Origin of the sequence: Paraburkholderia sp. XV (assembly GCF_020177535.1) — a bacterium.
GTDB lineage: Bacteria > Pseudomonadota > Gammaproteobacteria > Burkholderiales > Burkholderiaceae > Paraburkholderia > Paraburkholderia caribensis.
Map to the genome: position 1 here is coordinate 1 of NZ_JAGUUD010000019.1, position 56927 is coordinate 56927.

Genomic DNA, 56927 nt, shown 5'->3' on the forward strand with positions numbered 1-56927 from the left:
CAGGAGCAGGAGCAGGAGCAGGAGCAGGAGCAGGAGCAGGAGCAGGAGCAGGAGCAGGAGCGAGAATATCCGCAAGATGGCTACGAGTGGCGAAAGCGTTCGACCGCTCGACATCGTGTACTTAACCACGAGTTGCAGTGAGACCCGCTGGCGCGGATATGCAGACACTGCTCCGTTTGTCTGCAAGCCGCGCTTCGGTGGCATCGCCACCCCGGGCCGCACGGCCCTATCTCAAAATTAATAAGCGTTACTGAATGAACATCCGTGGCAACGCATAAATGGACAACCCCGGAGCAACTAGCCTGTCTTCCAACAGAATGCCTCTACAGGCGCCCGCGACGTCCAGGAGACGCGGCATACCAACAGGCCAAAGCCAAACCCGCCTACGACCCCTCAAACGGTCTCAAACGGTGCCCGCGTTCACCCCTCGCGCAAAAAGCATTTCCCTGCAAAGACTTGCAGCCGAAACGTGAAACAACCTCAAGAAAACCCCATGCTGGTCAAGAAACCCGTGCGACGAGGGTAAAAGCCCTGCCGCCTCAACTTTGATAAATAATTGATCTATAACGATTTTATTTTCCATGGCAGGATTCCTTCCTTCATTAGGCTAGCGAGTTCCCGCGCACGTCCCTCGTCAGAAGGTCGAGCCGTGCGATGGACGACTGCGCCCTAATGCCCAGGCCTGCCATCTGTTGTTTCTGTTCATGCGGCCTATGCGCTCCGATCCTGTTTATGCATACCTGTGAAACAATCGAGCGAAGAAAGCGAAGACGTTTTTCTTGTTTTGATACAAACACTTACCTGTTCAACTTGAGGTAACGTTTCACGATAATTGACCTAAGCCTAGTGTTATTGCCCGTTTCGGCAGGTTTCGTGCATCGTTACCCTGATTTGGGTGAATTAGTAGTATTTGTTACGTAACTTGTCGTGATCAATACCAAAATCGGTGCAATAACCGCGGTTGTACGGTCGATTCACCAATAGACGCACGCCAACAGGGAACGGAGCCATGCGGGGACACGCACGTAAACGAAACATCCTGGGCCGGAAGACGACGCGGGGGGTACGTGCGGCGTTGTCCATTCACCTCAGCATGAAAGCCGGTGACGCGCATTCGTTGACTCGTGACGCTCGTCGTCCTCCGAGTGCAGATACAGACTTGTGGTTCCGATTGAGGCGAGTCCCAGGTTATCGCGAACGTCGCGGAATCCAGTCTCTATAGCGACTACGTCCAACGCATGCCGACTGCGCTCAATCATTAGCCATGCTGTTCCTTGCGGGCCGAAGTCTTGAAGACACTGACGGTGTCCAACAACCTCTCGGCTTGAGCGATGAGCATTTCGGTCGCGGTCCCGGACTGTTCGACCAAGGCCACGTTTTGCTGTGTAGTGCCTTCAAGATGTTCAATCATGCTGCGGACCTCTCCAATTTGTTGGGTTTGCAGCCGACAGGCGTCGTTGATCTCGCCCATTATGGAAGTCACGTTTCTCGAGGCAACAATCACTTCTTCGATAGTTTGCCCTGCAATCTGAACCATCCTGCCGCCTTCGCTGACGCGTGCGTCGCTCTCTTTGACGAGCGATTTAATTTCCTTTGCAGCCTCGGCGCTTCTCTGGGCAAGTATCCGCACCTCGCCGGCGACCACTGCAAACCCCTTTCCGTGACCGCCGGCCTTCGCCGCTTCGACGGCAGCGTTCAGGGCGAGAATGTTCGTCTGAAAAGCAATGGCGTCAATGGCCGAGACGATCTCTCCAATGCGTCGGGACGACGCGTCGATTCCATGCATGGTTTCTACGACACGCCCGACTGCGTCTCCTCCGTTGCCTGCAGTGAGAGATGCCTTGTTCGCCAGCTCATCCGCCTGATTCGAGTTCGCTGCATTTGCTGAAACGCTCGAATCGAATTCGCCCAATGCGTTTGTGGCCTGCTCCAGTGCTGCGGCCTGCCTGCTCGTGCGCGCACCAAGATCATTAGTTCCATCTGCGATCTCGCGGCTGGCTTGCACGACACCGCCAGCGGCTACGCGGACCTGGTCGACGATGTTTGTGAGACTGTCGCGCATCGCTGCGACCGTTGCCATGACGCTGCTGGCATCGTCAGGTCGCGCGGGAGACGGTCGTGAGAGGTCACCATCTCGGATCGCGCTTGCGAATGCGATCATTGCACGCGGGTCGGCGCCAAGGGTCCGGGAAATCTTGCGAGTTACATACCAGACGACACCGAAGCTCAGGATGCTCGCGGCGGCGGCCAGGCCGGCCATCAAGATCCCGAACTTGACACTGATTTCCCGTGCTTCGTCACCTTCGGTGGCGCTGAGAGATTCTTCATAGTCAATCATGGTATTGACGGAAGCAAGCCATGCGACGAGTGCGGGTCTCGCACTGTCAAGCAGAACCCTTCGAGCTTCGTCCAAATCACCTTTTGACTGCAGGTCGACGACCTGGTCGATCAGGGGCAGTGCGCGTGTCTGCGCCGCCTTGATTCCGGCGTAAATTGATTTCTCTTCATCGTTGACGTGCGACCCATTCAGAAAAATCTTTTCGAGCGGCTCCGATGACTGGTCATAGTCATGCTGGAGCTTTCTGATGTTCTGAACGACAGATGGAAGTTCGTCCTTCCCCACCAAGGTCACGTCACGCAAGGCGATCGAGCGGTCGTGTACGCTTCCTCGAAAATTGATCGCGTATCGTTCCTTGACCCCGTTCAGATCGATAACATCGTCGAGCCGTTCCCGAATACTTTGGACCTGAGCGATGGAAACTGCGGCTAAGGTAACGAGTGCGACGATCACGACACCAAACCCGGTGATCACCGTTGCTCGCAGGCTTTGAGTTGGAAATTTCATGTTCGCCCCGTTTGCACATTGTTATGGCGACGACGCTGGGCGGTCTTCATCACGTACATAGTTGTTGACCAACCATTCTGTGCGTCGAAGCTTCTCCTGCGCACTTCACTGCAGCTAGTGTCATCACCGTCAAGTTAATTCGTTCTCGACACGCAGCCGGTTACATCGGAAAGTGGATATTAAAAACGGGCATATCGACGACCGAAGGAGTCGCGTTTTCGGGGACCGTCAAGTCTACGGCGGGTACGCGATGCAAAGACATCGTTAGCAGGTAGCCCCAGTGAAGCCTTCTTCGCCTGACGTTGCGTCAGCTAAATATCGTGACAACGGAACCCGACAAAACAGGCGTCGTTCTGCCAGTCCCATTGCTCGGAAAGCATGAACATGCGAATTCGTTCGCGCGGTACCACTCGCTCGTGCGCCAGGCAGTGAGCCGACGACGTGGCAGGCTGAGCTTTCTTCGGACTGTTCGCTGACACAGGTTTAAAAAGATTTCCATATCGATGTAACCGAATCTCTCCAGACGCGAATTTACTTAGGTACTCGCATTGGGTACCACCAACAAACTACTGGAGAGAAACATGTCCGCAAAGACAGTTGTGAATGCAGCGTTGCTTGCAGGCGCGGTTGCCAGCCTGCTGTCGTCCGTTGCCAATGCTGCGCCTCTCACAAACGCCGAAGTTTCGGCGGCTACGGCAGCGCACAAGGAAAAGTGCTACGGGGTAGCACTGAAAGGCCAAAACGACTGCGCTGCGGGTCCGGGCACCACCTGTCAGGGTACGTCGTCGGTCGATTTCCAGGGCAATTCGTGGAAGTTCGTTCAAGGCGGCACGTGCACCAGCATCTCGGTTCCCGGCGGTGGTCACGGCTCGCTTACGCCCATGAAGTCCTAACGTCGTCGGCTGGAATCGGAGACTCGCGATGAGAACGATGGCCCACGCAGATGTCGTTGCCGTTCATCAACGTCTTCGATTCCCAGCTTCGAACGACTCGAGACGGATCGGCACCAGTTTTAAGCACGAGCATCTTGCCGACATTCTTGATGCGCGACCTCAGGAAACGTTCTTCGAAGTTCACGCCGAAAACTATATGGGCGCTGGCGGACCTCCGCATCGTGCATTGGAAAGCTTGCGGCGCGAACATCCATTGTCGGTTCACGGTGTGTGCATGTCGATTGGCGGCCCTCGACCGCTCGACTCCGCACACCTGAAGCGATTTCGCGACGTGTGCTTACGGTACGAGCCGACACTAGTCTCTGAACATCTTGCGTGGTCAAGTCATGGTGGCGCTTTCTTTAACGATTTGCTGCCGCTGCCATACACACGAGAAACGCTCGCACTGGTTTGCGCTCATGTTGACCAGATTCAGGACGTAATTCGTCGTCCGCTCCTGCTTGAGAATCCATCTACCTACGTTCGCTTTGCGTCGTCAACGATGACGGAATCTGAGTTCCTGAAGACAGTGGCAGATCGGACGGGCTGTGGTCTTTTGCTCGACCTGAACAACGTGTTCGTGTCCGCGACGAATCACGGCTACGACGCGCGCACTTATCTGGAACAGTTTCCGCTGGATGTTGTTGGAGAGATTCATCTCGCCGGGCACGCCGAGCAACTCGATGACGAAGGTGATCGGCTACTGATAGACAGCCACGACCGGGCTGTCTCTGACGCGGTATGGAGTCTCTATGAGCACGTCATTGAACAGCGCGGCCCGATGCCTACGCTGATTGAATGGGACAGTGACCTGCCCGAATGGAAAGTGCTCTGGAATCAGGTCATGCAGGCCCGCATTCGGATGATGAGAACCAGCGCAAATAGCACGGAGGAGGCAGTCCATGATCTCTGAACTGCACGGCGATGTAGCCGACCCGAGTTATGCCGCCTCATTCGTCTCCGGGCTACTTGATCCAATGGCGCCGCCGCCGGACGACGTGGTTGCGAGAGACGGGAAGGGCGTGGCGTTGCGTTACAACGTGTATCGAAACAACGTTACTGTAAGCCTGATTGATGCACTTGCTGCCGTGTATCCTGCCGTGCGACGCATAACAGGAACTGAATTCTTTAGGGCGATGGCGCGTTTTCATGTTCGTGTGACGCCGCCGGCTTCGCCTTTGCTGTTTGAGTACGGTCGCGACTTCCCGGCTTTCATAGAAAGCTACGAACACGCGCGGGAAATGCCGTGGCTTGCCGATGTCGCTCGTATCGAGCGCGCGTGGCTCGATGCGTATCACGCAGCGGATGGGCAGGCCATGAGTCAGGAGGTGTTCTCGGCGGTCGCCCCTGACCGCATCGGGTCGCTGTGCTTCACGCCTCATCCATCTGCGTGCGTGACGCGCTCTAACTATCCGGCCGTCTCCATTTTCGCGATGAACCGTCGTGATGAACCGGTCACTCCCATCTGCTCGGCTGAAAGCGAGGACGCTCTGTTGACGAGGCCAGATCAGGATGTTCTTGTGTCCAGGCTTCCACCAGGTGGTGCGGTGTTCCTCAAAGCGCTGATTGATGGCGCGTCTCTCGGCGAGGCCGTATCAGCGGCGTTCGAAGAGACGTCTTCCTTTGACCTGCAGGGCAACCTGGCAGGAATGATCGAGTCCGGAGCCTTTACCGGGATCAAATTCGGAGATTCATGATGATTTCTCAAAGACAATCGAACGACCGAACCGATGGTGCGAATGTGGCCACTCTCATCGGCATCGCGAGCCGGTTCATCCAGACGCTGGCACAAACCTCGTTGACACAGCTCGTGCTACGGTTAGCGCTTTCGGTGCCGTTCTGGAAATCAGGCATGCTCAAGTGGCATGGCTTTCTGAAATTGAACGATACAGCTATCACCCTCTTCACTGATGAATTCCAGTTGCATTTGCCGGGAGGGCCGTACCATTACCCGATGCCGGCGGTGTTTGCGTTTTTATCTGGCTGCGGCGAAGTCATGTTTCCCGTGCTGCTCGTGCTTGGATTCGGTACGCGTTTTGCAGCAGTAGGCCTGTTTCTCATGACTTGCATTATCGAAATCACCGTTCCTGACGGATGGCCGATCCACATCACCTGGGCCGCGATGGCGCTCGCGATCGCAGCGTGGGGGCCGGGCAAGATTTCGATAGACCAGCTTCTCGCGAACAGGGCGAGATGGGCATAAGGCGATTCACAATCCACAACCGGTCGGATCCAAAGACATGACGGTCCATTTCTCGTGCACGATGTGCGGCAAGTGTTGCCACGGCCTACGGCTTCCTCTGAGTCTCAGCGAAGCCGGAGAGTGGCTTCGACGCGGAGGAGACGTGCAACTGTTCTGCGAAGCAATTCCATGGCCTGTTGAACCCGAAGAAAGCAATCTGCAGGCACGCCACAAACGACGCAGGTCTTTCGCGGCGTTGAGCGGAGACCTGCCAATTCGCGTTGTCGTGAGCGTTGTTGCTTCGTTCGATGGGCCGTGTCCGAATCTGCTGCCGGACATGCGATGCGGGGCATACGAAGCACGACCGCTTGCATGCCGTATCTATCCCGCTGAAGTGAATCCGTTCATTGAGTTGGTTCCTGCTTCCAAGTCGTGTCCATCGGAAGCCTGGGCAGCAGACCAGCCAACATTCTTGCAGGGCGGCCGGTTGGTGAATTCTGCAACGGTGATTGCTGCCGAGCGATTTCGTCTCAACGACTATCATGACGCCGGGATCAGGGCGCGGCTTTGTGATGAGCTTGGAATCGGAGTCGCATCGCTTGCGAACGAAGGCTTCGTCATCCATTCGATACAGCGTGACGTGATGACTGACGCGCTAGCTCGCATCGATAGAGACGCTGGAGCGGGTGTGGAACCAGCGAACTGGCAGTTCGTTACGAACAATACCAGCACTCGCGACACACTTCTGGAAATAGGTGCGCACGTTTATGCACACGAAACCGCATCATCTAGCCGGACCATGCAGTATCTGGCTTTCTGATGCGCACACGTCGCTAACGACTGGAGAGGATTACCAGCGCAGCAGCTTTGGCCCGAGTGCGGCACCCAGGGCAGCAACGAGGACCATCCCCAGCACATACCAGATGCTCCAGAAAGCCGGGCTCATTTCCGGGCAATGAAGGCAGTACGCGATGGTGGCGATGGAACTGGATAGCAATCCTGCCGACGCGCCAGCCAGTCTAAGGTTCGTTGGTGCGAGGCTCTTCACCGCGACGAACACAGCGATAAAGCCCGGAATCGAGAGCATCAGAATGTTGAATGGGCAGGTTCGCCAGGACATCCCGAACAGAAGAAGAGGGCGGTCTTGCGGTTCTGCCATGCAGACAAATATCGCGCCCGCTAACCAGACCAAAGCTATCGGCATACCCACCAGCAACTGCGCTCTGCCGATTTTCGCTCCCGGTCGTGAAAGGCGAGTAGTGGCAATAAGGGCGCCAATCGCAATACACGTGGGAAGAGCAATCTTCGCGAGGAACAATCCAGTGTATGCGACGGATGCCAAATCCGGGCGCAGCCCGAATTTCCACTGCATTAGCAACAGTGCGCCAAGGGCGGCAACGAGCAACGCCAAAGTAAAGCGACGCGCTGCTGTATCGCGGCTCACAGGCTCTGCCCCGGTCGCGAGCAGGTCGACAAGTTCTTCTGTTTTCATGCTGTGCCTCTTACCAGGGCGGCAAGTGCTTTCAGTCCCCGGTGAACACTGACCTTGACGGAAGCTTCGGACAATCCGGTCAGATGCGCAGTCTCAGCAACGGATCGTCCTTCCAGCTTGACATGCAGGATCGACATTTTCTGCTTGGCCGGCAGACTCGCCAGCAACTTGCCGATATCCCGGCGTGCATCGGCGGGCTCATCGTCCGTCGATGCAAAAATATCGTCCTGGTCGTCGATAGAATCAGTCAAGGCGTCTTTGCGCGCTCGGGTCCGGAAATAGTCCGTGAGTTTATACCGGGCTATTGCATGTATCCAGGCCGTCAGCGGTTCGTCAGGTCGATAGGTGTGGCGAGCATTATGTACGGCCAAAAGGATTTCCTGTATCAGGTCTTCGACGTCATCCTGCATGTGGGGCAGACGCTTTCGCAAATAGCCGCGAAGGTGGCGGGTCAGATCTGCGAGGAAGTTGCGATACGCACTGGCGTTTCCTTCAAGTCCCGACCGGAAAGACGCTTTCAGACTGGTTTCGGCGTTGTACAAGAGCTTTCCCCAGCTTCACAGCGCCGAATGATCGCGAACCGCCTCCGCGAGTTGCGATTTGAGACCGGCGAACCGCCGGTCCAGGGCTGCTGGGTCTTCTCTGTTGCGGGCAATCATCTCTGCTCGTGCCTGGCCGCCCCGGATGACCTCGAAAGCGTTGGTACGGATGCCATCCAGGATTGCCTCGGCCACCGCTGACGCTGGTTCGCGCACAAATCCCAGGTCTGGGCCAGCTTTCGACGTCTGCATCATCGGTGTATCGGTTGCCCCTGGATACACGGTCATGACATGTACACCTTCATCCGCGAGTTCGCGGCGCAACGCCTCGCCAAACCGGGAGAGCCCAGCCTTTACTGCCGCATAGGTTGTGTAAAAGGGCATACCGATCAGCGCGATGCCGGATGCAACATTGATCACGAGCCCTTCACCGCTCTCGCGCAGCTTCGGCAAGGCAGCCTGGGTCAACAGAATCGGAGCCAGCAGGTCGACGTCTATCATCGCGCGGATTTCCGCTTCCGTCGTGTCTTCCAGCCGTCCTGCCCGTACGCCGCCGGCGTTATTGACCAAAACGTCCAGGCCTCCGAGCGCGTCAAGAGCGCCATTCAACGTTGCCGCACGGCCGGAATCTGTTGACGCATCCGCGACGACTGCGCTCGCCGCGATGCCAGCTGCAGCCAGCTGTTTCACCGCGTCATCGAGAACGGCGGCCCGTCTGCCGGTGATTACGATGCGGGCTCCAGCCGAGCCGAGCGAGTGCGCCAGTGCAAGTCCGATTCCGCTCGAACCCCCAGTTATCAAGACGCGCTTTTGCTGTATTTCCATAGCTCTGATGTTCTATGTGAGACGGGTCGTTGGATGAACGTGAGTGCGATTACACGCCCAGTCGAAAGCAGATTCGCTGCCACCTAGGAAGCGAGGGATGAGCATGAAAGGCTGTGGCATTCCCCGCTGCGATGCGTTGGTCCACCCGGGATACGGGCGCAGCGCACGACAGCGCAGAAAATCGATTCACATTGGGTAGTTTTAGAACGATTGCTTTAGAATAGCCGAACGGAAAATTGCATGCAACATCACGCCCCGGTAGCATCGGTTAATGGAAAGAGGAATCTATGGCTCGACCGAGGGAGTTTGACGAAACAGCGGTGCTAGACGCGGCCGTCCACCAGTTCTGGCTTTACGGTTACGAAGCGACGTCGGTGCGAGACCTTGCACAGAGCATGGGAATGACGGGCGCCAGCCTATACAACGCATTCGGAGACAAGCGCTCCCTGTTCCGAAAGGCACTGGCACATTACGTTGCAAAGAGCTTCGGCGACCGGGTATCGCGCTTTGAGCAACTGCCGCCGCGAGATGCAATCGTCGCGTTCTTTGACGAAATCGTCGATCGCTCGATTTCTGACGAAGACCGAAAGGGGTGCCTCCTGATTAACTCAGCGCTTGAGGTCGCGCCTCACGATCCCGAGTTCCAGGAAACGATCGCTGGTGTCCTCGTAGAGGTTGAAGATTTTTTTCGACGTTGCGTATCCGCAGGTCAGCGCAGCGGCCATATCTCCGACGACCAGTCCGCTGATGACCTTGCGCGCATTCTTTTGAGTACGTTGCTCGGAATACGGGTGCTTGCACGCGCCCGGCCCGAGCGTGCGCTTCTCACAGGATTACTGCGCCCCGTGCACGCATTGCTGGGCTTACAGGTCTGAGGCCACGGCTTTGCTACCGCGCCAGGGGCGCGAGGTACGTATCCCACGCCTTGCCGACGATTCGTGCGATCAGTTCTTCGTCCGGATCTGCCTGGATATCCGCAGCGTTCGCCAGCTTGCCCGACGGCTCGGGGATAGCCAGAAGTCCGGTGAAGGTGTAGCCACCGTGACAGACGGGGCAAAAAATGGATGCGCCGACAGTGGTTTCTCGTTTGACCACCATGGTCGGGCCACATCCAAAACAACGCTGAAGCGGAATGCCTTCGTCGCTATGTTCGACAATGTGGTAAAGATTTTCAGCCCTGCCCAGTTGCAGGAATGCTTCGCCAAATTGCCGGTCGAATTGCGTGCCAAGATTCTTGGCGATGATCGATAGCGCTTGCTCAACGGGCATCCCTTTGCGATACGGGCGATTGCTCGTCATCGCGTCGAACGCGTCGCAGATGCCGATGATTGCCGAAGCTCGAGGGATGGCGCTGCCGGAAAGGCCCTGAGGGTAGCCCTTGCCATCGGGACGCTCATGATGCGAATACACGGCGTCGAGAACAACCGCGCCCAGAGGGTGCTGCGCGAGCAGCGTCCGGCCGACGTCTGGATGTGTCTTGATTGCGGCGAACTCCTCATCCGTAAGCCTGTCGGCTTTCTTCAATACCGCGTCGGGGACTGCAATTTTGCCCAGATCGTGAAGGAACCCACCGATGGATACGACCCACGCGTCCTTATCGGAAAGTCCTGCCTTGCGCGCCAGCATATTCGCAAATCTCGAGACCCTCCATAGATGACCACCCGTGTAAGGGTCGCGCGCCTCTACGACCCACGCGAGCGATAACAGACTCGTCAGGAGACGGTAGTCAGAAGGCGGCGCCACCTCATTTTTTCCGAGGAAGTAGTTGGCGAGTCGAGAGATCATCATTGAACGGTTGAAGTGTTGTCGAAATTGCCGAGTTACCATCGGAGCAAGCGAGGTCCGAGCAATGCGCCTGCTACTGCAGGAACGCACATGCCTGGCACGTACCAGGTCGCCCAGAAAACGGGACTCATCTCCGGGCAATGAGCGCAGTAGACCGTTGCGCCGAGCGCACCTGACAATAGGCCTGCCGCAGCGCCGGCAACTCTCAATCGTGTTGGCGCGAGGCTCCGCAGGGTTCGGGTGATTGCGATAAAGGCCGGGATGGAAAGGAGCGTTATGTTCAGTGAGCACGTGCGCCATGTGCGGCCGAGAATGAGCGAAGCGCGCTCGCCTGTCGACGTGTTCACCAGCAGATAGGCTCCCCAGCAAGCGACGCACAGGATGGGGAGCATCCAGCAGACGGCTGGAACACCAATCGGGACGCCCGGATAGGAGAGGCGCATCGTGACCATCGCCACGATGCCGGCGAGAGATACGGGAAGTGCTAACTTCGCCCAGAAGACGGGAGCAAAGAGCATCTCTTCAAGATCAGGATGAAGACCGTAGAGCAGCACCATCAAGATACAGGATGCGCCAACTGCATACGCTATCGACGGCCAGAAGCGGCTCCAGGGGACCACCTGGTCCACCGGGTCCAGATCTGATACCAGTAGTGAGATTAGCGTGTCTGTTTTCAATCTGGCCTCATGCGTCTCTGCGAGGCAGGAGACGAATCCTCAGGGATGCATGTACTTATCGTGCGATGCGCGCAGGTGGCAAGGCAACTTCGCATCAGACAGGCGACGCGGAGGGCCTGCCGGTTAATTCGCACCCGGAAGATAAAAGGTTACACGGAGATCTCTTTGACGATTTCGATCAAACGTCCGGAAGGGTGCAACGGTTCCGCCGGTCGCGAGACTTCGTACATCAACAACGACATACTTGCCGTCGGGAGACAGTGCAACCTGCGTCGGGAGCAGGCTTGGCTGAATTGTCCTGTGCTGGCCGATCTCCGTCAGCTTACCGTCCGAGCCGACTCGATAGGCGTCGAGCTGCTGCGAACCGTGCTGATTAGTCATGTACAGCACGCCGTTTGCAAACGCGAGTGACGTTGGCACAACACCCCCGTTGTCGATGTCGCGAGGGGTGTTGGGTTGGCGCCGTTGCGATCGACGGAAAACACGCTGACGGAATTGTTGCCTGCGTTCGCAACGAAAAGGCGGGATCCATCCAAGCTCACAATGACGCTGTTGTTGCCGTTATCGTGAGAACCTCCGCATACGGCGAGCATGATTGATCATTCTTTGTTTGCGTGTAACCAATCACCTCTGGCGAACGAAGTAGGTGTTTGTCGGTTGTCGAAAGACGGCGACTCCCCCGGTGACGAACATCTAACTCCAGAAATAGGTGAAGAATGAAACTCAGGCTGGCAGCGGCGGCAACTATGTCTGTCTTCCTCGCGGCATGTGGCGGATCGGATAACAGCAAACCCACTACGACTGTTGCGCAACTCTTCGCACAGACAAATGATACAAACAACGCCGTGGTTCACTTCACCCGAAATCAGGACGGAACCCTGGTCGCAAAGGGTAGTGTGCTGACGGGCGGCAAGGGCACAAACGGCGTCAATTACTTCATGGGCAACATCACTGCTCCTGATGCATTGACCAGTAACAACAGCGTCATTGTGTCGCCCGACAAGTCGCGCTTATTTGTAGCGAATGCGGGCGACAATTCCGTCACCACGTTCGCGATTGGTGCGACCGGTGACCTCACGGTGCAGGCTGTATCGCCAACAGGTGGTGTACGCCCAACTTCGCTGGCATTTTCAAATGGCGTGCTCTATGTTACCCATCAGCAGGGCGCGCAGGAGCTAGGCGCATATCGCGTGGGACAAGACGGGAAGTTGACGCAGATTGCGCAGTATGTGGTCGCGAATCAGGATGCCCTTCCGACACAGGTCGCGATCAGCCCCGACGGAAAATTTGTCGTCGTGAATGGCTTTCTTAAGTCTGTATCTCCGGTGACGCCGCTTAACATGCTCCTTGCGTACCCGATCAACAGCGATGGTTCCCTCGGAATGCCAGTGTCGAGCGCTTCAGCAGGTGTTGGTCCGTTTGGCGGTCGCTTCGCGTCGGGCCCGTTGTCGTCTGTCTTTGCGGTGACGGAAGCTGCAGGTGGCACAGCGAGTTCATACTCTTTCTCGTCTGCTGGCGCTTTCAGTGTCCTTAGCGGACCAGTGACAGTTACGGGGCAGCAGGCACCGTGCTGGATTTCTCTCACACCCGATAATCACTTCGCTTATGTGGGAAATGGCAGTGGGGCTGTTTCACTGTTCGCGCTTGACGGCACCGGCAAGCTGAGCCTCGTGAATGCCGTCGCGGCGACGGAGACACCGGTAGCGGGCCAGACGTCTGCATTCGCAAACGACTCCTGGATAAGCCCCGACGGGAAGTTCCTGTACCAGGACTATGCGGGCGACGACAAGATTGTCGCGTACTCGATTGGCAGCAATGGTTCACTTGCGAAGATTGGAGAGCAACCGGCAAACACCCAGTCAAAGATAAGCCTGCAAGGCCTCGCAGGTATCTGAGTGGCAATCGTGGCGTGGAGCGGCGGTCGTAACCATGACATTGCGACCGCTGCACCGTTGCACCGCTGCTATGTCTTAGCGCTTAGATTCGGGCCGTTATCTGCGGTGATGTTCTGGTCGAGCGCTTTCTGAACCGACGCCACAAGGGTATGCAGTTCGCCTTTGATAGGCCCGTACACATCAGGATCCAGCAGTGCAAAGGCCTTGTGAGTCGAACGATGCGCATCGAGCGCCAGAATAGATTTCGATGAGTCCTTGTCTCACCCTCCACTCTCTGCAGAGTCGACTCGCGATGGCAACGTCCTCCGTCGCTGCCAAAAACCCTGCGCCGGCTCAGTTCGCCGTGGTGAGTTCGATCGTCGATTAGGTTCCTGAATTGGCGCGCTATTCAGCGACGCCGACGACTGCCGAGTTCCCAGACACCTATTTCTTTAGCATCGTCTATAGGCATCTTCTGCGGATCGCCGACCGCGTGCGGTGCATGCTGGACGGCATCGACGATGATGTACCGATCTGGTTTCCGCGCACGCGCGTGTTCGATAGTGCTTACTCCAGCCGTTCCGAAACGCCACTGCTACCTACACCAAATTTAACGGTGCGAACGGCACGGGTCAGGGAAGCGCGAACATTTTTCGCAGGTTGCGCCCTTTCGTTCATCGCTTATGTCTCTTGCCCGCGATCGCATGTTATCGAAAGTGCAAGCCCATGAAGAATCGCAAACTCGACGAGGAGTTGGGAGGGGCAGCCGCGTCTTAATGGCGCTGCGCGTATGCCAGCACAGATCGGTTTCACGAAACCGATGACGAATGTCGAGATTTAAAATGTACTGAGAGTAAATGTTTTCTGCGTGCTTTCGCAACGTATATCGGCTAGCTTTTTCAGGAAACCGAAAAAAATACGATTAACTTTTCTTATCGTTTGCGAAAGAAATTTGTTCTTGATTGAATTCTCCGGGAGCAGCCTTTTTCGGAAGTTCAAACCTTCGCGGGAACCGTTGAAGACAGGCGTGAGCAGAAAACTTTAAGGGAACTGGATGCGTGCCGACATACGTAATATCCCCCCACTTGGCGAAAGCGAAGCATGAAATCCATGACTGTCAGTAAAAAACTCGGCTTGGCATTTGGCCTCGTCGTACTCATATCGTTAGTCGGCAGTGCGATATCGTTAGTTAATTTTCTAAAGCTTAATCAGGCAAACGGATGGAATGTTCACAGCTATCAGGTGCTGCGAGCCAACGACGACATGTTGACGAACCTGGTGAACATGGAAACCGGTGTGCGTGGCTTCGTTGTGTCAGGCGAAGAGCGGTTCCTCGAACCCTATGCTGCCGGCCGTAAGCAGTTCGCGAACTCGTTCGACCTCGCCCGCAGCCTGACCGCAGACAACGCTGCGCAGCAGCAGCGCCTCGAAACGTTGCGCGACATGCATCAGAAGGTCGCAGACATCGACGAGAAGCTGATCGCGATGCGGCGGGATGTCGACGCCGGCAGGCAGCCTCTCGACCGTCTGATCGACTACTTTAAGCAGGGCAACGACAAGCAGTTCATGGACCGCTATCGTGCCATTTCGGCAGAACTGAGCAACGCCGAACAGTCTTTGCTTGATCAGCGTTCGGGCGAAGTCAGCAGCATGACGGTGTCGACAAAGCTGGCGCTCGCCGTCTCGGGCGCGCTTACAGTTGTCATTTCCATCGTGCTCGGTGTCTTCATCACCCGGGGTATCATGCGCGCGTTGGGGGGTGAGCCGGCTGAGGCTGCCAAAGCAGTGCAACGGGTTGCGGAAGGTGATCTGGATGCGCGCGTTACGCTTGCGCCGAATGACCGGGCGAGCGTGATGGCGTCGGTCGAATCAATGCGGCAGCAGCTGCGCGGTATCGTTTCGGATATCCATTCCACGGCAGAAACCATTACGAACTCGGCGGGCGAGATCGCGCAAGGTAACCTGGACTTGTCGCAGCGCACGGAAGAACAGGCGGCGTCGCTGCAGGAAACCGCAGCTAGCATGGAGGAGTTGACATCCACCGTACGTCAGAACGCCGAAAACGCGAAGCAGGCAAACGCCCTTGCCGGAAAGGCATGCGAGGTGGCGACGCGTGGTGGCGAAGCGGTGAATGAGGTGGTCGATTCCATGCGCGCAATATCGGCCAGTTCGGGCAAGGTGGCCGACATCATCACCGTGATCGAAGGCATTGCTTTCCAGACTAATATCCTTGCGCTGAACGCCGCGGTCGAGGCAGCCAGGGCGGGCGAACAGGGCCGTGGCTTTGCAGTTGTGGCAGGCGAAGTGCGCACGCTAGCCCAGCGCAGTGCCAGCGCGGCCAAGGAGGTCAAGGAACTCATCACCAGTTCAGTGGAAAGCGTGGCAAAGGGCTCAGAGCAGGTGGAGAGAGCGGGGGCGACCATGTCCGACATCGTTCAGTCAGTGAGGCAATTGACGGACATCATGGGGGAAATCGCGTCGGCGTCGGACGAACAGGGAACGGGCATCGAGCAGGTGAACGTGGCGGTGGGACAGATGGACTCGGTGACGCAGCAAAATGCCGCGCTGGTTGAGCAGGCGTCGGCTGCTGCGCAGGCGATGGCGCATCAGGCTACGTCGCTTCGGCAGGCGGTCAGCGTATTCAAACTCGGGCACTCGCCCGTGTGAAATCAGACGCTGGTTTGCTGGTCACGTCGATAGCGATGGCTTGCCACGACGGCGCAAACTTGCTGGGGGCTCCGGCCCATCATCGCGTAGCCGGTGTCGGGATCCAGACGGCGCAGACTGAATCAACGCTATCACGGCCGTCGCCGTTGTGTGAGGGCCGACTGCTTGTCGAACGACGCAGCCTGTACGATCCAGCCACTCGACGATCCGGTACGTATGGCCAAAGGGATGGCGAATTTCCAATGAAATTCGGCATCCACGAAGCTTCAACCCGTCAAGTTCATTAGATTGTTTATTACGCGCCATGTCTTCACTCATGTTCACGTCGATATTGCATCGCAGTCTAAGTGTGGATACTTAGAATAAACTTAAAAGATGGTCAGTTGACCTGGAACGGAGCCGAGCACTTAGCTATCTGAAAGATGCGATCGCGAGAAGGGTGCAATACATCATCCCTTCGCAGAGCGGCACTTCGTTTTGACGCTCGATGCCGTTCTTTTTGAGTAGAGCGTGCGGACGCATCTTGTTCACGCAAAAGCACAGGTGGACCACGTGGCACAGACGAGTGCCGCGCCAGTCGACCTCGATGAAGCGGCGGTGTGACTGTCAAGTTGCGCGGAACGATGACCGTTTAGGTCAATTCCCTAAGCGCCACCTTGGGCGAACAGTCCCTGGCGAACACCAACGGAAAAATTGTTGTTTCGGTACTACGGCGCGAGTAAAGTCCTGAATTGACTCCAGTAAGTGGGGCGTTGGTTGCAAATTGCACGACGACATCGGAATATTGAAATGGCATACTAAGGCTAGGGCGCTTTTCAGATAGAACGTTCTGCGGACGCGAAGCGCCGGAATGCCGCAGGCGCCGCGGGCTCGTACACGGTGCCAGATGAGCAAGGTTTCAGATCTAATACGACCGGCGGCGAAGCTAGTTATGGGCGAAGAACCTGCTCGTTCGCGCGCGGCATGGCTCGCAAATGAATTTCGGTCAAGCTACGGATGGTTGAAATCGAAGCTGCATCGTCGCCTCGGTTCGGCCGCTGATGCTGAAGACCTCGCTTCGTCCTCGTTTGTCGAGCTTGCGGGGGTTGAAGACCTTGCCTCTGTCCGCGAGCCGCGCGCACTTCTGACGGTCATCGCTCAACGGCTGACTTACGAGTTGTGGCGGCGACGGGACCTCGAACGAGCGTACTTGGAGTCGCTGGCACACAGTGATGAGCCCGTTGCGCCGTCCGCCGAATCCATCTCAGAGATTTCCCAGGCACTCGCGCTCATCGACCGGGCGCTTGATGGACTATCGCCCAAAGCAAAAAGCGCCTTCATATATAGTCAGGTGGATGGATTGACCTACGCAGAGATAGCCTCGATTCTGGGCGTATCGTCCAGTATGGTCCGCAAATACATCGCCCAAGCGCTCACACGATGCTACCTGATAAGTTAACTGCGTCCGATGACGTTCCTACGCATGATGTCGCCATCCAGGAGGCAATCGAGTGGGAGGTGGCCTTGCGTGCCGGCGACGTTTCATCTGATGAGCGTGCCAGATTCGAGAACTGGCGGCTTGCAGACCCGTCCCACGATGCCGCTTGGGCGAAGCTCCAAGCCCGGCTTAAAAAGTTTTCTGCACTCGAGGGTGCCTCAAGTGCCGCGGTTCGGCGAGCCGTAGATGAACCATCGCACACGCGGCGGCGACTGCTGAAGATTGGCGCAGGCGTAGCCACTGGTGTGCTCGCGGGTGTCGGCACGAAAGAACTGATTAAAGCTTTTGCACTTGATGCGGACTTACACAACGGCGATGCGGCTCCGGAAAACGTGGCGCTCGACGACGGCGTGCGGCTTACGTTGGGTGCGTCCACACGTGTCTACGTGCCGGCCAAGGGCCCACAGGGCGACATTTTCGTCGCCTCTGGACAGATTGCTACCGGGGCTCGCACTGAGACCAGTAGCCTGATAGCCGTCAGGACGCGCGACGGCATGGTCCAGACCAGTACCGCCAAGCTGAGCGTGGATGCCCTGCGAACGCATACGGTTGTGGCCGTGCAAGGCGGGGACGCTATCCTTACTGACCGCAATGGAGGGCGTGTGAAGGCCATCGACGGAACGGCGTGGTCGCTTTCCTCGCATCGAATTCAGCGGATGCCAGAGACGTCGTCGGACATTTTCGCGTGGACAACAGGCACCTTGGTCGTTCTTGACCGCGCGGTTCCCGATGTCGTGGAAACGCTCGGACGGTACTTCAAGGGCTATGTCCGTTTTCCCAGTGCTGCATTGAGCCGACGAGTCAGTGGCGTCTTTCCGCTCGACGACATCGAAGCCTCCCTAAGGCAACTCGCTGAAGGACTAGGGCTTAGTCTGAACTTCTACGGGAAGGCCCTTGCAATCGCCACCTGAGGCGATGCGCGACTGACCGCATCTTCCACCGGCAAAAAAAACTTGCCGACCGGTGTCACTTTTCTTCGCTGGATGCACAACGCAGATAAGGGGAGGCGATTTTCTCTCCCGAAGCCAGTGTGCGACGAACGGAGGAAACGTGATTGACCACATCGACAAGGCAATCCTATCGGTCCTACAACAGGACAGCACGCTCTCTGTGGCTGACATTGCAGACCGTGTGAATCTGTCAACGACCCCGTGCTGGCGCCGGATTCAAAAGCTTGAGCAAGACGGTGTCATTGCACGCCGTGCCGTGTTGCTCAACGCGGAGAAACTCAACCTCGGCGTTACGGTACTAGTGGAAATCAAGACTGCCCAGCATACGGCCAAATGGCTCAAGCGGTTCTGTGAAGTGGTCGCCGATATTCCAGAAGTGGTGGAGGTATACCGCATGAGTGGGCATATCGACTACATGTTGAAGGTCGTCGTTCCTGATATTGCCGCGTACGACGGCGTCTACAAACGCTTGATTAGCGAAGTGGACATTTTCGACGTGAGTTCGAGCTTTTCCATGGAAACAATCAAGCACACGACCATCCTTCCGCTGAACTATGTCTCATGAGCGAATCTCGTCACGACAGTCACGCTGTGGGGACAGGATTCCTCGCCGGGGTGCCGCGGTGGAAATCGATTTCAGAATTCGAAGAGGCGGCGAATTGTTTCGAAAAAACGTTTCAGAACGGGTTGTTAGACTTTTCTCTGTCGGTGAAACGGTTGATGTCGGTGCTTAGGTAGGCTGGAAACGCCTCGTTGGCGAGATGGCGGCGGTTGGGGTAGCGAGAATTGTGGGAACGCCTCAGGGATGAGGAACCGGGTCAGCGACAGTCGTGTTGTAAATAGGATAACTAATCAATAAGGGAAGTCCCTCACATTGGGGAAGGAAATCGTGAAGAACAAGCTTGGCGTGCGCAGTATTAAAAGTAATGTCTCAGGCATCGCCATCGCGATGGCCGTTGCCCAGGTCTTCTTCAGTGCTGTTGCGTGCGCGCAGACTGGCGTAGAGCACACCTACCACATCGCGAGCGGTCCGCTGGACCGGACGTTGGTAGAAATTGCACAGTCCTCAAAGGTCCGACTGAGCTATGACGCTTCCCTCGTCCAATCGCTCAAATCGGCTCCGGTGGACGGTACGTATACCCCGGAAGAAGCTATTCGTCACGCGCTTTCCGGCACGGGGCTCAAGCTTGAAAGTACGCCGACCGGAACCCTCACCATCACCAAAGAAAATGCAGCGGCGAGTGCGAACGTTGGCGGAACGGTAACTGCCGCGACAGCCGCTGCGCCGGCGTCAGGTGCGTCGGCACCAGCAGCGGCAGTCGCAGCTAGCGTCGATACGACGTTGCCGCTCATCAGCGTAGCCGCGCAGCGCGACTCGGGCGGCACTGGCTTTGTAACGGAGTCGTCCAGTACATTCACGCGTACGGATACCCCGCTCAGTCAGACGCCCACTTCCGTTTCGTCGGTGAACGCCGCGGTAATTTCGAGTCAAAACGCACAGACGCTGACCGATGTTCTCAAAAATGTGGCCGGCGTCACTACCTATCCGAGCGGGCTCGGACTGCCGAGTTACGCGGTGCGCGGCTTTCAGAATGCTGCAGTGCTGACCGATGGCATGCCTACTTCACAGGCGGGTGGCCTGGGTTCAGCAGCAAACCTCACCCCGACCATTGCTATTTCGAGCGTGGAAGTCCTGAAAGGGCCCGCGGCAATCCTGGCTGGCGATGCACCGGCCGGAGGCGTGATTAACATCACGAAGAAGGCGCCCCAAGCCGATCCGTTTCACGAAGTACAATTTAGCTATGGCAAGTACGGCAATCTCACGGGTTCGTTCGACAGCACCGGCGCCATCACTCCAGACAAAAAGCTGATGTACCGCTTTGTCCTATCGGACCAGGGTGGTGGTCAAAATTCGATGGGTTATGATGGTCCTACCAACTTCTATTTTGCGCCGACGCTCGAGTGGAAAGATAGCACCACCGATATTACCGTCGGATATGACCGCACTGTGTCATATAACCCGATGCCGCAGTACGCGATAGGTAAGAGTTCTGGCGGGATACTCAGTACCCGAATTGACCATCCACTGGGAAACCCCAGTGACGGCTTCTCGATGCGTCAGGATGACTTCTTCTACAAGTTCGAGCAAAAACTTGGCTCGCACTTCACATTTGTGAGCAAGGCGAACTATACGGAAACGCAGGAGCTACAACGTGGTTGGCAGTCGGTGACGGCGCTATCAGCGACGAACGGCGCACCTTTTATGTCTTTCGATACAACGTCAGAGACGTACAACTGGACGTTCGAAAATTATCTCCGTGCGAAATATGATTTCGGTGCGGTGAAAACGACGACCTTATTTGGCTGGGACTACACGACCGGGCATTTCAACGAGTTTGAATGGAACGACGGCGGGAAAATCGTTTCTGTGCAAAATATCTTCAATCCGCCGACGTTTCCGCAACTTACCAGCAACGGAAGCGGCCTGAGTTATGCGATTCGTGAAATGCAAAGCCAGTCCGGGTTTTTCCTTCAGGAACAAGCCAACTGGCAACGCCTGCACGTGCTGGGCTCCATCCGGAACAATCAATATTGGCAAGGCGGCGTAAATGAGACCATCACCTCCGCTGGTGTACTGACGGACAGTCCAAAAGGGGAACACCAAAGCGCGTGGACGCCTAACCTCGGACTGCTTTACCAGTTGACCGAGGATGTATCCGCGTACGCGAACTATCAGGCGGGCTTCCAGCCTTCGGCTGCGACGACCTTCGGGGGAGGGACGCTGCCGCCGCAGAGAAGCAAACAGGAGGAAGTTGGTCTAAAGGGAAACTTCCTGGATGACAAGCTGTCCGTCACGGTTGCAGCCTATCGAATTTCCTACACGAACCAGAATATCTCGGACCCCATCCATCGGGGGTTCTATATTGCTGCCGGCGGCGCGGTCAGTCGCGGCTTCGAACTGGAAGTGCAAGGCCAGATTCTCCCTGGGCTGAATCTTATCGGCCAATATACGTACGACGATTACGTAAGGCCGTATAGCCCGACGCTCGCTGTCAATCTGCCGAAACATTCTGCGAATCTCTGGACGACCTACAACTTCCAGACTGCGGCACTTCAGGGCCTCGGAGTCGGTCTCGGCTTTACCTTCGCAAGTTCACAGGAAGTGGGTACGAACAGCAAATACCCTATAGGAAGTCAACTCGAGACTGACGCCTCAATCTTCTATCGTCACAAAAATTTCGGTCTGAACCTTGCTGTCAAGAATCTGTTCAATCGCAACCTGTACTACAGCAGCACTACGTCTACCTTCATTCCAATGGGGACAACGCGCACTGTTCTGCTGACCAGCACATTCGACTTCTGATGTGGTCATCGCCACGCTTACGTTCATGAATCAAGCGTGAGCCCGTTGGCTGCCGGCTGAAGCGGCGATGTCGAAGCTCTAGTCCGTATGCCAGAGGGTTTCTCGCTCCTTGTCCGAACACACGACAAGGAGCGATTTTTTTGCGTGTACGGTGTCTGGTCTAATTGAACCTTCAAGACGTCGACTATCCATCGACCGCAGTTGTATGCGAGTCTCTCTGCCTGAAGACGCGAGTGCTGCTTCCGAAACTAGGGAACGTTTTTCACGTTTAGGAGAGCCGCCGCCGTCATCTTTGGTGCTACGTATGGAAATCCTGTAAATATGCGTAGAGTGTGTTAAGCCTACCGCTCACCTGCATTCGCACGGCGCAGAGCTAATTGCTGGGGCCATTCAGTGATGGAGAGACCCTTCCTGAGCCTCAAAATGGAGCGCGTGTGGCAGCGTCAGTACTCCAACCACGATGAGGCCCGGCGCGATATCAACCAGTACATAGTCGCTTTCTACAAGCGAGTGCGCCTTCACCCCACACTGGGCTGCAGTTCTGCTTCGTGTATAGCGTCGCTCAGGTACGGTGAAGAGCGTCTGCGATATTTTCGCGGCTGCGTTGTTCTGAGGCGCTAGTCGAAAAAACTGGCGTACGGATATTCCTATACTGAGAGCCGAAGTCACGCGCAAGGTTGATGCCGTTATCAAGCGCGGTCGCCAGTTTAGCCGTCACATGGCACGCGTCTTTGTCTGCGACGGCGGCAACCAGGTGCTTGAGCATACGAGGTCTCGCATCGCTTGCTGCTGACGTTATTGTCAGGCGGAAGCTAGCGTCACGCAGTGTCTGTACTGCTGTGCGAACCACCTACGATGCATCGCGCCCCGCATGACGGTCTATCCGCATTCACACGTATGTCCCCACCGTTCGACAGTTGCGTAATCAGGCTCCTTGTTGCACGGTCGACCTCAAGCGCGGCGTCTCCGGGTTTGTTGATTGATTATTCTGGATATGAGGCAGTCCGGTCTTGCTATGACCAGACGAGTTGGCAGAGTGTGCTTTCAGCGTGAAGGAAATGGCCATGGAAGTCGGATTCATTTAGGCGGTAGCGTCCGGGACTCCACCTCCGGAGGCTGGGCGCTCGGCGGCGGCTATCGAATGAATGCGAAGACTGGCACGGGCGAAGCATTTCCGTGCGCAGGCTTGCGCTTCATGAATCGAACTTCTTCCGCAATGCAACCCTCAACGCGAGCTCAAGTTTTCTGATGCCGTGCGCGGGTCTGGCGAAAGGCAGTCCGTAATTGGATGCGCAGGCACCCCGTGCAGGTGCCCGCGCAAATATTAGCGTTCCAGCGGTGTCACTTTTCTCTGCTCGTTGCACAACGTTAACAAGGGAGCCGGAAACCGTCGGCTCATCGCGAAAGGAGACGCTGGAATGGACGACACACACGCCATGGTAAACCCTCGCTTGATGGCCGTGAGGAATGGTATGCCCGTTCACGCCGACCGTATTAGAAACAGATTCCAACAATCGTGTGCGGAGAGAATTGTTTCAAAAAAACATTCCAGAACGGATGGATACACTGAACAACAGTTCCTGCGCGGGTTCGTCGGAAAATTGATTGCTCTAGTGTTGATTCAGCGATCACGAGCTTCAAAAATCTTCGACCTGTTCCCCGCCGTTTAGGCGTACGAGCCTCAGTGTATTGGGGAAATAGCCGACCATCTTGCCGGGCAGTGCGTATGACAACTGAATCAATCAATCTGCAGTCTTGGCCGAACGACAAGGACTCCACACGAGAGCCGCGCGCGAACGTGCGGTCCCGGAAGATACGCAGCAGTTTGGTCACTGCGGCCGTCGTGGTGGCTCACGGGATTGGACTGTATTTCGCAATTCACCATACCTCCGTGATTCTCACTTCTGAGGGGAAGCCGGCGGGCACCGTGCAGGTGACGCTAGTCGCCGCCCCGACACCGCAACCTGTCAAGCCACCGGAACAGAAGCCGCAACCAAAGCCGGTGGTCAAGCCTGTGGTGGTGAAGCCTAAGAAGGCGTCGGTCCTTTCTTCAACGGCTCCTAGCCCCCGTACTGTTGACGCGGCTCCGCACAACATGCCGAAGGTCGAAAAAAATGCGCCGCCGGTGCAACAACAAGCGGAACCCGCGACGCCTGCTGCACCAGTCGCTCCGACGGTTACCGCTCCGGGCCCAAACCTCCTGGACAAGCCGAAGGAGATTAACGAAGGGGAACTCAAGCAATTGGGTTGTCAGATCCCGGCCCCGGAGTACCCCTCAAAGGCAAAACGTCTTCAACAGGAAGGAACAGTCGTCATCAAACTGACGATTGGCACCGATGGGCAAGTGACGGCAGCCCGCGTTGCACGAAGCAGTGGTTTTGATTCACTGGACGCCGCCGCCCTCGCGTCGATTCGGGCCGGACGTTGCCGGCCCTACACGACCGCAGGAGTCGCGCAAGCAGTTCAGGCGACGCAGCCTGTTGCGTTTAATTTGAATGACTGAACTTGAAAAATCGGAGTGGCAAATGGAACAGTACGGTATCGCAAACGTATGGCAGACGGGTGACATCGTCACGCGATTCATCTTCGTCGCGTTGCTCGCAATGTCCGTCGCGTCGTGGGCAGTGCTTCTGACGAAGGCCATCGGCAATCGCCGTCTCGAGGCGATTGGCAAGCGTGTGCAAACCAGGTTCTGGGCGACGCAAAACCTGAATGAAGGTCTGGACGCGCTTGGAACGTCTGCCGACAACCCCTACCGGGCGCTCGTCGTCGCCGGTCGCGAAGCAAACGAACAGCAGGGAGCGAGTCACTCGGTGATGCAAGGGAGCCTGGGTTCTGGAGAGTGGGTCGCGCGCGGCTTGCGAAACGCATTCGATGAGGAGGCCGCGCGTCTGCAAAACGGTCTTGCAGTCCTGGGGTCAATCGGCAGTACGGCACCGTTCGTCGGGCTGTTTGGTACCGTGTGGGGCATTTACCACGCACTAATGGCAATTGGTCTCTCTGGCGAGGCAAGTCTCGACCACGTCGCAGGCCCGGTCGGCGAATCGCTGGTTATGACCGCGTTCGGCCTTTTCGTTGCCATTCCGGCCGTCCTTGGATTCAACTATGTGAATCGCGGCAACACCCGTGTTCGCCAACGCTTGCACCGCTTCATGCACGAACTGCACGTTTATTTCGTCACGGGCGCGAAGGCGCGTAACGAAATGCAGCGTGCACTGTCGGGCACGAGTGCCGCCAAAGCGCAGAACGTCAACGTCGCAGCGTAAGTCGGGGTTAGCCATGTCAATCCTGCTCGATAGCGGCAATGATGAAGGGGTCATGAACGATATCAACATGACGCCGCTGATTGACGTCATGCTGGTGCTGCTCATCATTTTTATCGTCACGCTTCCGGTCATCAACAAAGCGGTGAAGGTTCAGCTTCCGACCGCGGCAGCGCAGCCTGCGGAGTCGAAGGCTCATGACATCGACATTTCGATTACGGCAGACAAGTCGGTCCTGTGGGACAAAGAACCAGTTGATGACGATGCGTTGAAGCAGCGTATCGCATCGGCGGCAAAGCAGCCTGACCCGCCCGCGGTTAACGTCGATGCCGATGAGAACGTGCCGTACGGCAGGGTCGCCACTGTGATGGCCGCACTCCAGGGCGGGGGCCTCAACAAGCTCAATTTCGTTATGCAACCTCCGAAGGTGGAGAAGTGAGCGCCAATCGCGCGTTCCCGAAAGACCGCGCCGAGGATAAGGAGGCTCGCCGGCGTTTTCCATCCGTTTGGCTCCTCATTCTTCCGTACTGGAAAACAAAGCAGGGTCTACAGTCACTCGCGATGTTGGCGTGCGTTCTCGTCGGCGGTTGGGTGGGGACGTATGCATCTCTTTGGCTAAATCGCTGGACCGGGACCTTCTACGACGCTATCGGCGCGCAAAAGTTTGTTTTGCTGCCCGCACTTTTGACATCCTTCATCGTCGTGGCCGTGTTGAACGCTGCCCAGATGATGCTCGCTGTAGCACTCCAGTCGGTTGTCGAATTTCGGTGGCGCAAGTGGCTCACGAACTGGATAACGGAAAAGTGGCTTGAGCGGCGATTTTATTATCGTATCGAGCGCGATGGTGCGCTCGAAAACATAGACCAGCGTGTGGCCGATGATGTAAGACTTTTCGTGCACGACTCGCTGCTTCTGACTATGGGCGTTCTCGACGTCCCTGTCAGGATAATCACGTTCGCGATTGTGCTCTGGAATATTGGTGGCGGGATGAAGGTGACCCTCGGAGGTTCGACCTATACGGTTGCTGGTTATCTCGTCTTTGCTGCTGTGGTCTATCAAGTGACCATTTTTCTCTTCACCCATCTCCTGGGGCGACGCGCAATTACGTTGAATGCAAAACAGAATCGTCTGGAGGGTGATTTCCGGGTGAGGATGGTCCGTGTGCGCGAATTTGCTGAACAGATTGCATTTCTTCGTGGCGAACAAACGGAGCGCCAGAATCTTTCGAATTCACTCAACAAGGTTATCTCCAACCTGTTTTCGACCCTCTGGATTACGACGAGAGTCGCTTTCTTCACCAATACGGTCGGGCACCTTGGCTCTATTGTTCCCACGCTATTGGTGCTTCCCCGCTTGATGGGCGGGAACCTCACCCTCGGCGGTTTGATGCAGTCCAACAGTGCGTTCGGCTCGTTGACAGGCGCGCTATCATTCTTTCCGCAGGTTTACCTCGGTTTCGCTTCGTGGCGCGCTGAGGCAAACCGGCTTCGCGAGTTCCTGGCAGTGGAAGTTGTCACGGAGAACGTAGGGTTCGTTGTGGAGCGTGGCGAGAGCCACATTGTTAGGGGGTGCGGCCTTCTGCTGACAAACGCTGACGGACTGGAACTGGCGCGTGTTCCCGACTTCACAGTTTCACCAGGTTCGCGTTGCATTGTTCGTGGCCGCTCCGGTTCCGGGAAGAGCACGCTGCTTCGGGCATTGGCAGGTCTCTGGCCTCATGGTCAAGGGACGATTACGATTCCGTCGAGTGGCATGTTCTTTGTGCCGCAGCGCAGCTATATGCCGTCGGGTACTTTGAAGGCAGTCGTTACGTATCCCGAAGACGAAAGCGCCTTCCGGGACGAAGAGTGCGTCGAGGTTCTTCGTGCCTGCGGCCTTTCCGCGTACGTAGATTCGCTGAATGTCGTCGACAGATGGGACGGACGGTTCTCGGGGGGAGAGCAGCAACGTATTGCGTTTGCGCGAGTATTGTTGGCTAAACCGAATGTTCTGTTTCTTGATGAATGCACGTCGGCGCTGGATTCGCAGAGCGAAAGGGAGCTATATACGCTCCTTCTATCCAGTTTGCCAGACGCAACAATTCTTAGTGTAGCCCATCGGCGGGAACTCGCCGAGCTGCACGAGATGGCCATCGACTTCAGCAGCGGTTCCACTTCGGAACCCAGTGAGCCGGACCAGAACGGGAAGGCTCCGCATCTCCCATTTGAAGACAGGCGAGGTCTCGAAAAAATGCCTTGCTAGGGCGCGGAGTAAGCAACGCGAATACGTTTTCGACAAATATTGCTAACACCTAACAGACAAAGGAATTCAATGAGCATCCTGAAGAGTGTCACGGAAGTCAGCTTTGAAGAAGACATTATTTCTAACAAGCTTCCTGTTCTTCTCGACTTTTGGGCCGAGTGGTGCGGTCCATGTAAATCCCTCATGCCAACTCTCGAGAAAGTCAGTCGCGAGTATGCAGGCAAAGTGGATTTTATGAAGGTTAACGTGGATGAGAACGCTTCGGTGCAAAACAAATTCTCGGTGCGAGGAATTCCGACATTGATTCTTTTCAAGGAAGGTCGCGAAGTCGCGCGTTCTGTCGGCCCAAAGTCGGCGACACAGCTCGCTCGTTTCGTCGACGCCCAGCTTGGCATCGAAAGCAATATCTCCGCGCAAACTCCCACAACATTCAGTGCCTTTGGCGGTAATGTCTCGTTCAAGGAGGCAGTTTTGGCCAACCTGCGGGCGCATATATCCGCAAAGGCGGAGAAGCCCCAGGAGGCCATGTGGGACGACCCGCTTATCGGTCCGCTACGAGTTGCCGTGGGCGAGGCAGACATGGAAAAGTGCGTAACAAAACTCGGAATTCCTGACGAGGTCGCGGTGACTGCGGAAATGCTTTCTACATATCGCGGCACGCACCTTGAAGCGGCGGGGTTTGTTGCAAAGTGGCTCGATAGTGTGCCCGTTGGCGCCAATCTGCAGCCTGTTTCGAGCAGCCTCGTGGTACGCGTGCTCAAAGAGAAGACGCTTGAAGATTACATTGCCGGAGACCCGGCGCTCCAGTCTCTTCGCGACCGCCTTGTTTACCTGCATCTTGCGAACGTCCAAGGGAAAGCGCCGACTGAAGCGGAGTGGAGGGCGGCGAGGGAAGCATGTGACGAGCAAGGCTCCGCAACTTCAAGATGGCGTCGACGTGCTATCGGAACTGTGCTTTCGTCCATCGCGTGCAGGCCCGACTCTGACTCGCACGCAGTGGCCAACTTCGTTTTCCGCGTGGCGTCCCTGCGACGTAATGAGCTGCAACATCTGAATAGTTGGAGCGCGGAGGACGAATCCACCATGGCCACTCTCGCAAACCAGATTGGAGCAGCAGCGAAGCAAGCGGGCGAGAAGCCGCCGTACGGAGAACAGATGTTAGAACGCATCGCAGAGATCGAGCCGCAGATCATCTCCCGCTTTCGTTCGTTCTATTTTGCTGGCGAGGAAGCCACGCGTACGTATGGCAAGCTGGTTGGCGAGATGATGGTCGAGCTCACGAGCGAGAGCCGGTAAGCAAAACGGATTGCTTTCTATTTTAGTCACGGGGGCTACAGAGGCGGCCTCTGACAAGACGCAGGGAAATCAATTCCCTCGGGGCCGAAGTCTGGTGCGTGTTCGGCTTTTCGAAGATGCACTGGTGGTACGTTAATTTTGGATTCCTATAAGCCGTGTCATAACCGTGAAAATCGACGACGGCTTTTCCACAAGTAAATCGTTTTCGATATCCGTGTCGCTTGGAATTGCACTCTGTTTTTAGTCGCGTATGTTGAAATGAATTTCTGGAATCGCGGGATTTGATGCGATTTTTGGCAAAAGAACTGCAATCAACATTGCTGAATTCGTCGGAATAGAGCCCATCCTTTGGTTCGTCGACCCGCCACGAGCCGTGACTAGTTGTAAGGTTGACTCGCATGAAGAGTTGGTCACTCTAATCTACCGGGTGAGAAAGAATGTGCAGCCGGAATAAATTCGCGCACCCATCTGGAAGCAAAGTTGATTGACTCAGTTGAAGGTAAGAAACGGAGTAATGAGATGCAGACAAGCGCAGTCGAGACGACCGCACCGGACGCCGAGGTAGGAGACATCGCCGCCCAGGCGCTCGAACTGACCAAGGCAAATGGCGCGGAAGATGCGAAAGTAGAAATCTCCCGGACTGAGAGTCGTTCCGTTACGGTGCGCAACGGCGTGCCCGCAGAGCGAAAGTTTCAGCTGGTTTCGGAGGTGACGATTACGGTTTTCCGCGACGGTCGAAGAGCCTCCACGGCGACGTCGGACCTTTCGCGTAGTGGACTGGACGCTGCCATAGTTGCTGCGTTGAGCATCGCGGCTGTCACTGCGCGCGACGAGGCGGCTGGACCTGCTGACGAAAAGCACCTGGCTTCGGATATCCATGACCTCGACCTGTGTCATCCAGCGGATGTCGCACTGGATGACATGGTGGAGTCGGCACGCAGAGCGGAAGCGGCAGCCTATGCGGTCGACAAGGCGATTGCTGCAACCAACGGAGCTAGTGTCCATGTGGCTTACGGAGTCTCGCTACTTGCAACGTCGCGAGGCTTTATGGGAAGCACACCGTGGTCGATGAACGCGATTTCAGCGACTGCAGTAGCAGCAGGGGAGCGTGAGCGGCAGATTGGTTTTTGGAGCGATGCCGCTAGAGTCTACGAAAGCCTGGCGAGCCCGGATGAAATCGGCAAGACGGCCGCTTCGAGAGCGCTTGGCGCACTGAATTCACGTTCGGTTCCGACGCAAACATGCCCAGTGCTTTTCGAGCCGATGGCCGCAATGGGTCTTTTGCGAGAGTTTGTCGCAGCGGCTTCGGGCGATGCGTTGTATCGGACAGGCTCTTTCTTGAAGGACCGTGCAGGCACCTCTCTCTTCCCTGAAGATATTTCCGTAATCGAGGACCCCTTCGTGAAGCGCGGGATGTCCAGTCGATGTTTCGACGGCGATGGCATTTCCGTCTCTCGGCGTGCTGTCATCGACAGAGGCGTGCTCCGGGGCTACTTTTTGGGACTTTACGCTGCGAGGCGTCTCAAGATGGAGCCGACCGGCAGCGGCTATGGGCCGCATAACCTCGAGGTTCGGAGCGAGCGCTCGAGTACAGCGGACGACCTGCGTTCGATGCTCTCAAAGCTTGGCCGTGGCCTATTTGTTACCGATTTAGTCGGTGGCGGCGTGAACCGACTGAACGGCGATCTCTCGCGTGCTGCAAGGGGATTCTGGGTTGAGGGCGGGGAGATTCAGTTTGCCGTCTCCGGGGTGACTCTCGCGTCGAACCTCTTCGACATGTTCAGAGGGTTGCGCGCGATTGGTGGCGATAGGCTAGCGCGTGGGGGAATCACCACGGGCTCGTGGCTCATTGACGAAATGAAGGTTGGCGGGCTCTGACGAATTCGTGGATAGCCGGTGTTCGGCTAATGGGTTTCCGTGGGGGCGCAGCGCTCCATTTGCGTGCCAAGGAACCGAGGCTACCCACCGGTTCAGCTAGATACGTTATAGGCGCACTTCGCGTCGCTCAGACACCAATCAACAGAAGCCAGATTGTATGAATGACATTTTGAAATTTCAGAACCCGTTGCCTACGTTGGCTGAAATACGCAATGCTGCGCGGGAGTGCTTGCTTGAGCGCAATGGCGTCGACGAGGTCCAGGTCGACTCTGCCTTATCGCTCGCTATGGGAACCGGCGGGGACTTTGCGGACCTCTTTTTGAGCGACTCGGTCAGGGAAGCATGGTCCATGGAAGGCGGCGCCGTTCGAGGTGGTTCTTATCGCCGCGACTCTGGGTTTGGTCTTCGAGTCATGAAAGGCGAAGAGACGACGTTCGCGTGTTCGCAACGAATAGACGCGTCTGCGCTTACACGTGTTGCATCCCAGTTGCGCACGAGCGGAGAGCGCGCCGCGACAACTACAGCCACCGCGAGCAATGACGGTGCGCAAGGCCGCTTCTCGTTGTATATGGGCTTGGCGCCGCTTGCATCAGTCGATGCCTTGGACAAAATCGCGCTCCTTCAAAAAGTCGACCAGCTGGCGAGAAATCACGATGCCCGGGTTGTCGAAGTTGGCGCTTCGCTTCAAGCGGTATATGAGAGCGTTTGGGTGACCCGCCACGACGGCATGAGTGCGGGTGATGTGCGGCCATTGCTAAACCTTTCGGTGAGCGTGCGAGTAAAATCGGGCTCGCGTATGGAGCATGCTCGCAGCGGAATGGGTGGCCGATATTCGTTTAGCGAATGGTCGGATGATGTTGTCGCATCCTTCGTCAAAAATCTCGTAGATGCAGCAATCATCAAGCTCGATGCGCGCCCCGCGCCCGCTGGCCCGATGAGTGTTGTGGTTGGTCCTGGCTGGAACGGCGTTCTTCTGCATGAGGCAGTGGGGCACGGTCTTGAGGCAGACGGTATTCGGCGCGGAACATCTGTGTTCGCTGGTCGAGTTGGTCAAACTGTCGCGCAGCGAGGCGTAACCATTGTCGATGACGGCTCTATGTTGGGTCGCCGCGGCTCACTGAATGTGGATGATGAAGGTCATCGGACCGGGCGCACCGTTCTCATTGAAGATGGCGTGTTGAGGGGATTCATGCAGGACTCGCTGAGCGCCCGGCTAATGGGGGTGCCGCAAACTGGTAATGGTCGCAGGGAGGACTATACCTGCCTCCCAATGCCGCGAATGACCAACACCTTTATGCTCAACGGCAACCACGAACCGGAAGAAATCATCGCATCTGTGGCGAACGGCATTTATGTTGCCGGGCTGGAGGGTGGGCAGGTGGACATAACGAGTGGCCAGTTCGTGTTCGAGGCGTCCGAAGCATTCCTCATTGAAAACGGGAAGATAACTGCGCCCATCAAGGGCGCGACTATCACCGGAAACGGGCCTGAGACGATTAAGAAGATTAGCCTCGTCGGTAACGACCTCGAGCTTGATTCCGGTAAAGCGGTGTGTGGTAAAGCCGGCCAGAGCGTACCCGTGGGAGTTGGACAGCCGACCCTGCGCGTAGACGACATGACGGTCGGCGGCACAGCGTAAAGGGGTTTCGCTCCGCACCAGTGACTAGGCGCCGCTCCGTCCATCGCTGCCCTGTTGGAGGTTCTCAGGGCAGCCGACCATCGAAACCCGGGAGCGGAATGACAGACTAAACGGCAATTGAACGAGTTTGTAACGTGGATACTCTCTCTACCGAGCAGCTCCGTGCGTCCCCCGCGAAGCCCTTTGCCGGTCATAGCCCGGTGCGGAAACTGACGGCACGTCGAGTTACGGAGTGTTGAAAAGATGAGGAACTGGTCCGCCCGCCTGAGGCAGGCTAGCGTCAGCCAAAAGTCGATGAAGACGGAGTTGTTGCCACTGCCACAGCGTATTCGCGATGTCCTATCGCTGGAGTATCACTTGCAATTGGAGGCTATGCGAGCCGGTGCCGGTTCACTCATGGCTCTTCGGACGCTTCTTCGGGTTGCGATGGCTACGACGATGCTCCGTGAATTTGGGTACGGGAATGCAGCAGGTCGAACAGTTGCGGACTATGAAAGCGAGGCAACTGACGCCTTTGCCATCGGACATGAAGGTAGCTATGCCTTCAGCGTTGCAACGGTAAAGAAATTTGCCACGCTACTTACCGAGCACGACGCCCAACTGGAAGTGGCACCGGTTCGTATCATCGACCAGATTGCCAGGCGCCTCGAGGGGCCGAACTGAAGCAGTCGTTGATTAGCGCGAAAGTGGGGAAACAATGGAGGTCGATTAGCTTCGATTTGACGGGGAAGGGATGTGTTTCTACTGATGAGACTGCCGTTCGTTCGTCTGGCATTCGGGAGTCTCCGTTCTGTTGGCTTTGCCATCGTTAAGGGCTCTGAATCCTCGAAATTGTTTCCAGCGACGCGGCATCGCGAAAAGACAATTCCGCCATTCGCTGTCGTGTCGGAAAACCATCCCGTTTATACCCAATAGTCGGCTTTATTTTGGAAGCACTTTCTTGTTGGACGCGCGTAGCATCGCTTTATCCTGGTTGGACGGAAATATCATGAGCGAAGGTAGCAACTTGCGTTATTTTGACTACGCGGCGACTACGCCGGTGGATGAGCGAGTAAGCGAGGCGATGTTCGGATGCATGGGTATCGGCGGCATCTTTGGCAATCCCGCGTCCAGTTCTCACGCGGCCGGGCTCAGCGCAAGGGAAAGGGTCGAGCGTGCTCGCGCGCAAGTGGCAGACCTTATCAAGGCCAGGCCCGACGAAATCGTCTGGACCTCAGGTGCGACGGAATCGAACAACCTCGCGCTCAAGGGGTACGCCGAGAACGCACATGGCCATTGTCACCTCGTGACCAGCCAGATTGAACACAAAGCAATTCTGGATACGATGGCGAGCCTCGAGAAGCGCGGCCATCCGGTGACGTACGTTCGGCCGGATGGAAGCGGTGAAATTGCACCGGAAGCTGTCAAGGCGGCATTGCGCTCCGATACCGGAATCGTTTCGCTAATGTTGGTGAACAATGAAATCGGCACGCTAACTAACATCCCCGAAATGTCTCGTATCGTGCACGCCGCAGGCGCCATTCTTCACGTCGATGCGGCGCAGGCGCTGGGAAAGACGCCCATCGACGTCAAGACCATGGGCATCGACCTGATGTCGATTTCAGCGCACAAGCTTTACGGTCCCAAGGGTATCGGCGCTCTATATGTCAGCGAAAATGTCGCGAAGAGGATTGCGGCTCAGATGCACGGCGGTGGACATGAGCGCGGGCTGCGTTCCGGCACTCTTCCGACACACCAGATTGTCGGGATGGGTGTTGCTTGCGAACTGGCCGCGGCCGAAATGATGGTCGACAACGACCGCATTTCGCGCCTCCATCGACGGTTCATGGACGCTGTTGCGGACCTCGGAGTTGTTGTTCAGAACGCAGCCCACGCGAGGCGCATTCCGCACACGTTGAGCCTGACTCTCGACCTGCCGGGTTTCTTTCCTTTCATGCTTTCGGACGAACTGGCGATTTCTTCGACGTCTGCGTGTAGTTCCGCTGCGGGCGCGCCGTCGCACGTCTTGACGGCAATTGGACTGGATGATGATGCGGCCAGCCGGACAGTACGACTAAGCCTTGGCCGATATACGACGCAGGAGGATGTTGACCACGCGATTGCATGTGTAAGGGCGGTTGTCAGGCAGTGTCGCGAGTCGGTTGCAGCGGGGCTTTGAAAGTGAAGTAAGGCAGGTAGCTTTGGCCTTGGCGGCCTTAAGAGCGGAAGCTTTTGTTTGTCACCGGGCCGTCAGCGGCGGACTATCCGTCTCGTCTCCCGAACTGACCTGTCGCACAGTTAGACCACCAGTCGGTAATCCGCGTTCATCGCGAGGCCGCTTTCACGAACAACGAACAAGCCCATGCCTTCTAACGAAACGCCGCCGATCGTGCGTCGCACGGACTATACCCCGCCCTCGTTCCTGATTGATTCGGTCAGCCTCGAATTCGATCTGGCGCCAGAGCAAACCACAGTGCGCAACACCATGCGTGTTCGACGTAACCCGGAAGCCGTGCGCGAGAGCAGTCTTGAGCTTGTTGGCGAAAAGTTGACATTCATATCCGCAGTTGCTGATGGTGCGCCAGCGGACGTGGTGGTCGGGGAAGGTAGTCTTACGGTCAAAGACGTTCCTGATTCGGTCGAACTGACGCTCACAGGTGTGTGTGCACCGTCTGCAAACACAACGATGATGGGGCTCTATGTTTCTCGCGGCAACTTCTTCACGCAGTGCGAAGCGGAGGGGTTTCGTCGCATCACCTGGTTCCTGGACCGTCCGGACGTCATGTCCACTTATACGGTCACGCTACGCGCTGATAAGGTAGCCTACCCCGTCCTTCTGTCGAACGGCAATCTGGTTGACCAGGGCGAATTGGCGGATGGTCGCCATTACGCGAAATGGGAAGACCCGTTTCGCAAACCTGCCTATCTGTTTGCGCTTGTCGCCGGAAAACTCGAAGCACTCGAAGAGCGCGTCAGGACCAGTTCTGGCGCAGAGAAGCTGTTGCAAGTGTGGGTCGAGCCGAACGACCTGGACAAGACCCGTCACGCGATGGATTCGCTCATTCAGTCCATCCGCTGGGACGAGACGCGCTTTGGCCTCGAGCTGGACGTGGACCGCTTCATGATTGTCGCCGTGAGCGACTTCAACATGGGCGCAATGGAGAACAAGGGTCTCAATATCTTCAATACGAAGTTCATTCTCGCGAATGCTGAGACGGCTTCGGACGTGGACTATGCGAACATCCAGGCCATCGTGGGTCACGAATACTTCCACAACTGGACCGGAAACCGCGTGACATGCCGCGACTGGTTCCAACTGAGCTTAAAAGAGGGGCTCACCGTTTTCCGGGACCAGGAATTCACAGCAGCGATGATGGGCGGGGACGAGAACGCGGCCGCTCGCGCTATCAAACGCATCGAGGACGTCCGCGTATTGCGCCAGATGCAATTCGGCGAGGATAGTGGTCCGATGGCGCATCCTATTCGTCCGGAAAGCTATGCGGAAATCAGCAACTTCTATACCGCGACGGTGTATCGCAAGGGCGCCGAAGTTGTGCGGATGTATCAGACGCTCCTCGGACGCGATGGTTTCCGCAAGGGCATGGACCTGTATTTCCAGCGTCATGACGGTTCTGCCGCTACGTGCGACGATTTTCGTGCCGCAATGGCCGACGCCAACGGTCGCGATTTTTCGCAGTTCGAGCGCTGGTACAGCCAGGCCGGCACGCCGCGCGTGACGGTAACGACTCGGTATGATGCGGCAGCTCAGCGCTACAGCGTGACGTTAACGCAGAGCTATGGCCACGCGTCGGTGACAGCCCGGCCGACCCGGATGGGGCCGCTGCACATTCCGTTCGCGATTGGGCTTCTCGGCCCGCTCGGTGTGGATATGCGTCTTCGCCTTGAGGGCGAGAGTGCTGCTCGAGAGACAACACGCGTACTTGAGCTGACGGAGACGCAGCAGACCTTCACATTTGTCGACGTGACGGCAAAGCCGTTGCCGTCGCTGCTTCGCAATTTCTCAGCGCCGGTTATCGTGGAGTACGACTACAGCGTCGACGAGCTCGCCGTTCTGCTTGCCCACGACAGTGATCCATTTAACCGCTGGGAAGCAGGTCAGTGCCTGGCAACCCGCGAGCTTCTTTCTCTCGCGGCGCGCGCCGCTGCAAGCCGACACCTGGAAGCGAATGACGCGCTTATCAGCTCGTATCGCCGTGTTCTGATCGATGCCACGCTCTCGCCGGGCTTCCGTGAGCTCATGCTCGTGCTGCCCACTGAAACGTATCTGGCCGAACTGATGACGGATGCGGACCCGGCGGCCGTGCATGCTGCCCGACAGTTTCTGAGGAAGCAACTGGCGACTGCGCTTAAGGAAGAGTGGCTTGCGACGTACGAGGACAATCTGACGCCGGGCGCATATGAGCCGACGCCGAATGCCTCCGGGCGGCGTGGCTTGAAGAATCTTTCCCTCAGCTACCTCGCAGAGCTCGACGACCCAGCTGATGCCGTGCGTCTGGCTAGCGCCCAATATCGAGGCGCGAACAACATGACGGACCGTTCGGCAGCCCTCGTGGCGCTGCTGAATGCATCGGCTAGTGCAGGCCTCGATTTCGGGGAACATGCGCTTGACGACTTCTATGGTCGGTTTGAGGGCGACCCACTGGTCGTCGACAAGTGGTTTGCATTCCAGGCAATGCAGCGTGGCACGTCGCAGCGTCCAACTGTCGAGATTGTGCGCGCTCTAATGAGCCATCCGGCGTTCAACATCAGGAACCCCAATCGTGTCCGTGCGCTCATCTTCAGCTTCTGCGGTGCTAATCCCGTACAGTTCCATGCTGCCGACGGCTCTGGCTATGCCTTCTGGGCAGAACAGGTTGTGACACTTGATGCGTTGAACCCGCAGGTTGCGGCACGACTGGCGCGCATGCTCGAGAAATGGCGTGCATACATGCCTTCGCTGCGCGAGCCGATGCGCAAGGCGCTTACCGCGGTCGCTGAGCAAGTCAAGTCGCGCGACGTTGTAGAAATCATCCATAAGGCGCTCGCCTGATGTTTTCCAGGAGTTCGGCAGCGGTACGTTTGCCATCTCCGATTGCCAACGCTAGATGAAGGAGCGGACCATCACGACAACAGCGGATGCAGCTGAAGCGCGACAGGTTGACGGTCGGGATGACAATGTTGCTGCGCACTTGCGCCGCCGTCGCCCCGTGTTCCTGGCGGTGCCGATGCAAACCACGTGCAAGGACATTGCTCAAGGCAGAGAGGCTCCACAGACGGTAACATTCACAACGCGCTAACGTCATATGTTGAACACACTTGCAATCAACAACTATCGTTCGATAAGAGAGTTGGTCATCCCGTTGACGAGACTCAACCTCATCACTGGCCCGAACGGCAGCGGAAAGTCGAACATATATCGAGCGCTACGTCTTCTGGCCAGCACGGCGCAGGACGGCATCATTGCTCCGCTTGCGCGCGAGGGCGGTCTGAACTCTGTGGTATGGGCCGGCCCCGAAGACCGTTCTGGCCGCATGCGCCGGGGGGAAATACCGGTGCAGCATCGAGCAAAAGGGACCCCGGCATCGCGTCTCAAGCTCGGCTTTGCCGGTGAGGAGTTCGGTTACGCGGTCAGTATGGGATTGGTCACACCCGCTGGAAACGAAGACCGTGATACGCCTTCATCTTTCGCACTTGACCCGGAGTTCAAGCGGGAGTCCATCTGGGCGGGCCCGGTCTTGCGGCCAGCAAGCCTTCTTGTCGACCGAGACGGTAGCGTGGTTCGCCGCAGACTCGACCAAGGTTGGGATGTCTTGACGCACCAACTGCCTCGGTATGAAAGCCTGTTTTCTGAAGTCGGAAGAGACAAGCTCAGTCCGGAGGTTTTTTCGGTTCGCGAGGCCATACGCGGATGGAGATTCTATGACCACTTTCGCGTGGACGCCGACTCTCTTGCGCGGCAGCAGCAAATTGGCACTCGAACGCTTGTCCTCGACCACGATGGACGCGACCTCGCCGCAGCATGGCAGACGATTCGTGAAATTGGAGACCGTGAGGCACTCGACGAAGCCGTGAATGATGCTTTTCCGGGCGCGTGGGTCGAAATCGAGTCTCAGCCTGGCGGCTTTTTCTATTTACGGTTTCATCAGGAGGGGCTTTTGCGGCCCCTCGGGGCAGCTGAGCTTTCCGATGGAACGTTGCGATATCTGCTGTTGTGTGCAGCGTTGCTTACGCCGCGTCCCCCAGAACTTATGGTTCTCAACGAACCAGAGGCGAGCCTTCATCCGGACCTCACCATGGCGCTGGGACGATTGATTCGACGGGCGGCTCGGAACTCGCAGCTGTGGGTAGTCTCGCACTCGACGCGCCTTGCCGCAGCTCTTGAGGAGGACGAGGACTGCAACCCGATTATCTTGGAGAAAGTGTTCTCTGAAACCACAATTCCTGGTCAGCACTTGCTCGACCGGCCTGCGTGGTCTTGGGCGGACGGCAAGAAATAGCAAGCGACCGTCCGGTGGAAGCCGCTGAGGACTTTGTGGTACCGAGGACCTCGGTGGTGGCCTGAAAGCAATATTTGTTGTGGAGAACGGCTTCAGCGTGACGAACGGCCTCCTGGGACAGGGTGGGGACATGTTCGGCCGCCAAGCATACGTTGGATTTTCCAAGGCTACGGGATATCTGCTGAGGCGACCATTTCCAGTCCAGCAGCGTGAGGACGATGCGCCATGTAACCCCTTGCGGATCGAGCCAGGCGGGGCGTCTGCCAGCCAACGTTGCGCCGCGCTTACCGCCGGTGCTGGTGCCGGGGCCGGCACTGAAGCGTAGCGCCCCTGCAGATGCTGGCTGACAATCGTTAGTCGCTCTTCAGGCTGGAGTTGTTGACAGTGCTTTTTCACGGCAACACCTCATATCAATCAGGGTATTGCACTTCAAACGTGAGAACTTGTTGTCTAACGAAATGCGCGCATCTGCGAATGCATCAGCTGGAGTAGTCGGTTCGAGGCGACGGACAGCTTTCGGCCGACGCGTGTCACGAGCTGCGCCTCCGCGTTGATAAGCAACGGATGATCAATCGGAATCGCGAAGAGTTCCCCCGCGTCCAGTTCAGTCGAGACGGAAAACGCCGGCAAACACGCAATGCCCAGCCCCGATTTGACGAACTGCTTGAGGATGGATATCGAGTTGGTCGTGACGATCGGATCCAGGCGTATCTTTTCGGCAAACTCCACGGCCTCGAGCATCTGCCTGGTACCGAAGGAGGGATGCGCTGCCGCCAGCGGAAAAGACGCCAGCTCTCGCACAGTCATAGCCTTTTCACGTTGCGCACGAGGAAAGCCGGGGCCAACGATCGCCATCAGTGGTTGCATGCGCGATGCGCGCGCGACGATCTTGGGCTCGGGCGGCGGGTTATAGACTAGCCCGATATCACCCTCGTCCTCGGTGATCTTGCGCATGACCTCGTTCGTTCCGGCGAGGTCGAGATTGACCTTGATGCCCGGATACTGTTTGCAAAACTGCTGCATCGGGCCCCCCAGCATGTCGGACACAAAACCCTCGCCGAGCACGACGTTGACATGCCCCGTGCGCAAGCCGCGCAGTTCCTGCAAGCGGCTGATGAGGTCTTCCTTGTGCGCCATCTGCTCGCGGTAGTACTCGATCACGTACTGCCCGGCCTCCGTCGGTTTCACCCCGCGCGCATGCCGCTCGACCAGCGCGGCATCGAGTTCACGCTCCAGTAACCCGATCTGTCTGCTCACCGCCGACGGCGCGACGTTCAGCCAGTCGGCCGCCGCGCGAATGCTGCCGAATCGTACGGCTTCGTAGAAATAGACAATCCTGCTCTCCGTCAGACCCTCTGCCATGAGAAATCACCGTTCGAATTATTAGAACGCTTTGCAAATTGGCGTTTATTGATTATAGGTTTTCGAAAGTCCAGTATGGAACCTAGGCAGTCGAAAAACGTGGAGCGGCAGCCACGATATGAACTGCGAAATCAAGAGACCTGGAGCTAGAAACATGAAGACGGTTGGTGTAATCGGTCTGGGCAATATGGGGCGCGGGATGGCGCTCTCGCTCAAGCGCGGCGGTTTCAACGTGCTCGGCTTCGACGCCGCGCCCGGCGTTGCCGACAAGTTGCAGGAAGACGGCGTTCAGGCGCGTGCTTCCATCTCTGATATCACCCGTGATGCCGACGTGCTGATTCTGTCCCTGCCGACATCCGATATCGTCGAGCAGGTCGTGCTCGGTGAAGGCGGCGTCGCCGCGAGCGCGAAGCCGGGCCTGATTGTTGTGGACACGACTACCGCGGAGCCGGGCAGCACGCGCAAGGTGGCAGCGGTGCTTGCTGAACGCAAGGTGGGGTTCGTCGACGGTCCCGTCAGCGGCGGACCTAAAGGTGCCGCGACGGCCACAATGACGATGGTTCTGGGCGGCTCCGACGCAGACGTCGCAGCCGTCGAGCCGATCCTCGCCGTGATGAGCGCGAAACGCGTCCACGTCGGCCCGGTCGGCGCGGGTCACGTGACCAAGATCATCAACAACATGTTGACGGGCGTTCACCTTCTGGCCGCGAGCGAAGCCGTGCGCGCCGCCGAAGCGAACGGCGTCGACCCGCAAAAGCTGGTGGAGGCGCTCAACGGCGGCTCGGGCAAGAACAGTGCAACGCTGACGAACTATCCGACATGGATCTTCAACGGCAAGTTCGACTCCGGATTCACGATGAAGCTGATGAGAAAGGACGTGCGCCTTGCGATGGCGCTACTCGATAGCGCGGACGCTACCGCGCCGATCGCGAAGGAAGCGGGCCGCTTGTGGGCGGCGAGCGCGGACAGCATCGGCGATGCGGAAGACTTCAACCGCATCGTCCAGTTCATCGACAAACAGTAATCGCCAGATATCCGGAGCCATTTCCAGATGAGCAATAACGCAGAAGACCTTCTCGTAGCGTTTCAGCATTTCTTCCCGCAAGCAAAGACCATCGGTTCGTATGTCGGTGGCGAGCTGGTGGAAGGCGCGGGTGAAACGATTCAACTCTTCGATGCCGCGACAGGCGAGAAGAGCATCGCCTACAAAGATGGCGGCGCGGCCGTGGTCGAACAGGCTGCCGCGGCAGCCGTGCGCGCGCAGAAACAGTGGTGGGCGCTAACGCATGCGGCGCGCGGTCGCGTGATGTTCGAGATCGCCCGCCAGGTGCGCGCGGAAGCGGAAGCCCTCGCGCGGCTCGAGTCACTCGGTTCGGGCAAGCCGATCCGCGATTGCCGCGGCGAAGTCGCGAAAGTCGCCGAGATGTTCGAGTACTACGGCGGCTGGGCCGACAAGTTCTACGGCGAAGTGATTCCCGTGCCGACCTCGCATCTGAACTACACGCGCCGCGAGCCGGCTGGCACCGTGCTGCAGATCACGCCGTGGAATGCGCCCGTGTTCACGTGCGGCTGGCAGGTCGCACCCGCCATTTCGATGGGTAACGCGGTGCTGCTCAAGCCGTCCGAACTCACGCCGACCAGCTCTATCGTCATCGGCCTGCTGTGCGAGCGCGCGGGTGCGCCGAAGGGCCTCGTGAACGTGCTCGCAGGTCTCGGACAGACGGTCGCGCAGTCGGCTATCGCGCACAAGGCGATCAAGAAAGTGGTGTTCGTCGGCTCGCCGGCGACGGGCGCACGGATCGCCGAGGCGGCCGCGAAGCGTGTGCTGCCGTGCGTGCTCGAACTGGGCGGCAAGTCGGCCAACATCATCTTCGGCGACGCGGACCTGAAGCGCGCGGCACTGACCGCGCAGGCAGCCATCTTCGCCGGTGCTGGTCAAAGCTGCGTGGCGGGTTCGCGTCTGCTGGTGCAACGTAGCGTCTACGACGAATTCGTCGCGATGGTCGCCACGGGCGCCAGGAAAATCAAGGTGGGCCAGCCGCTCGACGACAGCACCGAGGTGGGCCCGATCAATAACCACAGGCAGTACGAGCATGTCATGTCGATGATCGACAAGGGCGTGGCGGCAGGCGCAACGCTCGCATCGGGTTCGCAGGAGCGCTCGAACGCGGGCTACTTTGTTTCGCCGACGGTGCTGTCGAACGTCACCAACGATATGGCCGTTGCCCGTGAAGAAATCTTCGGGCCGGTGGTGGCAGCGATTCCGTTCGACACGGAAGACGAAGCCATCGCGATTGCCAACGATACCGAGTTCGGCCTGGCCGGCGCAGTGTGGACCACCGACGTCGCGCGCTCGCATCGCGTGGCGGCGCAAGTCAATGCCGGCACTTTCTGGGTGAATGGCTACAAGACCATCAACGTGGCGTCGCCGTTTGGCGGCTTCGGTTTGAGTGGTTACGGTCGTTCGAGCGGCGTCGAAGCGCTCTACGAATACACGCAGACGAAGAGCGTCTGGGTCGAAACCGCGAAGGAACCGCCCACGGCCTTCGGCTACCTTTAATCGGCAAGGTATCCTCCCCGTTCTTTCGGGGAGGATCGTCACTCTGGGGAGACCTGACCAAATGAATAGCATAGCAATGCACTCATCCGACGGCCAAGGCATGCGCACGGCCAAGCTACTTGTCTTCGCTGCGGGCGTGATTCTGCTTGCCGAGCTGATCGGATCTTTCACGTTCAAGATCGGCCCGGGCAAGGTGGTCCTCTTGCCGATGATCTGGGCGCTTCTGCTCGGTGCCGCAATCGGCGTGGCCAGTGCGCGATCGAACAGTGCCGCGCGCCTCGACGTGAAAACGCAGTTTTACGCCGCGGCCATCCTGCAGCCTGCGTTGCTGCTGTTCATTGCGAAACTGGGGTTGATGATTGGGAGCGCGCTACCCAAGCTGGCGTCTGCGGGTTGGGCGCTCGCCTTCCAGGAGCTGGGGCATTTTGTCGGCACGATCCTGCTTGGGTTGCCGCTCGCACTTCTGCTCGGTATCAAGCGCGAAGCCATCGGCGCCACCTTCTCGGTCGGCCGTGAGCCTAGTCTCGCCATCATCGGCGAGAAGTACGGGATGGACTCGGCCGAAGGGCGTGGCGTGCTGGCGGAATACCTCACTGGAACCATCTTCGGCGCGGTCTTTATCGCCATATTTGCGGGCTTCGTCGCGAGTCTGAATATTTTCGACCCGCTTGCACTCGCGATGGGTTCGGGCGTCGGCTCGGGCAGCATGATGGCAGCGGCATCGGGCGCTATCGCTGCGCAGCAGACGCCTGAGGTCGCCAAATCGGTGCTGACGTTTGCGGCTGCGAGCAATCTGATTACGACGACGGTGGGCACGTACTTCACGTTATTCATTTCGCTGCCGATGGCATTGTTCGGCTACCGCATTCTCGAGCCGCTGATTGGCCGCACGACCAGTGCCTCGAACGCGCCCGAAGCGGCAGAAGCCAGCGGACCGAAACTGGGCGATGTGCAAACGGAAGCGCCGCATCTCAGCTATGGCGGCAAAGTGCTGGCATGGGTCGTCACCGCCGTGTTTGCACTGGTATGCGACTGGATGGCGCACGGTACGACGCCGCTGGCGGGGCTGCCTGGGATGTTGCTCATGCTGCTGGCTGTCGTCGTTGGCGACGCGCTTTCCACGCTGACTGGCCGCAAGATTCCTGCGGTGTGCTGGGTCTCGTTTGCGGCGATGTACGCGACGTCTCCCTGGTGCCCTTGGGGCGCACAGTTGGCTGAGCTGAGCGCGCGGAACGATTTTCTTGGCGTGACCACGCCGATGCTGGCCTTCGCGGGTCTCTCGATTGCAAAAGACTTGCCCGCTTTCCGCCGGTTGGGGTGGCGCATCGTCCTTGTTTCGTTCGTTGCCAATGCAGGCACGTTCCTCGGTGCGACCGTCGTCGCGCAACTGTTCCACATCTAGGCGACCGGCACCGCCTGCGCAAACGCAGCGGTGCAACGCGCGCTATGAGCTGTGCAATCTGACGCCGGCGTCGATTGCCAGCGAGAAACTCCTATCAAGTGACTATGAACGCTATTGCCGAAATCCAGGCATTCTCGGAGGAGATGACTGCCGTCCGTCGTGACATCCATGCGCACCCGGAACTGGGATACAACGTGAACCGGACGGCGGATCTCGTCGCCAGCAAGCTGGAAGAGTGGGGCTTGCCTGTTGTTCGCGGGGTTGGCAAAACGGGCCTCGTTGCGACGCTGAAGCGCGGGAACAGCACTCGCGCAATCGGACTTCGCGCGGACATGGACGCGCTGCCCATGCAGGAAGCCAACGAGTTCGCGCATCGCTCCACCGTGCAGGGCGCAATGCATGCATGCGGGCACGACGGTCACACGACCATGCTGCTTGGCGCCGCAAGATATCTCGCGAAGTCGGTCGATTTCGACGGCACCGTGCATTTCATTTTTCAGCCTGCCGAGGAAGAAGGCGCAGGCGCGCAGGCGATGATCGACGACGGTCTGTTCGAGCGCTTTCCTGTCGATGCCGTTTTCGGCGTGCACAACTGGCCGGGCATTCCGGAGGGACACTTCGGTGTGCGCCCTGGTGCGATCATGGCATCGACGAGTCTCTTCAGGATTACGGTGACGGGCGCGGGATGCCACGGCGCGATGCCACATCTTGGTGAAGACCCGGTGTTTGCGGTGGCGCAGATTGTCAGCGCATTGCAGAGCATCCTGACTCGCAACAAGAATCCTGTCGATGCGGCAGCCTTGTCGGTGACGCAGATTCACGCGGGTGAAGCGCAGAACGTTGTGCCGACCGACGCGTGGCTGGGCGGCACGGTGCGCACGTTTTCGGAAGAGACGCTTGACCTCATCGAGAGCCGCATGCGGGCCATCGTCGCGGCGATTGCGTCTGGTCTTGGCTGTCGCAGTGAGATCGAATTCAACCGGAACTACCCGCCGACCGTCAACGATCCTGAACAGACCGCGCTGGCAGTCGAAGTCATGCGTGAAGTCGTCGGTGATGAGGCCGTCGACGCGGCGATTCAACCCACGATGGCTGCCGAAGACTTCTCGTTCATGCTGCGTGCAAAGCCGGGTTGCTACGCGTTTATCGGTAATGGCGGCGGCGACCATCGCAGCGTGGGGCATGGAGCAGGGCCGTGCCTGTTACACAACGCGAGTTATGACTTCAACGACCGGTTGCTTCCCGTGGGGTCGACTTACTTCGTGCGACTCGTGGAGAGGTTTTTGAAACGCGCGTGAGCCAGTGCAATAGCAGGCGATAAGGGCTCTGAACGCAGAGCCTCGCCTCGCAAAGTCTGGTGCAAGTCACTCGGAACTGAACGAGTCGATTGCGCGCTCCAAACGTGCCAACCCTTCGTCAAGACATTCGTACGGAATGTTGAGCGCCGGCGCGAATCGCAAGACGTTCGGACCCGCATTCAGAATCATGACGCCGTGTTCGAGCGCGGCTGTCATGATGTCTTTCGAGCGTCCCTGATACGCGTCGCTCAACTCCGCGCCGATCAGTAATCCGGCGCCTCGAAGCTCGCGGAACACACCGGTGCGGGAATTGATCGAGCGCAGGCTCGCAAAGATGTGAGCGCTACGTTGGCACACGCCGTCGAGAACCTGTGGGGTGTTGATGAGTTCGACAACACGGTCCGCAACGGCGGTAGCCAAAGGATTTCCGCCATACGTCGAGCCGTGCGTTCCCACGGAGAAGTGCTTGCCGATCTCCGCGGTGGTGAGCACCGCGCCGATCGGGAAACCGTTGCCGAGGGCTTTGGCTGCCGTGAGGATATCCGGCGTCACGCCGGCGTCCATATACGCGAAGAGCGAGCCGGTGCGTCCAATGCCCGTCTGCACTTCATCGAAGATGAGAAGCGCGTTGTGCCTGGTGCAGGCATCGCGCAGGCATCGCAGGAAGTCGGGCGTTGCCGGAATGACGCCGCCTTCGCCCTGGACCGGCTCCACGATCACCGCGCAGGTCCGATCGTCAATTGCAACCAGCGCTGCGTCGATATCGTTAAATCGGATATGCGAGATGTCGCCGGGCAGCGGGCCGAATCCGTCCGAGTATTTCGGCTGGCCGCCGACGCTGACGGTAAATAGCGTGCGCCCGTGGAACGATTGCTCGAAGGAAATAATCCTGGTCTTCCTCGCCTCCGTTCCAAACCGGTCGATTGCCACGCGTCGGGCAAGCTTGAGCGCGGCCTCGTTTGCTTCTGCACCGGAATTCGCGAAGAAGGCGTTTTCCGCGAAAGTCGCCTCGGTCAGACGCAATGCAAGTTTGAGTGCGGGGATGTTCGTGAAGACGTTGCTCACATGCCATAGCTGTTCAGCCTGTCTGGTTAGCGTTTCGACCAGCGTCGGATGCGCATGACCGAGAGCGCAAACGGCGATGCCGCTCGTCAGGTCGACGTAGTCCCGGCCCTCTTCGTCCCAGACGAGCGAGCCTTGCGCGCGCACGGGTATCAACGGTGCAGGCGCATAGACGGGGGCCATGACAGTATCGAACGTGTTTCGTGATGGATGTGGTGTAGTCACTGGAGGGTTTCGCTGCAACTGATAAAGGAGTTGCGGAACAAGGGAGGCGTCGCAGGACCGGCGGCTACCTCGCAGTCCGACGGGTGTAGCAGGAGTGTGCCGCTACCCGGCCTGCTTGTGGCTAACTCAAAGTTGCAAACTTGTTCGAAAAATCCGAACGCAGTGTGGCGTCACGCCGTCTAACCTTATCGATAAGACTGGACGGTATTCCATACGGCGGGCGCAGCCGCACCCTCGAGGCCGAGCTTCGAGATATCGAACTGCCCTTGCTTGGATGTGACGATGGTCCTGCTCGATCACGCTGTTCAGAATTCGTTGTCGAGTAGCGATACGTCCAAGGCGACGTACGTCGACTTGTTCAACGGTCGTGTCCGGCGACGGCCTGTTGCTCGATCACGCCATACCAGCCCATTCCCTCATAGCTCTCGTAGCCGGGCGTCAATGCGTAGCCCACGAGCGCGCCGCCCGTGCTCTTGAACGTGCCCGTCGCATGTCGATCCTGCGGAAGCGCGAAGTGGCCGTCCTTGCGGCTGTCGCCGGACGAATCGGCCAGCACGCGCCCGTTTGCGTCGACGATCATGCACCGCGTGCGGCTTCGTTCATCGTCGGTAAGCCGCACGTTCCGGACGACCGTGCCCGCCTGCCGGGCCCAGTCGAAGAACACGGCGAGCACGCCCACCACCCGTCCGTCGGAGCGCCCGGCTTCGCGAATCGCTGTCGCATAGGTCGCGACTTCAGCGCCGGCAAGCTGTCCGGAGACGGCGACGTCTGCGGTCACATACTCCTCGCCGGAGCGCGTGGCCATCGCCGCCCGAAACCAGCCGGCATTCGCGGCATCGGACGAGCCGGCAACCTGGTAGGTGCCGGAACGGCCGTTCGCGAGGATGTTCCCGGCCGTGTCGAGCACCCAGATGTCGAGGTAGACGGTGTAGCTTGCAAGAATCACGGCGAGGCGCTGTGCCGCGTAACCGGCGCTTTCCGCCGAAGGCGTCGCGGCGCAGTCGACAACCGCCGCGTCGGTTGCCCACCACCGGACGTCGCACGAGCGCTCGTAGAGGTTGCGATCGATCACGTCGATCATGTTGAGCGCCAGATCGGCCAGTCGCTGTCCCCTTTGCCGCTCGAACTCGGTGACCATCCGTTGGCTGATGGCGGCCAATTCCTTGCCGAGTTCGCCCGTCAGCGCGCTGATCCGGCCCGACACATCCTTCACCTGCTTTGCGACGACCGCGAAGCCGCGGCCGGCTTCGCCGGCGCGGGCCGCCTCGATCAGCGCGTTGATCGCGAGGTAGGTGGCCTCGCGGTTGATGAGATCGATGTCTGCGATCTTGTCGCCCGAGATCCTGCGGACCGATTGCATCAGTTCAGCCATCCCGCCTCGTCTGGATTGCTGGATGGGTAGTTCAGCTGGTGCATTCACGCTTGCTCCTCCAGGCGCTGGACGTTGGCATACGGATGCCGGCAAAAGTGTGGAAACGCTGAATCTGTTATCGACATCATCGAACGAAACTTCAATAAAATCTGTGTTGTCTCCTTGTAACGCCAGCCATGCACCACTGCGGGGATGATGTACGTGGTGCGGCGCTCCATGCGGGAACATCGCTGCTTCGGAAACGGGCGCTCGCTCGATCCGACGATCGAATCCGCGCGCGTAGCACCTGCGCGAGTGCGGCGAGATTGATCGTATGCTGCCCCTTGTTTTCAGCGGTACCGCGGCCATACCAGCGGCCGATCGGATGCCTAATGAACGTCATGCATAGACGCGATGGCGAGTTCACCAGCGACATGCTGGGCGGTCTCGACATCCTCGTGAACAACGCCGCTATTGCCCGCTACAACACGATCGCCGACTTCAGTGTGGCGGACATCGACGCTCTGCTAGCGGTCAACGTCCGCGGCCCCATTCTGGCGACACAGGCAGCCATTCCTCACCTCGGATCCGGCGGACGTGTGATCACAATAGGCTCTGCCGGGGCTGATCGCATCGTGGGCATGCCCGGAACGGTCTACTACATGACCAAGTCAGCGCTGCAATCGTTTACGCGCGGGCTCGCTCAGGAGCTGGGTTCAAGGAACATCACAGCCAATCTGGTTCAACCGGGTTCGACTGATACCGAGATGAACCCGGCCAATGGTGAAAGCGCGGAGTTCCAACGCGGCCTTACGCCGCTGGGAAGGTTCGCTGCACCGGCAGACCTCGCCGCAGCCGTCACGTTCCTTGCAAGCCCGGCGGCACGGCATGTCACTGGCACAATACTGACGGTCGACGGCGGCTTGCTGACCTAGTTCAAGCCACGGTTCGACCTTCGAGACGAGGAGCAGCGTGAAGGTGATGCACGCTGCGCCGTTTTGCATCTGGACGCTAGCGCCATTGGCTCGGTATCCGCATGATAGTAAGGGGCATCCGGCTCTTCGAGTTCATTTCAGTGTTTGATGAAATCCGGCCGGCTCATCGGTTGTTCTCCTTTCGGGCGAGCATCGATGATTGCGGGTTAGGAGCGGATGTCAGCCGCAACTCGCGGCCAGTCTCGGCGGCGGCCACTTCCGCCGATGACCTGTCGTCGCGAGCGTGATGCCGTGATAACGGGCAGTTATTGCACGTGAATGGCTTCACTGCGTATCAATGATGGAGGGATGAGTGATTGCAGCGTTCATCAAGATCCACTCCAGGCATCGCGGTTTCATCGCAGGCTCGGCGATAGGCAGTCGCTGAGACTTAGCCGAATGACTAGTTCTCGCTGGACAGTTCTCCGTCCGAGCATTTCCGCATTTCCATTGTCGCGCGATCCGTGTCTGTCCGCGCTGGCCACGCGGACATGGCAATGTCGATGATGCTGCCAAGCGCTTCGCGCGATGCGCCCGCCTGTGGAAGATTCAAAACGGCCTGCAAGACGCCGAGATAGTACCAGGCAAAGGCGTCCACATCGGTCTCCGGTGCAACCTCGCCGTTCGCCACGCCTGCCCGCAGGAGATCCGCGAAGATCTCGCGCTGCCGCGCGACGCCAGCAAGTGTTGTCGTCCTTCCTGCCGCTGCAAGATCCAGCAGTTCGGCAGTGCTTCGCGACAACAGGCAGCCGGCCGGCCGTCGCGACGCTGCCGGCGTTGGCAAGAATTCCCTCAGTATGGCTGCCACGCTTCCCCGCGCTGAGTCCGCGCGGGCTGCGCTCATCCGCCGTAGCACGCGCTCGGTGTAGACGGCCAGCGCATCGCGGAACAGGCCGTCCTTGTCGCCGAACCGCTGGTACAGGCTGGAGCGCGACAGGCCGGTGGCTTCCGTGAGGTCATTGATGGACGCCGTCGCATAGCCGTGACGCCAGAAAACGTCGATTGCTGCAGCGATGACGGCGGCCTCGTCGTATTGGGGTTTCCCACTCATAAATCTTCCCGTTGACAAGCTGGAACGATTGTTCCATCATTCTTGGACTGATCGTTCCATCATACATCGAGGAGTCGACATGCTCAATCAGACAGCCCATTCATCGCGCCCTATGCGCATAGCCGTGGCAGGCGCGACCGGCCGCGTCGGCAATACGCTGATCGACCGATTGGGCACCGATCCCGTCGATGTCGTCGCTCTCACTCGACAAAGCACTACCGCGCAGTTTGCGCCGAACGTCACCGTCGCGACGGTGGACTTCGACCAACCTGCCACGCTCACCGGCGCACTTGCCGGGGTCGACAAGGTCTTCGTGGCGCACGGCACATCCGCCACGCAGGTGGAGAATGAAATAGCGCTCATTGATGCTGCCGTCGCTGCGGGGGTACGCCACATCGTCAAGCTGTCCGCCATGGGACCCGCAACGCATCTCAACCCATTCGCCTGGCACATGAAGATCGAAGCACATCTGGCTTGCCAGCCGGTGGCCTCGACCGCGCTCAGACCGACGACCTTCGCCGACGTGCTCAAGCGCGCCGGCGCGCCGGTTGCAGCGGGCAATTGGGCCGGTGCAGCGGGACATGGAGCCGTCAACTTCATCGATACGCGAGATGTTGCTGAAGCGGCGCGTATTGCTTTGCTCGAAGACGTTTCCGACGGTTCGCAGCGGGCGTATCACCTGAGCGGGCCGCAGAACTGGACGATGCAGCAGGTTGCTGAGGAGTTGTCCCGACTGCTCGGACGCCGTGTCGTCTACAACGACCGGTCGCCCACGGAGCATCGCGAGGCCTTGCTCGCGAGTGGCCAGCCGCCGCTGGTCGTTGACCTGCTTCTTGGCCTGGACAGGCTTTTTCGTGAATCTGCACTCGCGGAGACCACGACGACTTTCGAGAAATTGACGGGCAAACCTCCGCGTTCATTGTCGGAGTGGCTGCGCGAAAACATCACCCTCTTCCAGTGACACGTATCAGCCTTCACGCCGGAGTGCGCTCTGACGGTGAGAATGCGGCGGTTTGCAGTCGGGTTGCAACGGCTGGAGGTTTCCGTCGTCTTGCCGTTCTCCAGCGCAAATACGGCCTTACGAGACTAACCATGACTAATCGATCATTGAGTGTGCGGCGCAGCCTGCCGGTTCTTGTGTTGCTTTCCTTGCTGACGGGAACAGGCTTCGCGCAAGCAGCCGATGTTACGCCCGCCGATACTCAGACGATTCGCGCGCTGTTTCTACAGCAGACGGCCGCCGAGACAGCACATGATCTCGACGCGCTGAGCGGCATGTTCGCTTCTACCGCACCGGGACAGCCCGATCCCGTGTCGTTCGTGGCTCGCGCATATCGCTTTTGGGGCAGGAACGAGGTGCTCGAGCATTTCAGGCAGACCTTCGCCGGGACATGGCGGGTCGAGCCGGATCAGAGTGAGCTACGCATCATTCCGCTGAACCAAGATACGGTACAGGTGTACGCGCCAACCAGGGTGACCATCGGCGCGCCGGGGCAACCTGAGAAGACTGCGACGTTTCTGATCAACGAGTTTATGATCCGCAGCCCGTCCGGCTGGAAGGTTGCAGCGGTGATTCCCGTGCCGGCGCAATAAAGGGAGACGCACATGAGCATTCAAACCTTGCTGGCCTGCTGCGCCGCGGTCGCGGTGATGAGCGCCGCGCATGCTGAAGCGCCGCATCGCTTTACCGATGAAGACCGGCAAGCGGTCGAAGCAGTTTTCATCCGGCAGGCGGAGGCTGCGACCGCGCACGACATCGATGCGTTCGCCGGCGTACTCGCCTCGGCGCCGGCCGGCGAACCCGACCCGATCGTGCTCCTGGCCCGTTCGTATCAGTTCTGGGGCAAGCCGGCGCTGATCGAGCATTTCAAGGAAACCTTCAAGGGCGTGTGGAAGTTCGAGCCCGACGTCGCGAGGATCCGCGTTGTTCCGCTGAGTGCCGACGTCGCGCAACTGTACGCACCCACTCGGGTCACGGCTGGCACTTCGGAGGCCACGGCGAAAACCGCGTCGTTTCTCGTGTATGAAACAGCAGTGCGAACCGCCGACGGCTGGCGCATTGCGTCGATTGTGCCGGTGCCCGCGCAGTAGCAAGGGGCCCGGGACGGCCTGTGCGGCGCCGTAGCCTGTGAGAAAAACGTTCGACGAGCCCAGGCCGGACTCAACGGCTTGCTGCTGAAGAAGCGGTGGCACGACGTGACCGCCGCCGAAGACAAGCGCGCCCGAGCGATAGAACGCATTGAAGACCTCGGGTGCGTGGTCCACGTGGAGTCGCAAACGAAAACGCTCAAACCGTAACATCCGATACATACTCTGTTGCATTCAATACAGCAAAACCCCGCTCGGCCGACAGTCAGGCATCAAAACCCGAAATAGCGCTAACGCAAAAGCACCAACTTCGGCACCGCATCGCTTCCAGCCCAAACGATCGCATTCTGCCCAAACCGCGCGCCGAGCTCCTTAGCCTCCTCAACCGACACCCCCAGCACCAGAAAACTGGCTTCACCCGCCCAATCATTCGAAGGGTGCTGGCCGACGCCCTCGATGAACGTCAACCCACGCTGCGTCAGTTCGACAGCGAGTATCTTCTGCCTTTCAGCGTTCGCGGCATCGTCGAGCGGTTCGCTGAATGGATTGCACGCCGTCACGAACGCGCTGGCCTCCACGCCGTTCGAACGGTGAATCGCAGCGAGCGTCGCATTGCCTTCGCCGATCTTCAGCAAGGTCGGCGAGAAACCGTGAACCTGATAGTGCGTTTCCAGATAAGCCTGGATCGTCGCGCGAGGAATCTGCGATTCGGAAAACAAAAACCCTCCGGCTGCGGAGAGGGTCGACGGGTCACCCGCGGCGGGCAGGTTGGCAGGGCCGTCGACCCAATTCAAGATGAACGAGTAGTACATGGTGGCCAATTCAGCGTCAAGACGGCAGACTCCGCTTCTGCACACCCGCATACGACAACCGGTTGCTCGCTGAAAACCGCACCCGTATCGTTCGCTTGAACTGGACATGGCGCGATTCACGGTACGACTGACCGCATGCGAGCCAAAAGCATCGCAGGAACACGCCGTGCATCCCGAACGCGAATCGAACGAATCGAACGAATCGAACGAGCCGAACCGCTCCAACCCGACACGAACCTGCTCAATGAACAAGGAACTCGAACTCAAACGCGCCAAGCGTCGCGCGACGCTCCTGCTGCTGATCGCCACCGGCATCTTCATCGCAACGGCCTTCATGCACCGCAGCCTGTGGATCGACGGGATCAAGGCCGTTGCGGAAGCTGCGATGGTTGGCGCGCTCGCCGACTGGTTCGCTGTCGTCGCGCTGTTTCGCCGCGTGCCGATTCCAGGCGTCGCCGCGCACACCGCGATCATTCCGCAGAACAAGGACAAGATCGCCGACAATCTCGCGCTGTTCGTGCGCGAGAAGTTTCTCGACGATACGTCGATAGTCGGCCTGATCCGCAAGCACGATCCCGCGCAAAGCATCACGAACTGGCTGTGCGTCGAAGAGAATACACAGCGGCTGGGCGGCTATGTGGTCAAGCTGACGGGCGGCATCCTCGAATTGCTCGACGACGCGCGTATTCAGGCCTTCATCAAGGATGCGCTTGACGCAATGCTCGACAAGATCGACCTGTCGAAAGCGACGGGCGCGATCCTCGACACGTTGACGCACGACGGCCGTCACCAGCAACTGCTCGACGAAGGGATCGAGCATCTGATGGCGTTGCTGCGCGAACCGGGCGTCCGCGAATTCATTGCCGAGCAGATTGTCGACTGGCTCAAGCGCGAATATCCGACGCTGCAGAAACTGATGCCGTCCGAATGGCTTGGCGAGAGCGGCGCGAACGTCGTCGCGGACGCCGTGAACAACATGCTGTTGCGCGTGAGCGAGGATCGCGATCACAAGCTGCGCCACAAGTTCGACGAAGCGGTCGCGCGTCTCGTCGTCAAGCTGAAGTCCGATCCCGCATTTCTGCAGAAGGGAGAAGAGATCAAACGCTACGTGAAGGAAAGTGAGAATCTCGCGCTATACGTGAAAGATCTGTGGAGCCAGTTGCGCGACTGGTTGCGGCGCGATCTCGAGCGCGACGATTCCGTGCTGCACGCGAAGGTGGCCGCCATGGGGCAGTGGGTCGGACGCGAACTGGCGCGGGACGAATCGCTGCGCCGCTCGTTGAACGCTCATATGGAAGAAGCGGCGCGCGCGATGGCGCCGGATTTTGCAGGCTATCTGACGCGCCACATCAGCGACACGGTCAAGAACTGGGATTCGCGCGACATGTCGCGGCAGATCGAGTTGAACATCGGCAAAGACCTGCAATACATCCGCATCAACGGAACGTTGGTCGGCGGATGCATCGGGCTGCTGCTTTATGCAAGCTCGCAGATTTTCGCGCTCGTGCGCGTTCACCTCTGGTAGCGCGGCGCGAGCGCAGACACACTTATTGCGTAGCCGCCGGTTTTTTTTGCTGGGCGCATTCCTGCGTGAAAAGCATGCTCGCCTGGTCCGGCGTCATGGCTTCGCCGCTGTAAATCCTGTCGATGACGGCCGTGATCGCCTGACGGTCTGAAGCATCCTTGTAATACGTCTGCGCCTGCGTCAACGCCTGCTGCTTCGTTTTCTTGTGACGGCGCCAGGAGGCGACCTGGCCCGCGATATCGCCGATCGCGAAACACTGGTCGGCGACCGTCTGCGCGAAAGTCGGCGTCGACGGTTGCGCGAGGCAGACGGCGAGCGCCGCCGCGGCTACTGCTCGTTTCATTTCCGGTTCCTGTTGTCAGATGGGCGATAGTATAAAGACGGGCGCCGCTGCCACCCAGCCCAGGCGCTCAATCCACCGCAAACCCAACTGCAGGACGTCTATGCCGCTCAACCCCTCGTCGCCGCTCGCGCGCTTGATCAACGGTCCGATCCATCCCGGCAAGGTGGTCTGGATAGGCTTGCGGCCGCGGCGAAAAGTCGCGATGTCGGCGGTCGAGACGGCGCAGATCGACGTGGACGCGGGACTTGTCGGCGATCACTACGCGAGCCGCGCAGGCGCACGCCAGGTGACGCTGATTCAGGCTGAAAGCCTGCGCAGTATCGCCAGTCATCTGGGACGCAGCGACGTTGCCGCGATCGACGTGCGGCGCAACATCGTGACGCAAGGCATCAATCTGATGGCGTTGAAAGACCGGCAATTTCGCATCGGCGATGCCGTGCTGCAAACGACGGGCGAATGCCACCCGTGTTCGCGTATGGAAGAAGTGCTGGGCGTGGGCGGCTACAACGCAGTGCGTGGCTTCGGCGGCATTACGGCGCGCGTCGTGAAAGGCGGCACGATCGGGCTCGGCGACGTGATCGAAGCGCTGCCCGCCGTGAGCTAGCGCGTCCGATCTCGCCAGATGCGACGTGCTAAGGCGCAATACGCCAATGCACGTCGCGCATCGGCCTATTTCTTCGCGACTTCGAAGAGGTTCCGGTATTGCCCGTAACCTTCTTCTTCCAGCCGCGACACGGGAATGAAGCGCAGCGACGCCGAATTGATGCAATACCGCAGCCCGCCTGTTTCGCGCGGCCCGTCGGGAAACACGTGACCGAGATGACTGTCGCCATGTTTCGAGCGCACTTCGGTTCGGATCATGCCGTGGCTCATGTCGCGCAGTTCGACGACATGCTCGTCTTCGAGGGGCTTGGTGAAGCTCGGCCAGCCGCAGCCGCTGTCGAACTTGTCCATCGACGTGAAAAGCGGCTCGCCGGAAACGACGTCGACATACAAGCCGGCATCCTTACTGTCCCAGAACTCGTTGTAGAAAGGGCGTTCCGTCCCGCTTTCCTGCGTCACGCGACGCTGTTCGGCGGTGAGTCGGGCGACTGCTTCCGGTGTTTTTTCGTACGCGGGCATGTGTGAATCTCTCCTTGATAGGCGCGGCCAGCGCTGACGCTTGCCACACGAGTCTGACGGCCCGTTTCCAGCGTTGCCGGCGACGGGCACTCCTATATATGGGCACTGTGGATACGCACAAGCATACGCAAATGTCCCGCAGCTTGCATGGCGGGCGCCAGGTGGGCCACGGGTGCGTGCGCTGCGATTGATGTATTTGCTGAATGATTCGCCGACGCTTGCGAATGAGCGGCGAGCAAGACGACAATAGGCGCGCTTCAGGAACCATGCCGCCGACTCTACGCCCCATATGGGGACCGACGATGAAGAAAACAACTTCCCCCCCGAAGCCCGCCGCAAAAAAGGCGCACGCCGCTGCAAGGAAAGCGGCGCGTCCGAAAAAGCCGCAACCGCTCGACGCGGTCATTGGCGCCGATGGTCTCGCGCGTCCGCCCTGGGCATCCGTCGATCCGCTGCTCAAGCATTACTACGATACCGAATGGGGCATGCCGGTGCGCGATGAGCGGGGCCTGTTCGAACGGTTGAGCCTGGAGGCGTTTCAGTCGGGACTGTCGTGGGCGACCATCCTGCGCAAGCGCGATGCGTTCCGCGAAGCATTCGCCAACTTCGATCCCGACGTGGTCGCACGGTTCGGCGAAAAGGACATCGAACGCCTGATGAACGATGAGCGCATCGTACGCAACCGGGCAAAGATCCTCGCGACGATCACCAACGCTGCCGCGACGGTCCGCTTGCGCGATGCGGGCGGTCTCGCCGCGCTGATCTGGTCGTTCCAGCCGCACGCGACACCCGCGCCGCGAACGATCGCCGAGATTCCGACCACCTCGGCCGAATCCCTCGCGTTGAGCAAGGCGTTGCGCAAGCGCGGCTTCGTATTCGTCGGACCGACGACCATGCATGCGCTGATGGAAGCGACGGGCATCGTGGACACGCATCTCGTCGATAGTCATCGACGTGGCACGTCGGGCGTCTGGCCGCGCGAGTGATCGACGCGCCGATTGCGGCGGGGCTCAGCTAGCGCGCCGCGCAGCCATGAACGCCTCGACATAGCGCAGCGCCTGTTCGCACTGATCGGGCGAAAGCGTGTGAATCGAATTGGGCAGCGGATCGAAACCCAGCTCGGTCGAAATCCAGCGAATCGCTTTCGCGCGCGCTTCGAACGCATTGACGCCGTCGCGCCGCACCTTGCCGGCGACGAGCGGTTCGAGCGCGTCGTGCAAGCGGCTTTTGGCGTCGCGCAATGCGGCGTCGGCGAGGCGTCCGAGCGGCACATGCCGCGTGCTGCGCGCATGGATGCCGATCCACGCCTGACATGGCGTGCAGACCCAGACGGGACCGTGATCGTCGCGA

At 58.5% G+C, this 56927-nt stretch carries 52 protein-coding genes and 4 pseudogenes (1 of these 56 running past the window's edge); 36 read left to right on the top strand and 20 right to left on the bottom strand.

Translation table 11 applies throughout. From position 1 onward, the window contains the following. Window positions 1–403: 403 nt before the first annotated feature. Both KFO72_RS12540 and KFO72_RS12545 read right to left on the bottom strand, forming a co-directional pair. Complete coding sequence (locus KFO72_RS12540; RefSeq protein ID WP_225032245.1) at window positions 404–583, bottom strand: hypothetical protein; 180 nt, start codon at window positions 581–583, stop codon at window positions 404–406. A gap of 675 nt (window positions 584–1258) precedes the next feature. Beyond that, window positions 1259–2845, bottom strand: a complete 1587-nt coding sequence (locus KFO72_RS12545) for a methyl-accepting chemotaxis protein (protein WP_225032246.1) — start codon at window positions 2843–2845, stop codon at window positions 1259–1261. 581 nt (window positions 2846–3426) lie between these two features. On the opposite strand from KFO72_RS12545, the gene KFO72_RS12550 reads away from it, so the two are divergent. The 5 genes from KFO72_RS12550 (at window position 3427) to KFO72_RS12570 (ending at window position 6779) form a co-directional block, all read left to right on the top strand. Further along, window positions 3427–3738, top strand: a complete 312-nt coding sequence (locus tag KFO72_RS12550; protein WP_054931389.1) for a DUF2282 domain-containing protein — start codon at window positions 3427–3429, stop codon at window positions 3736–3738. A gap of 28 nt (window positions 3739–3766) precedes the next feature. Then, window positions 3767–4690: a DUF692 domain-containing protein gene (locus KFO72_RS12555; protein WP_225032247.1), complete on the top strand. Its 924-nt coding sequence runs from the start codon at window positions 3767–3769 to the stop codon at window positions 4688–4690. A gap of 1 nt (window position 4691) precedes the next feature. Then, window positions 4692–5474 carry a DUF2063 domain-containing protein gene (locus tag KFO72_RS12560; protein WP_412101780.1) on the top strand — a complete coding sequence of 261 codons (783 nt, stop codon included), beginning with the start codon at window positions 4692–4694 and terminating at the stop codon, window positions 5472–5474. Next, on the top strand, window positions 5474–5980 hold the full coding sequence (locus KFO72_RS12565) for a DoxX family protein (protein WP_225032288.1): 507 nt from the start codon (window positions 5474–5476) through the stop codon (window positions 5978–5980). Before KFO72_RS12560 ends, KFO72_RS12565 begins: the two co-directional genes overlap by 1 nt. A gap of 61 nt (window positions 5981–6041) precedes the next feature. Next, window positions 6042–6779 (top strand): YkgJ family cysteine cluster protein, encoded by a 738-nt coding sequence (locus tag KFO72_RS12570; protein WP_225032289.1) that lies wholly within the window; start codon window positions 6042–6044, stop codon window positions 6777–6779. Between the two features lie 30 nt (window positions 6780–6809). On the opposite strand, the gene KFO72_RS12575 is transcribed toward KFO72_RS12570, so the two are convergent. The 3 genes from KFO72_RS12575 to KFO72_RS12585 are packed head-to-tail and all read right to left on the bottom strand — an operon-like array spanning window position 6810 to window position 8815. Beyond that, a complete protein-coding gene (locus KFO72_RS12575; protein ID WP_107202504.1) occupies window positions 6810–7451 on the bottom strand; it encodes a DUF1109 domain-containing protein in 642 nt (213 codons plus the stop codon). After that, the gene (locus KFO72_RS12580; RefSeq protein ID WP_082670530.1) at window positions 7448–7993 is read right to left on the bottom strand and encodes a sigma-70 family RNA polymerase sigma factor; all 546 of its coding nucleotides are present in this window, start codon (window positions 7991–7993) and stop codon (window positions 7448–7450) included. The genes KFO72_RS12575 and KFO72_RS12580 overlap by 4 nt, the downstream gene beginning before the upstream one ends. A 15-nt stretch (window positions 7994–8008) precedes the next feature. Next, window positions 8009–8815 (bottom strand): SDR family NAD(P)-dependent oxidoreductase, encoded by an 807-nt coding sequence (locus KFO72_RS12585; protein ID WP_225032249.1) that lies wholly within the window; start codon window positions 8813–8815, stop codon window positions 8009–8011. A 287-nt stretch (window positions 8816–9102) separates the two neighbouring features. Here KFO72_RS12585 and KFO72_RS12590 point away from each other — a divergent pair, with 287 nt between their 5' ends. Continuing rightward, a complete protein-coding gene (locus KFO72_RS12590) occupies window positions 9103–9690 on the top strand; it encodes a TetR/AcrR family transcriptional regulator (protein WP_060609582.1) in 588 nt (195 codons plus the stop codon). Window positions 9691–9703: 13 nt separating this feature from the next. On the opposite strand, the gene KFO72_RS12595 is transcribed toward KFO72_RS12590, so the two are convergent. The 3 genes from KFO72_RS12595 to KFO72_RS12605 form a co-directional block, all read right to left on the bottom strand. Continuing rightward, on the bottom strand, window positions 9704–10642 hold the full coding sequence (locus KFO72_RS12595; RefSeq protein ID WP_318248447.1) for an HD-GYP domain-containing protein: 939 nt from the start codon (window positions 10640–10642) through the stop codon (window positions 9704–9706). Then, window positions 10636–11277, bottom strand: coding sequence for a DUF1109 domain-containing protein (locus KFO72_RS12600; RefSeq protein WP_054931395.1), 642 nt, complete (start codon window positions 11275–11277; stop codon window positions 10636–10638). The genes KFO72_RS12595 and KFO72_RS12600 overlap by 7 nt, the downstream gene beginning before the upstream one ends. A gap of 123 nt (window positions 11278–11400) precedes the next feature. Continuing rightward, the gene (locus KFO72_RS12605; RefSeq protein ID WP_225032250.1) at window positions 11401–11658 is read right to left on the bottom strand and encodes a lactonase family protein; all 258 of its coding nucleotides are present in this window, start codon (window positions 11656–11658) and stop codon (window positions 11401–11403) included. A gap of 335 nt (window positions 11659–11993) precedes the next feature. Between KFO72_RS12605 and KFO72_RS12610 the strand changes: the two genes are divergently transcribed. Further along, window positions 11994–13172: a lactonase family protein gene (locus KFO72_RS12610; RefSeq protein WP_225032251.1), complete on the top strand. Its 1179-nt coding sequence runs from the start codon at window positions 11994–11996 to the stop codon at window positions 13170–13172. 403 nt (window positions 13173–13575) lie between these two features. On the opposite strand, the pseudogene KFO72_RS42525 reads toward KFO72_RS12610, so the two are convergent. Then, window positions 13576–13713: pseudogene (locus tag KFO72_RS42525) on the bottom strand (aminotransferase); the annotation flags it as partial. A gap of 539 nt (window positions 13714–14252) precedes the next feature. On the opposite strand from KFO72_RS42525, the gene KFO72_RS12615 reads away from it, so the two are divergent. After that, window positions 14253–15818 carry a methyl-accepting chemotaxis protein gene (locus KFO72_RS12615; RefSeq protein WP_225032252.1) on the top strand — a complete coding sequence of 522 codons (1566 nt, stop codon included), beginning with the start codon at window positions 14253–14255 and terminating at the stop codon, window positions 15816–15818. A 21-nt stretch (window positions 15819–15839) separates the two neighbouring features. On the opposite strand, the gene KFO72_RS42530 is transcribed toward KFO72_RS12615, so the two are convergent. Further along, a complete protein-coding gene (locus KFO72_RS42530) occupies window positions 15840–16136 on the bottom strand; it encodes a DUF2866 domain-containing protein (protein ID WP_412101779.1) in 297 nt (98 codons plus the stop codon). Between the two features lie 568 nt (window positions 16137–16704). Between KFO72_RS42530 and KFO72_RS12625 the strand changes: the two genes are divergently transcribed. From KFO72_RS12625 to KFO72_RS12640, 4 genes are all read left to right on the top strand, one after another. Beyond that, window positions 16705–17256, top strand: a complete 552-nt coding sequence (locus KFO72_RS12625) for a sigma-70 family RNA polymerase sigma factor (protein ID WP_082433849.1) — start codon at window positions 16705–16707, stop codon at window positions 17254–17256. Beyond that, complete coding sequence (locus tag KFO72_RS12630) at window positions 17238–18206, top strand: DUF4880 domain-containing protein (protein ID WP_225032253.1); 969 nt, start codon at window positions 17238–17240, stop codon at window positions 18204–18206. The genes KFO72_RS12625 and KFO72_RS12630 overlap by 19 nt, the downstream gene beginning before the upstream one ends. A 139-nt stretch (window positions 18207–18345) precedes the next feature. Further along, window positions 18346–18810 (top strand): Lrp/AsnC family transcriptional regulator, encoded by a 465-nt coding sequence (locus KFO72_RS12635; protein ID WP_224101328.1) that lies wholly within the window; start codon window positions 18346–18348, stop codon window positions 18808–18810. A gap of 324 nt (window positions 18811–19134) precedes the next feature. Continuing rightward, window positions 19135–21609, top strand: coding sequence for a TonB-dependent siderophore receptor (locus KFO72_RS12640; RefSeq protein ID WP_225032254.1), 2475 nt, complete (start codon window positions 19135–19137; stop codon window positions 21607–21609). Between the two features lie 562 nt (window positions 21610–22171). Here the strand turns inward: KFO72_RS12640 and KFO72_RS12650 are convergent. Further along, a complete protein-coding gene (locus KFO72_RS12650) occupies window positions 22172–22375 on the bottom strand; it encodes a hypothetical protein (protein WP_146174416.1) in 204 nt (67 codons plus the stop codon). Window positions 22376–23027: 652 nt separating this feature from the next. On the opposite strand from KFO72_RS12650, the gene KFO72_RS12655 reads away from it, so the two are divergent. The 13 genes and pseudogenes from KFO72_RS12655 to KFO72_RS12715 all read left to right on the top strand — a co-directional run. After that, complete coding sequence (locus KFO72_RS12655; RefSeq protein ID WP_225032255.1) at window positions 23028–23279, top strand: hypothetical protein; 252 nt, start codon at window positions 23028–23030, stop codon at window positions 23277–23279. Window positions 23280–23335: 56 nt separating this feature from the next. Continuing rightward, the gene (locus KFO72_RS12660) at window positions 23336–24112 is read left to right on the top strand and encodes an energy transducer TonB (RefSeq protein WP_225032256.1); all 777 of its coding nucleotides are present in this window, start codon (window positions 23336–23338) and stop codon (window positions 24110–24112) included. Window positions 24113–24134: 22 nt separating this feature from the next. Next, window positions 24135–24875 (top strand): MotA/TolQ/ExbB proton channel family protein, encoded by a 741-nt coding sequence (locus KFO72_RS12665; protein ID WP_054931456.1) that lies wholly within the window; start codon window positions 24135–24137, stop codon window positions 24873–24875. A gap of 13 nt (window positions 24876–24888) precedes the next feature. Beyond that, on the top strand, window positions 24889–25311 hold the full coding sequence (locus tag KFO72_RS12670) for an ExbD/TolR family protein (RefSeq protein ID WP_054931403.1): 423 nt from the start codon (window positions 24889–24891) through the stop codon (window positions 25309–25311). Then, a complete protein-coding gene (locus tag KFO72_RS42295) occupies window positions 25308–27113 on the top strand; it encodes an ABC transporter ATP-binding protein/permease (protein ID WP_225032257.1) in 1806 nt (601 codons plus the stop codon). Before KFO72_RS12670 ends, KFO72_RS42295 begins: the two co-directional genes overlap by 4 nt. Window positions 27114–27182: 69 nt before the next feature. Continuing rightward, the gene (gene trxA, locus KFO72_RS12680) at window positions 27183–28409 is read left to right on the top strand and encodes a thioredoxin (protein ID WP_225032258.1); all 1227 of its coding nucleotides are present in this window, start codon (window positions 27183–27185) and stop codon (window positions 28407–28409) included. 480 nt (window positions 28410–28889) lie between these two features. Continuing rightward, window positions 28890–30287, top strand: coding sequence for a TldD/PmbA family protein (locus KFO72_RS12685; RefSeq protein WP_225032259.1), 1398 nt, complete (start codon window positions 28890–28892; stop codon window positions 30285–30287). A 157-nt stretch (window positions 30288–30444) separates the two neighbouring features. Further along, window positions 30445–31926, top strand: a complete 1482-nt coding sequence (tldD, locus tag KFO72_RS12690) for a metalloprotease TldD (protein WP_060609605.1) — start codon at window positions 30445–30447, stop codon at window positions 31924–31926. A 243-nt stretch (window positions 31927–32169) separates the two neighbouring features. Next, window positions 32170–32589 (top strand): Fis family transcriptional regulator, encoded by a 420-nt coding sequence (locus tag KFO72_RS12695; RefSeq protein ID WP_225032260.1) that lies wholly within the window; start codon window positions 32170–32172, stop codon window positions 32587–32589. Window positions 32590–32914: 325 nt separating this feature from the next. Continuing rightward, window positions 32915–34078: pseudogene (locus tag KFO72_RS12700) on the top strand (cysteine desulfurase family protein); the annotation flags it as partial. 189 nt (window positions 34079–34267) lie between these two features. Next, on the top strand, window positions 34268–36955 hold the full coding sequence (gene pepN, locus KFO72_RS12705) for an aminopeptidase N (RefSeq protein ID WP_225032261.1): 2688 nt from the start codon (window positions 34268–34270) through the stop codon (window positions 36953–36955). A gap of 253 nt (window positions 36956–37208) precedes the next feature. After that, on the top strand, window positions 37209–38402 hold the full coding sequence (locus KFO72_RS12710; RefSeq protein WP_060609616.1) for an AAA family ATPase: 1194 nt from the start codon (window positions 37209–37211) through the stop codon (window positions 38400–38402). A gap of 28 nt (window positions 38403–38430) precedes the next feature. Further along, window positions 38431–38571, top strand: a pseudogene (locus KFO72_RS12715) (porin); the annotation flags it as partial. Window positions 38572–38852: 281 nt separating this feature from the next. Here the strand turns inward: KFO72_RS12715 and KFO72_RS12720 are convergent. Further along, entirely contained in the window at window positions 38853–39764 is a 912-nt protein-coding gene (locus tag KFO72_RS12720) for a LysR family transcriptional regulator (protein ID WP_042270472.1), read from the bottom strand. Window positions 39765–39918: 154 nt separating this feature from the next. Here KFO72_RS12720 and KFO72_RS12725 point away from each other — a divergent pair, with 154 nt between their 5' ends. The 4 genes from KFO72_RS12725 to KFO72_RS12740 all read left to right on the top strand — a co-directional run bounded on the left by KFO72_RS12725 (window position 39919) and on the right by KFO72_RS12740 (window position 45024). Then, window positions 39919–40788, top strand: coding sequence for an NAD(P)-dependent oxidoreductase (locus KFO72_RS12725; RefSeq protein WP_225032262.1), 870 nt, complete (start codon window positions 39919–39921; stop codon window positions 40786–40788). 27 nt (window positions 40789–40815) lie between these two features. Next, the gene (locus KFO72_RS12730; protein ID WP_225032263.1) at window positions 40816–42324 is read left to right on the top strand and encodes an aldehyde dehydrogenase family protein; all 1509 of its coding nucleotides are present in this window, start codon (window positions 40816–40818) and stop codon (window positions 42322–42324) included. 76 nt (window positions 42325–42400) lie between these two features. Further along, the gene (locus KFO72_RS12735) at window positions 42401–43726 is read left to right on the top strand and encodes a DUF3100 domain-containing protein (protein WP_224101322.1); all 1326 of its coding nucleotides are present in this window, start codon (window positions 42401–42403) and stop codon (window positions 43724–43726) included. A gap of 104 nt (window positions 43727–43830) precedes the next feature. Further along, on the top strand, window positions 43831–45024 hold the full coding sequence (locus KFO72_RS12740) for a M20 aminoacylase family protein (RefSeq protein WP_062917508.1): 1194 nt from the start codon (window positions 43831–43833) through the stop codon (window positions 45022–45024). A gap of 66 nt (window positions 45025–45090) precedes the next feature. On the opposite strand, the gene KFO72_RS12745 is transcribed toward KFO72_RS12740, so the two are convergent. Both KFO72_RS12745 and KFO72_RS42085 read right to left on the bottom strand, forming a co-directional pair. Then, complete coding sequence (locus KFO72_RS12745) at window positions 45091–46311, bottom strand: acetylornithine/succinyldiaminopimelate transaminase (protein WP_062917509.1); 1221 nt, start codon at window positions 46309–46311, stop codon at window positions 45091–45093. Between the two features lie 358 nt (window positions 46312–46669). Continuing rightward, window positions 46670–47683 (bottom strand): cache domain-containing protein, encoded by a 1014-nt coding sequence (locus tag KFO72_RS42085; protein WP_060609629.1) that lies wholly within the window; start codon window positions 47681–47683, stop codon window positions 46670–46672. Between the two features lie 371 nt (window positions 47684–48054). Here KFO72_RS42085 and KFO72_RS12755 point away from each other — a divergent pair, with 371 nt between their 5' ends. Next, window positions 48055–48597, top strand: a complete 543-nt coding sequence (locus KFO72_RS12755; protein ID WP_225032264.1) for an SDR family NAD(P)-dependent oxidoreductase — start codon at window positions 48055–48057, stop codon at window positions 48595–48597. Window positions 48598–49039: 442 nt separating this feature from the next. On the opposite strand, the gene KFO72_RS12760 is transcribed toward KFO72_RS12755, so the two are convergent. Continuing rightward, window positions 49040–49687, bottom strand: a complete 648-nt coding sequence (locus KFO72_RS12760) for a TetR/AcrR family transcriptional regulator (protein WP_225032265.1) — start codon at window positions 49685–49687, stop codon at window positions 49040–49042. A gap of 79 nt (window positions 49688–49766) precedes the next feature. On the opposite strand from KFO72_RS12760, the gene KFO72_RS12765 reads away from it, so the two are divergent. The 3 genes from KFO72_RS12765 to KFO72_RS12775 all read left to right on the top strand — a co-directional run bounded on the left by KFO72_RS12765 (window position 49767) and on the right by KFO72_RS12775 (window position 51778). Beyond that, entirely contained in the window at window positions 49767–50648 is an 882-nt protein-coding gene (locus KFO72_RS12765) for an NmrA family NAD(P)-binding protein (protein ID WP_225032266.1), read from the top strand. Between the two features lie 152 nt (window positions 50649–50800). Then, window positions 50801–51280 (top strand): YybH family protein, encoded by a 480-nt coding sequence (locus tag KFO72_RS12770; protein WP_225032267.1) that lies wholly within the window; start codon window positions 50801–50803, stop codon window positions 51278–51280. 12 nt (window positions 51281–51292) lie between these two features. Continuing rightward, complete coding sequence (locus tag KFO72_RS12775) at window positions 51293–51778, top strand: YybH family protein (RefSeq protein WP_225032268.1); 486 nt, start codon at window positions 51293–51295, stop codon at window positions 51776–51778. On the opposite strand, the pseudogene KFO72_RS12780 reads toward KFO72_RS12775, so the two are convergent. Both KFO72_RS12780 and KFO72_RS12785 read right to left on the bottom strand, forming a co-directional pair. Beyond that, window positions 51779–51943 (bottom strand): annotated as a pseudogene (locus KFO72_RS12780) (chromate transporter); the annotation flags it as partial. Window positions 51944–52065: 122 nt separating this feature from the next. Then, window positions 52066–52494: a DUF3293 domain-containing protein gene (locus tag KFO72_RS12785; RefSeq protein ID WP_225032292.1), complete on the bottom strand. Its 429-nt coding sequence runs from the start codon at window positions 52492–52494 to the stop codon at window positions 52066–52068. 337 nt (window positions 52495–52831) lie between these two features. Between KFO72_RS12785 and KFO72_RS12790 the strand changes: the two genes are divergently transcribed. Continuing rightward, entirely contained in the window at window positions 52832–54112 is a 1281-nt protein-coding gene (locus KFO72_RS12790) for a DUF445 domain-containing protein (protein ID WP_225032269.1), read from the top strand. A 22-nt stretch (window positions 54113–54134) separates the two neighbouring features. Here the strand turns inward: KFO72_RS12790 and KFO72_RS12795 are convergent, their stop codons facing one another. Next, window positions 54135–54455, bottom strand: a complete 321-nt coding sequence (locus tag KFO72_RS12795; RefSeq protein WP_054931422.1) for a hypothetical protein — start codon at window positions 54453–54455, stop codon at window positions 54135–54137. 100 nt (window positions 54456–54555) lie between these two features. Between KFO72_RS12795 and KFO72_RS12800 the strand changes: the two genes are divergently transcribed. After that, complete coding sequence (locus tag KFO72_RS12800; protein ID WP_225032270.1) at window positions 54556–55059, top strand: MOSC domain-containing protein; 504 nt, start codon at window positions 54556–54558, stop codon at window positions 55057–55059. 65 nt (window positions 55060–55124) lie between these two features. Here KFO72_RS12800 and msrB read toward each other — a convergent pair whose 3' ends face one another. Continuing rightward, window positions 55125–55577: a peptide-methionine (R)-S-oxide reductase MsrB gene (msrB, locus tag KFO72_RS12805; RefSeq protein ID WP_054931424.1), complete on the bottom strand. Its 453-nt coding sequence runs from the start codon at window positions 55575–55577 to the stop codon at window positions 55125–55127. A 302-nt stretch (window positions 55578–55879) separates the two neighbouring features. Between msrB and KFO72_RS12810 the strand changes: the two genes are divergently transcribed. Continuing rightward, window positions 55880–56563: a DNA-3-methyladenine glycosylase I gene (locus tag KFO72_RS12810; protein WP_225032271.1), complete on the top strand. Its 684-nt coding sequence runs from the start codon at window positions 55880–55882 to the stop codon at window positions 56561–56563. Between the two features lie 24 nt (window positions 56564–56587). Here KFO72_RS12810 and KFO72_RS12815 read toward each other — a convergent pair whose 3' ends face one another. Continuing rightward, on the bottom strand, window positions 56588–56927 hold the 3' portion of the coding sequence (locus tag KFO72_RS12815; protein ID WP_054931426.1) for a zinc-finger-containing protein. The gene runs 101 nt beyond the window's last position; the window shows 340 of its 441 coding nt (coding positions 102–441); its start codon lies beyond the right edge, outside the window — the gene reads right to left on this strand; the stop codon is at window positions 56588–56590.

What these genes read in the sequence shown, in the direction of transcription:
- KFO72_RS12695 (WP_225032260.1), top strand. Translation starts at nt 32,170, where the DNA reads ATGAGGAACTGGTCCGCCCGCCTGAGGCAGGCTAGCGTCAGCCAAAAG.
- KFO72_RS12790 (WP_225032269.1), top strand. Translation starts at nt 52,832, where the DNA reads ATGAACAAGGAACTCGAACTCAAACGCGCCAAGCGTCGCGCGACGCTC.
- trxA (WP_225032258.1), top strand. Translation starts at nt 27,183, where the DNA reads ATGAGCATCCTGAAGAGTGTCACGGAAGTCAGCTTTGAAGAAGACATT.
- KFO72_RS12655 (WP_225032255.1), top strand. Translation starts at nt 23,028, where the DNA reads ATGGACGACACACACGCCATGGTAAACCCTCGCTTGATGGCCGTGAGG.
- KFO72_RS12575 (WP_107202504.1), bottom strand. Translation starts at nt 7,451, where the DNA reads ATGAAAACAGAAGAACTTGTCGACCTGCTCGCGACCGGGGCAGAGCCT.
- KFO72_RS12570 (WP_225032289.1), top strand. Translation starts at nt 6,042, where the DNA reads ATGTGCGGCAAGTGTTGCCACGGCCTACGGCTTCCTCTGAGTCTCAGC.
- msrB (WP_054931424.1), bottom strand. Translation starts at nt 55,577, where the DNA reads ATGCCCGCGTACGAAAAAACACCGGAAGCAGTCGCCCGACTCACCGCC.
- KFO72_RS12595 (WP_318248447.1), bottom strand. Translation starts at nt 10,642, where the DNA reads ATGGTAACTCGGCAATTTCGACAACACTTCAACCGTTCAATGATGATC.
- KFO72_RS12720 (WP_042270472.1), bottom strand. Translation starts at nt 39,764, where the DNA reads ATGGCAGAGGGTCTGACGGAGAGCAGGATTGTCTATTTCTACGAAGCC.
- KFO72_RS12590 (WP_060609582.1), top strand. Translation starts at nt 9,103, where the DNA reads ATGGCTCGACCGAGGGAGTTTGACGAAACAGCGGTGCTAGACGCGGCC.
- KFO72_RS12610 (WP_225032251.1), top strand. Translation starts at nt 11,994, where the DNA reads ATGAAACTCAGGCTGGCAGCGGCGGCAACTATGTCTGTCTTCCTCGCG.
- KFO72_RS12630 (WP_225032253.1), top strand. Translation starts at nt 17,238, where the DNA reads ATGCTACCTGATAAGTTAACTGCGTCCGATGACGTTCCTACGCATGAT.
- KFO72_RS12615 (WP_225032252.1), top strand. Translation starts at nt 14,253, where the DNA reads ATGAAATCCATGACTGTCAGTAAAAAACTCGGCTTGGCATTTGGCCTC.
- KFO72_RS12760 (WP_225032265.1), bottom strand. Translation starts at nt 49,687, where the DNA reads ATGAGTGGGAAACCCCAATACGACGAGGCCGCCGTCATCGCTGCAGCA.
- KFO72_RS12755 (WP_225032264.1), top strand. Translation starts at nt 48,055, where the DNA reads ATGAACGTCATGCATAGACGCGATGGCGAGTTCACCAGCGACATGCTG.
- KFO72_RS12545 (WP_225032246.1), bottom strand. Translation starts at nt 2,845, where the DNA reads ATGAAATTTCCAACTCAAAGCCTGCGAGCAACGGTGATCACCGGGTTT.
- KFO72_RS12800 (WP_225032270.1), top strand. Translation starts at nt 54,556, where the DNA reads ATGCCGCTCAACCCCTCGTCGCCGCTCGCGCGCTTGATCAACGGTCCG.
- KFO72_RS12740 (WP_062917508.1), top strand. Translation starts at nt 43,831, where the DNA reads ATGAACGCTATTGCCGAAATCCAGGCATTCTCGGAGGAGATGACTGCC.
- KFO72_RS12730 (WP_225032263.1), top strand. Translation starts at nt 40,816, where the DNA reads ATGAGCAATAACGCAGAAGACCTTCTCGTAGCGTTTCAGCATTTCTTC.
- KFO72_RS12555 (WP_225032247.1), top strand. Translation starts at nt 3,767, where the DNA reads ATGAGAACGATGGCCCACGCAGATGTCGTTGCCGTTCATCAACGTCTT.
- KFO72_RS12735 (WP_224101322.1), top strand. Translation starts at nt 42,401, where the DNA reads ATGCACTCATCCGACGGCCAAGGCATGCGCACGGCCAAGCTACTTGTC.
- pepN (WP_225032261.1), top strand. Translation starts at nt 34,268, where the DNA reads ATGCCTTCTAACGAAACGCCGCCGATCGTGCGTCGCACGGACTATACC.
- KFO72_RS12810 (WP_225032271.1), top strand. Translation starts at nt 55,880, where the DNA reads ATGAAGAAAACAACTTCCCCCCCGAAGCCCGCCGCAAAAAAGGCGCAC.
- KFO72_RS12775 (WP_225032268.1), top strand. Translation starts at nt 51,293, where the DNA reads ATGAGCATTCAAACCTTGCTGGCCTGCTGCGCCGCGGTCGCGGTGATG.
- KFO72_RS42085 (WP_060609629.1), bottom strand. Translation starts at nt 47,683, where the DNA reads ATGGCTGAACTGATGCAATCGGTCCGCAGGATCTCGGGCGACAAGATC.
- tldD (WP_060609605.1), top strand. Translation starts at nt 30,445, where the DNA reads ATGAATGACATTTTGAAATTTCAGAACCCGTTGCCTACGTTGGCTGAA.
- KFO72_RS12565 (WP_225032288.1), top strand. Translation starts at nt 5,474, where the DNA reads ATGATTTCTCAAAGACAATCGAACGACCGAACCGATGGTGCGAATGTG.
- KFO72_RS12540 (WP_225032245.1), bottom strand. Translation starts at nt 583, where the DNA reads ATGGAAAATAAAATCGTTATAGATCAATTATTTATCAAAGTTGAGGCG.
- KFO72_RS12550 (WP_054931389.1), top strand. Translation starts at nt 3,427, where the DNA reads ATGTCCGCAAAGACAGTTGTGAATGCAGCGTTGCTTGCAGGCGCGGTT.
- KFO72_RS12765 (WP_225032266.1), top strand. Translation starts at nt 49,767, where the DNA reads ATGCTCAATCAGACAGCCCATTCATCGCGCCCTATGCGCATAGCCGTG.
- KFO72_RS42530 (WP_412101779.1), bottom strand. Translation starts at nt 16,136, where the DNA reads ATGAGTGAAGACATGGCGCGTAATAAACAATCTAATGAACTTGACGGG.
- KFO72_RS12660 (WP_225032256.1), top strand. Translation starts at nt 23,336, where the DNA reads ATGACAACTGAATCAATCAATCTGCAGTCTTGGCCGAACGACAAGGAC.
- KFO72_RS12670 (WP_054931403.1), top strand. Translation starts at nt 24,889, where the DNA reads ATGTCAATCCTGCTCGATAGCGGCAATGATGAAGGGGTCATGAACGAT.
- KFO72_RS12725 (WP_225032262.1), top strand. Translation starts at nt 39,919, where the DNA reads ATGAAGACGGTTGGTGTAATCGGTCTGGGCAATATGGGGCGCGGGATG.
- KFO72_RS12665 (WP_054931456.1), top strand. Translation starts at nt 24,135, where the DNA reads ATGGAACAGTACGGTATCGCAAACGTATGGCAGACGGGTGACATCGTC.
- KFO72_RS12585 (WP_225032249.1), bottom strand. Translation starts at nt 8,815, where the DNA reads ATGGAAATACAGCAAAAGCGCGTCTTGATAACTGGGGGTTCGAGCGGA.
- KFO72_RS12605 (WP_225032250.1), bottom strand. Translation starts at nt 11,658, where the DNA reads ATGACTAATCAGCACGGTTCGCAGCAGCTCGACGCCTATCGAGTCGGC.
- KFO72_RS12710 (WP_060609616.1), top strand. Translation starts at nt 37,209, where the DNA reads ATGTTGAACACACTTGCAATCAACAACTATCGTTCGATAAGAGAGTTG.
- KFO72_RS12650 (WP_146174416.1), bottom strand. Translation starts at nt 22,375, where the DNA reads ATGCTCAAGCACCTGGTTGCCGCCGTCGCAGACAAAGACGCGTGCCAT.
- KFO72_RS12625 (WP_082433849.1), top strand. Translation starts at nt 16,705, where the DNA reads ATGAGCAAGGTTTCAGATCTAATACGACCGGCGGCGAAGCTAGTTATG.
- KFO72_RS12795 (WP_054931422.1), bottom strand. Translation starts at nt 54,455, where the DNA reads ATGAAACGAGCAGTAGCCGCGGCGGCGCTCGCCGTCTGCCTCGCGCAA.